The 57671-nt window shown below is 72.6% G+C and carries 52 protein-coding genes and 1 pseudogene (2 of these 53 cut by a window edge); 39 read left to right on the top strand and 14 right to left on the bottom strand.

Annotation, left to right across the window (positions count from 1 at the left end; translation table 11 throughout):
- On the top strand, positions 1-36 hold the final stretch of the coding sequence (locus tag KZX45_RS06285; protein ID WP_248256867.1) for an enoyl-CoA hydratase/isomerase family protein. The gene continues 750 nt to the left of window position 1, outside the view; only the last 36 of its 786 coding nucleotides appear in the window; the start codon falls outside the window, past its left edge; it ends in the stop codon at positions 34-36.
- On the opposite strand, the gene KZX45_RS06280 is transcribed toward KZX45_RS06285, so the two are convergent.
- Complete coding sequence (locus tag KZX45_RS06280; protein WP_248256866.1) at positions 33-1019, bottom strand: diaminopimelate dehydrogenase; 987 nt, start codon at positions 1017-1019, stop codon at positions 33-35. The two genes, KZX45_RS06285 and KZX45_RS06280, sit on opposite strands and share 4 nt — an antisense overlap.
- A 148-nt stretch (positions 1020-1167) precedes the next feature.
- On the opposite strand from KZX45_RS06280, the gene recC reads away from it, so the two are divergent.
- From recC to recD, 3 genes are read left to right on the top strand one after another with little or no spacing between them, the layout of a single operon-like run.
- The gene (gene recC, locus KZX45_RS06275) at positions 1168-4515 is read left to right on the top strand and encodes an exodeoxyribonuclease V subunit gamma (protein WP_248256865.1); all 3348 of its coding nucleotides are present in this window, start codon (positions 1168-1170) and stop codon (positions 4513-4515) included.
- Complete coding sequence (locus KZX45_RS06270) at positions 4512-8051, top strand: UvrD-helicase domain-containing protein (protein ID WP_248256864.1); 3540 nt, start codon at positions 4512-4514, stop codon at positions 8049-8051. The genes recC and KZX45_RS06270 overlap by 4 nt, the downstream gene beginning before the upstream one ends.
- Positions 8048-10015 carry an exodeoxyribonuclease V subunit alpha gene (gene recD / locus KZX45_RS06265; RefSeq protein ID WP_248256863.1) on the top strand — a complete coding sequence of 656 codons (1968 nt, stop codon included), beginning with the start codon at positions 8048-8050 and terminating at the stop codon, positions 10013-10015. Before KZX45_RS06270 ends, recD begins: the two co-directional genes overlap by 4 nt.
- Before the next feature lie 92 nt (positions 10016-10107).
- On the opposite strand, the gene adhE is transcribed toward recD, so the two are convergent.
- Positions 10108-12813, bottom strand: coding sequence for a bifunctional acetaldehyde-CoA/alcohol dehydrogenase (gene adhE, locus KZX45_RS06260; protein WP_248256862.1), 2706 nt, complete (start codon positions 12811-12813; stop codon positions 10108-10110).
- 141 nt (positions 12814-12954) lie between these two features.
- Positions 12955-13479 carry an MSMEG_6728 family protein gene (locus tag KZX45_RS06255; RefSeq protein WP_248256861.1) on the bottom strand — a complete coding sequence of 175 codons (525 nt, stop codon included), beginning with the start codon at positions 13477-13479 and terminating at the stop codon, positions 12955-12957.
- Between the two features lie 248 nt (positions 13480-13727).
- Here KZX45_RS06255 and KZX45_RS06250 point away from each other — a divergent pair, with 248 nt between their 5' ends.
- The 26 genes from KZX45_RS06250 to KZX45_RS06125 all read left to right on the top strand — a co-directional run bounded on the left by KZX45_RS06250 (position 13728) and on the right by KZX45_RS06125 (position 40940).
- Positions 13728-14921, top strand: coding sequence for an NAD(P)/FAD-dependent oxidoreductase (locus KZX45_RS06250; RefSeq protein ID WP_248256860.1), 1194 nt, complete (start codon positions 13728-13730; stop codon positions 14919-14921).
- Between the two features lie 128 nt (positions 14922-15049).
- Positions 15050-15916, top strand: a complete 867-nt coding sequence (locus KZX45_RS06245) for a DUF6282 family protein (RefSeq protein WP_248256859.1) — start codon at positions 15050-15052, stop codon at positions 15914-15916.
- Positions 15913-17010, top strand: a complete 1098-nt coding sequence (locus KZX45_RS06240; protein ID WP_248256858.1) for a Gfo/Idh/MocA family protein — start codon at positions 15913-15915, stop codon at positions 17008-17010. The genes KZX45_RS06245 and KZX45_RS06240 overlap by 4 nt, the downstream gene beginning before the upstream one ends.
- Positions 17007-17693, top strand: a complete 687-nt coding sequence (locus KZX45_RS06235; RefSeq protein ID WP_248256857.1) for an aspartate/glutamate racemase family protein — start codon at positions 17007-17009, stop codon at positions 17691-17693. The genes KZX45_RS06240 and KZX45_RS06235 overlap by 4 nt, the downstream gene beginning before the upstream one ends.
- Before the next feature lies 1 nt (position 17694).
- A complete protein-coding gene (locus KZX45_RS06230; protein ID WP_248256856.1) occupies positions 17695-18747 on the top strand; it encodes an isocitrate/isopropylmalate dehydrogenase family protein in 1053 nt (350 codons plus the stop codon).
- A gap of 80 nt (positions 18748-18827) precedes the next feature.
- Positions 18828-19673, top strand: coding sequence for a sugar phosphate isomerase/epimerase family protein (locus KZX45_RS06225; protein ID WP_248256855.1), 846 nt, complete (start codon positions 18828-18830; stop codon positions 19671-19673).
- On the top strand, positions 19673-20425 hold the full coding sequence (locus tag KZX45_RS06220) for a FadR/GntR family transcriptional regulator (RefSeq protein ID WP_248256854.1): 753 nt from the start codon (positions 19673-19675) through the stop codon (positions 20423-20425). The genes KZX45_RS06225 and KZX45_RS06220 overlap by 1 nt, the downstream gene beginning before the upstream one ends.
- Entirely contained in the window at positions 20412-21755 is a 1344-nt protein-coding gene (gene otnK / locus KZX45_RS06215) for a 3-oxo-tetronate kinase (RefSeq protein WP_248256853.1), read from the top strand. Before KZX45_RS06220 ends, otnK begins: the two co-directional genes overlap by 14 nt.
- Complete coding sequence (locus tag KZX45_RS06210; protein WP_248256852.1) at positions 21752-22381, top strand: aldolase; 630 nt, start codon at positions 21752-21754, stop codon at positions 22379-22381. Before otnK ends, KZX45_RS06210 begins: the two co-directional genes overlap by 4 nt.
- A gap of 115 nt (positions 22382-22496) precedes the next feature.
- Complete coding sequence (locus KZX45_RS06205; protein WP_248256851.1) at positions 22497-23816, top strand: extracellular solute-binding protein; 1320 nt, start codon at positions 22497-22499, stop codon at positions 23814-23816.
- A 97-nt stretch (positions 23817-23913) separates the two neighbouring features.
- On the top strand, positions 23914-25020 hold the full coding sequence (locus KZX45_RS06200) for a hypothetical protein (protein ID WP_248256850.1): 1107 nt from the start codon (positions 23914-23916) through the stop codon (positions 25018-25020).
- A gap of 23 nt (positions 25021-25043) precedes the next feature.
- Positions 25044-26342 carry a metallophosphoesterase family protein gene (locus tag KZX45_RS06195; protein WP_248257186.1) on the top strand — a complete coding sequence of 433 codons (1299 nt, stop codon included), beginning with the start codon at positions 25044-25046 and terminating at the stop codon, positions 26340-26342.
- Entirely contained in the window at positions 26339-27244 is a 906-nt protein-coding gene (locus KZX45_RS06190; protein WP_248256849.1) for a carbohydrate ABC transporter permease, read from the top strand. The genes KZX45_RS06195 and KZX45_RS06190 overlap by 4 nt, the downstream gene beginning before the upstream one ends.
- 30 nt (positions 27245-27274) lie before the next feature.
- Positions 27275-28201 (top strand): carbohydrate ABC transporter permease, encoded by a 927-nt coding sequence (locus tag KZX45_RS06185; protein WP_248256848.1) that lies wholly within the window; start codon positions 27275-27277, stop codon positions 28199-28201.
- Between the two features lie 43 nt (positions 28202-28244).
- Positions 28245-29045 (top strand): IclR family transcriptional regulator, encoded by an 801-nt coding sequence (locus KZX45_RS06180; protein WP_248256847.1) that lies wholly within the window; start codon positions 28245-28247, stop codon positions 29043-29045.
- Positions 29046-29121: 76 nt separating this feature from the next.
- Complete coding sequence (locus tag KZX45_RS06175; protein ID WP_248256846.1) at positions 29122-30384, top strand: cytochrome P450; 1263 nt, start codon at positions 29122-29124, stop codon at positions 30382-30384.
- 1 nt (position 30385) lies between these two features.
- Complete coding sequence (locus KZX45_RS06170; RefSeq protein WP_248256845.1) at positions 30386-31456, top strand: PEP/pyruvate-binding domain-containing protein; 1071 nt, start codon at positions 30386-30388, stop codon at positions 31454-31456.
- 151 nt (positions 31457-31607) lie between these two features.
- The gene (locus KZX45_RS06165; protein WP_248256844.1) at positions 31608-33476 is read left to right on the top strand and encodes a PEP-utilizing enzyme; all 1869 of its coding nucleotides are present in this window, start codon (positions 31608-31610) and stop codon (positions 33474-33476) included.
- Entirely contained in the window at positions 33473-34222 is a 750-nt protein-coding gene (locus tag KZX45_RS06160) for an SDR family oxidoreductase (RefSeq protein WP_248256843.1), read from the top strand. Before KZX45_RS06165 ends, KZX45_RS06160 begins: the two co-directional genes overlap by 4 nt.
- Before the next feature lie 8 nt (positions 34223-34230).
- Complete coding sequence (locus KZX45_RS06155) at positions 34231-34551, top strand: 2Fe-2S iron-sulfur cluster-binding protein (RefSeq protein WP_248256842.1); 321 nt, start codon at positions 34231-34233, stop codon at positions 34549-34551.
- A gap of 3 nt (positions 34552-34554) precedes the next feature.
- Entirely contained in the window at positions 34555-35814 is a 1260-nt protein-coding gene (locus tag KZX45_RS06150; RefSeq protein ID WP_248256841.1) for an NAD(P)/FAD-dependent oxidoreductase, read from the top strand.
- 10 nt (positions 35815-35824) lie between these two features.
- A complete protein-coding gene (locus KZX45_RS06145; RefSeq protein WP_248256840.1) occupies positions 35825-36490 on the top strand; it encodes an HD domain-containing protein in 666 nt (221 codons plus the stop codon).
- Positions 36487-37983, top strand: coding sequence for an aldehyde dehydrogenase family protein (locus tag KZX45_RS06140; RefSeq protein ID WP_248256839.1), 1497 nt, complete (start codon positions 36487-36489; stop codon positions 37981-37983). Before KZX45_RS06145 ends, KZX45_RS06140 begins: the two co-directional genes overlap by 4 nt.
- Positions 37980-38696: an HD domain-containing protein gene (locus tag KZX45_RS06135; protein WP_248256838.1), complete on the top strand. Its 717-nt coding sequence runs from the start codon at positions 37980-37982 to the stop codon at positions 38694-38696. The genes KZX45_RS06140 and KZX45_RS06135 overlap by 4 nt, the downstream gene beginning before the upstream one ends.
- Positions 38697-38902: 206 nt before the next feature.
- Positions 38903-39742 carry a siderophore-interacting protein gene (locus KZX45_RS06130; RefSeq protein WP_248256837.1) on the top strand — a complete coding sequence of 280 codons (840 nt, stop codon included), beginning with the start codon at positions 38903-38905 and terminating at the stop codon, positions 39740-39742.
- A 280-nt stretch (positions 39743-40022) separates the two neighbouring features.
- Positions 40023-40940: a sugar phosphate isomerase/epimerase gene (locus tag KZX45_RS06125; protein ID WP_248256836.1), complete on the top strand. Its 918-nt coding sequence runs from the start codon at positions 40023-40025 to the stop codon at positions 40938-40940.
- A gap of 262 nt (positions 40941-41202) precedes the next feature.
- On the opposite strand, the gene KZX45_RS06120 is transcribed toward KZX45_RS06125, so the two are convergent.
- Positions 41203-41364, bottom strand: coding sequence for a WYL domain-containing protein (locus KZX45_RS06120; RefSeq protein ID WP_248257185.1), 162 nt, complete (start codon positions 41362-41364; stop codon positions 41203-41205).
- A gap of 305 nt (positions 41365-41669) precedes the next feature.
- On the opposite strand from KZX45_RS06120, the gene KZX45_RS06115 reads away from it, so the two are divergent.
- Complete coding sequence (locus KZX45_RS06115; protein WP_282453364.1) at positions 41670-43562, top strand: FAD-dependent oxidoreductase; 1893 nt, start codon at positions 41670-41672, stop codon at positions 43560-43562.
- An 88-nt stretch (positions 43563-43650) separates the two neighbouring features.
- On the opposite strand, the gene KZX45_RS06110 is transcribed toward KZX45_RS06115, so the two are convergent.
- The 3 genes from KZX45_RS06110 to KZX45_RS06100 form a co-directional block, all read right to left on the bottom strand.
- On the bottom strand, positions 43651-44700 hold the full coding sequence (locus KZX45_RS06110) for a diacylglycerol kinase family protein (protein WP_248256835.1): 1050 nt from the start codon (positions 44698-44700) through the stop codon (positions 43651-43653).
- Between the two features lie 153 nt (positions 44701-44853).
- Positions 44854-45363 (bottom strand): hypothetical protein, encoded by a 510-nt coding sequence (locus KZX45_RS06105; protein WP_248256834.1) that lies wholly within the window; start codon positions 45361-45363, stop codon positions 44854-44856.
- 97 nt (positions 45364-45460) lie between these two features.
- Positions 45461-45853 (bottom strand): STAS domain-containing protein, encoded by a 393-nt coding sequence (locus tag KZX45_RS06100; protein ID WP_248256833.1) that lies wholly within the window; start codon positions 45851-45853, stop codon positions 45461-45463.
- 338 nt (positions 45854-46191) lie between these two features.
- Here KZX45_RS06100 and KZX45_RS06095 point away from each other — a divergent pair, with 338 nt between their 5' ends.
- The 3 genes from KZX45_RS06095 to KZX45_RS06085 all read left to right on the top strand — a co-directional run bounded on the left by KZX45_RS06095 (position 46192) and on the right by KZX45_RS06085 (position 47610).
- Positions 46192-46842: a TetR/AcrR family transcriptional regulator C-terminal domain-containing protein gene (locus tag KZX45_RS06095; RefSeq protein WP_248256832.1), complete on the top strand. Its 651-nt coding sequence runs from the start codon at positions 46192-46194 to the stop codon at positions 46840-46842.
- 95 nt (positions 46843-46937) lie between these two features.
- Positions 46938-47267, top strand: a complete 330-nt coding sequence (locus KZX45_RS06090; RefSeq protein ID WP_248256831.1) for a WhiB family transcriptional regulator — start codon at positions 46938-46940, stop codon at positions 47265-47267.
- Positions 47268-47394: 127 nt separating this feature from the next.
- Positions 47395-47610, top strand: coding sequence for a DUF6191 domain-containing protein (locus KZX45_RS06085; protein WP_248256830.1), 216 nt, complete (start codon positions 47395-47397; stop codon positions 47608-47610).
- A 46-nt stretch (positions 47611-47656) separates the two neighbouring features.
- On the opposite strand, the pseudogene KZX45_RS06080 reads toward KZX45_RS06085, so the two are convergent.
- From KZX45_RS06080 to KZX45_RS06060, 5 genes and pseudogenes are all read right to left on the bottom strand, one after another.
- Positions 47657-48755, bottom strand: a pseudogene (locus tag KZX45_RS06080) (IS110 family transposase).
- 228 nt (positions 48756-48983) lie between these two features.
- Positions 48984-49379 (bottom strand): VOC family protein, encoded by a 396-nt coding sequence (locus KZX45_RS06075; RefSeq protein ID WP_248256829.1) that lies wholly within the window; start codon positions 49377-49379, stop codon positions 48984-48986.
- A 102-nt stretch (positions 49380-49481) separates the two neighbouring features.
- On the bottom strand, positions 49482-50231 hold the full coding sequence (locus KZX45_RS06070) for an SDR family NAD(P)-dependent oxidoreductase (protein ID WP_248256828.1): 750 nt from the start codon (positions 50229-50231) through the stop codon (positions 49482-49484).
- A gap of 162 nt (positions 50232-50393) precedes the next feature.
- The gene (locus KZX45_RS06065) at positions 50394-50957 is read right to left on the bottom strand and encodes an SRPBCC family protein (protein ID WP_248256827.1); all 564 of its coding nucleotides are present in this window, start codon (positions 50955-50957) and stop codon (positions 50394-50396) included.
- 127 nt (positions 50958-51084) lie between these two features.
- Positions 51085-51663: a thymidine kinase gene (locus KZX45_RS06060; protein WP_248256826.1), complete on the bottom strand. Its 579-nt coding sequence runs from the start codon at positions 51661-51663 to the stop codon at positions 51085-51087.
- A gap of 108 nt (positions 51664-51771) precedes the next feature.
- On the opposite strand from KZX45_RS06060, the gene KZX45_RS06055 reads away from it, so the two are divergent.
- Positions 51772-52347 carry a GNAT family N-acetyltransferase gene (locus KZX45_RS06055; RefSeq protein WP_248256825.1) on the top strand — a complete coding sequence of 192 codons (576 nt, stop codon included), beginning with the start codon at positions 51772-51774 and terminating at the stop codon, positions 52345-52347.
- A 116-nt stretch (positions 52348-52463) separates the two neighbouring features.
- On the opposite strand, the gene KZX45_RS06050 is transcribed toward KZX45_RS06055, so the two are convergent.
- Both KZX45_RS06050 and KZX45_RS06045 read right to left on the bottom strand, forming a co-directional pair.
- Positions 52464-53087, bottom strand: a complete 624-nt coding sequence (locus KZX45_RS06050; protein ID WP_248256824.1) for a malonic semialdehyde reductase — start codon at positions 53085-53087, stop codon at positions 52464-52466.
- A gap of 151 nt (positions 53088-53238) precedes the next feature.
- Positions 53239-53982 (bottom strand): IclR family transcriptional regulator, encoded by a 744-nt coding sequence (locus KZX45_RS06045; RefSeq protein WP_248256823.1) that lies wholly within the window; start codon positions 53980-53982, stop codon positions 53239-53241.
- A 288-nt stretch (positions 53983-54270) separates the two neighbouring features.
- Between KZX45_RS06045 and KZX45_RS06040 the strand changes: the two genes are divergently transcribed.
- The 4 genes from KZX45_RS06040 to KZX45_RS06025 all read left to right on the top strand — a co-directional run.
- On the top strand, positions 54271-55116 hold the full coding sequence (locus KZX45_RS06040) for an ABC transporter substrate-binding protein (protein WP_374112569.1): 846 nt from the start codon (positions 54271-54273) through the stop codon (positions 55114-55116).
- Positions 55117-55144: 28 nt separating this feature from the next.
- Positions 55145-56344: an FAD-dependent monooxygenase gene (locus tag KZX45_RS06035; RefSeq protein WP_248256821.1), complete on the top strand. Its 1200-nt coding sequence runs from the start codon at positions 55145-55147 to the stop codon at positions 56342-56344.
- A 343-nt stretch (positions 56345-56687) separates the two neighbouring features.
- Positions 56688-57017, top strand: a complete 330-nt coding sequence (locus tag KZX45_RS06030) for a hypothetical protein (RefSeq protein WP_248256820.1) — start codon at positions 56688-56690, stop codon at positions 57015-57017.
- A 246-nt stretch (positions 57018-57263) separates the two neighbouring features.
- Positions 57264-57671: the beginning of an IclR family transcriptional regulator gene (locus KZX45_RS06025; RefSeq protein WP_308221710.1), read on the top strand. The gene runs 498 nt beyond the window's last position; 408 of the gene's 906 nt are visible here — the first part of the coding sequence; its start codon is at positions 57264-57266; the stop codon falls past the right edge of the window.

The following is a 57671-nucleotide window of genomic DNA, read 5'->3' as shown; positions in this document are numbered from 1 at the left end:
GACGCCTTTCTCGAGAGACGCGGCGCCCGGCGCTAGAGGAGTTCGGCCCGGAGCTCCTCCGGCGACCTCTCGGACAGCAGACCCGGCGGGACGTCGAAGACCGTCCTGGCGCCCACCTGCCCCTGGGCGTTGAGGCGGTGCACCGCCCGGGCGAACGCGACCAGCACGCTCGCGGTGAACTCGGGGTTGCTCTCCAGCTGCAGCCGATACTCGACGACCTGGGCGTGCCCGCCGCCGGTGTTCCCGGAGCGGATGACGAAGCCGCCGTGCGGCATCGCACCGTGATCGCGGCGGAGCTCTTCGGCGCTGATGAAGTGGACGACGGTGTCGTAGTCCGCGAAGTAGTGGGGCATCGTCACGATCGCCTCCTCCACCGCGGCGGCGTCGGCGCCATCCTCGAGGACGACGTAGCACTCGCGCCGGTGCTTCTCCCGGGTGCTCAGCTCGGGCCGCCGCCCGCTGCGGACGGCGTCGATCGCCCCCTGCGAGGGGACGGTGTACTGCACGCCGGCGGCCACGCCGGGAACCCGGCGGACGGCGTCGGAGTGGCCCTGGCTCAGGCCCTTGCCCCAGAACGTGTAGGTCTCGCCGTCCGGCAGCAGCGCCTCGCCGTACAGCCGGTTGAGGGAGAACATCCCTGGGTCCCAGCCGGCGGAGATCAGCGACGTCCGGCCGCCCGCCCGCGCCGGGGCGTCGACGGCCGCGAAGTACTCCGGGATCCGGGCGTGGGTGTCGAAGCTGTCGACGGTGTTGAAGTGCGCGGCCAGCGCCGGCCCCTGTTCGGGGAGGTCGTCCTTCGACCCGCCGCACAGGATCAGCACGTCGACGTCGTCGCGGCGGTCGGTCAGGCCGTCGACCGGCAGGACCGGCGTGCTCGCGTCCGGCGTGTCGATGTCCTCGGGGGAGCGGCGGGTGAAGACGCCCACCAGCTCCATGTCCGGGTTCTGCGGAACCGCGAGCGCGACGCCGCGCCCGAGGTTGCCGTACCCGACGATGCCGATGCGGATCTTCTCGCCCATTGCTGCTGCCGTGCCTTCCTGTTCCCGTCCGACGTCCTCCAGGGACGGTATGCCGACCGCCGGAGCCGCGTTCCGGGTGACCGCCTACCGGCCCGATGTCAGTGCCTCGTCATAGGGTGGCGGCAGACCACCCCGGGGGAGGACGCCAGTGCTGCACCTGCACCGTTCCGAGCGCGCGGACGCGCTCGTGCCGCCGCTCGCAGCCCTCCTCGCTGACCCGCCGGAGGACCCCTTCGCGCCCGACGTCGTCGCCGTGCCAACCCGGGGCGTCGAGCGCTGGCTCGCCCAGCGCCTCTCGCACCACCTGGGGGCCGGGCCCGACGGCGAACCCGGCGTGTGCGCGAACGTCACCTTCGGCTCCCCGCACCGCCTCGTCGGTGACGTGCTCACCGCGAGCCTCGGTCTCGGCGGCGACGACGACCCGTGGCAGGCCGAGCGCCTCACCTGGCCGCTGCTCGAGGTGGTCGACGCCGTTCTCGGGGAGGCGTGGGCCGCCCCGCTCGCCCGGTACGTGGGCGCGGACGACGACGAGATCCGCCGCGGCCGCCGGCTCGGCCTGGCCCGCCACCTCGCCCGCCTCTTCGCCGCCTATGCCTCGCAGCGCCCGGACCTGATCGACGCCTGGGCACGTGGGCTGGACGAGGACGGCGCGGGTGACCCTGTGCCGGACGACCTCGCCTGGCAACCGCAGCTGTGGCGCCGCCTGCGCGACCACGTCGGCGTCACCAGCCCGGGGGAGCGGCTCCCCGAGGCGCTGCGGACCATCGCCGAGCGTCCCGACGTCGTCGACCTGCCCGACCGCCTCTCCGTCTTCGGCCCGACCCGCCTGCCCGAGGACCAGCTTCGCGTCCTCACCGCCCTGGCGGACCACCGCGACGTCCACCTCTGGCTCCCGCACCCCTCGCCGGTGCTGTGGGACCGGGTCGCCGCGGCCGGGACGACGCCGCGCCGGCGCAGCGCCCAGCCCGCCGTCGCCGAGCACCCGATGCTCGCCTCCATGGCGCGGGACGCCGTCGAGCTCCAGCGCCGCCTGGGGGCCGCCCCGGCCGTCCACCACCCGGCCGAGGCCCCGGCGGGCACGCTGCTCGGCGCCCTGCAGCAGCGCCTGCGGCAGGACGACCCCGACGCGCCGCCCCACCGCCTGGCACCCGGCGACCGCACCGTCCAGGTGCACGCCTGCCACGGGCGCACCCGCCAGGTCGAGGTGCTCCGCGAGGTCCTCGCCGGCCTGTTCGCCGAGGACCCCACGCTCGAGCCCCGGGACGTCATCGTCATGTGCCCGGACATCGAGTCGATCGCCCCGACGGTCGCCGCCACGTTCGGCCTCGTCGCCGACGACGCGGACCACCGCCACCAGGTCCACCCCGGCCAGTCCCTGCGCGTGCGCCTCGCCGACCGCTCGCCCGGCCGCACCAACCCCGTGCTGGGCGTGCTCAGCTCCCTGCTCACCCTCGCCGACGGCCGGGTCACCGCCTCGGAGGTGCTCGACCTCGCCGCCGCCGAGCCGGTCCGCCGCCGCTTCCGCCTCTCCGACGACGACCTCGACCGCATCCGTGACTGGTCGGTGGCCGCCGGCGTCCACTGGGGCGAGGACCTCGGCCGGCGCGCCCGCTTCGGCCTGCCCCAGCTGCGCCAGGGCACCTGGGACCTGGCCCTGGACCGCATCCTGCTCGGCGCCGCCATGGCCGAGGAGGACTACCGCTACGTCGGCCCCGCCCTGCCGATGGACGACGTCGACTCCACCGACATCGACCTCGCCGGCCGCCTCGCCGAGCTCCTCTCGCGCCTCACCGACGTCCTCGGCACCCTCGACGGCACCCACCCGCTCGGCCACTGGGTCGACGCCCTCGACCGTGCCCTCACCCTCCTCGCCGACACCACGCCCACCGACTCCTGGCAGCTCGTCCAGGCCCGGTGGGTCCTGGGCGACGTCCGCGACTCGGGGGAGGACCACGAGGGTGTCCCGCTGCGCCTGGCGGACGTCCGCGCGCTCCTCGCCAACCGGCTGGAGGGCCGCCCTACCCGCGCGGGCTTCCGCACCGGCGCCCTGACCATGTGCTCGATGGAGCCCATGCGCGCCGTCCCGCACCGCGTGGTCTGCCTCCTCGGCGTCGACGACGGCGTCTTCCCCCGCGGCAGCTCCGCCGACGGCGACAACCTCCTCCTGCGCGACCCGTGCCTGGGCGAGCGCGACCGCCGCAGCGAGGACCGCCAGCTCTTCCTCGACGCCGTCACCGCCGCCTCCGACCACCTCGTCGTCCTCTACTCCGGGGCCGACGAGCGCACCGGCGCCGCCCGCCCGCCCGCGGTGCCCGTCGGCGAGCTGCTCGACGCCCTCGACGCGGCCGCCGAGACCGACCACGGGCGCCCCGTCCGCGAGCACGTCCTCGTCCACCACCCGCTGCAGGTGGTCGACGAGCGCAACTTCACCCCCGGGGCGCTCGGCAGCCCCGGCCCGTTCAGCTTCGACGCCGTGGCGCACCGCGCCGCCGTGGCGGGCCGCGGACCACGCTCCTCGGCGACGGCGTTCCTCACCGAGCTGCTCCCCGCCCTGGAGGCCCCGCTCGGCATCGACGTCGACGACCTCGTCACCATGCTCGAGCACCCGGTGAAGTGGTTCCTGCGCCGTCGTCTCCAGCTCTCGCTGGCCGGCGAGATCGAGGACGTCGAGGACCGCCTGCCGCTCAGCCTGGACGGCCTGGGCACCTGGCAGATCGGCGACCGGCTGCTCGCCGCCCGCCTCGCCGGCGTCGACAACCGACAGGCCGTCAACGCCGAGTGGCGCCGCGGCGAGGTCCCGCCCAAGGAGCTCGGCCGGGCCACGCTCCTCGACGTCGACACCCGGGTCGCCCCGATCGCCGACGCCGCCGCGAGCTACGCCCTCGGCCCCGCGACCGCCGTCGACCTCACCGTCCGGCTCGCCTCCGGCGTCACCCTCACCGGCACCGTGCCCGGGGTCCACGGCACCACGGTGGTGCGCACCGTCTTCTCCCGGCTCGGGCCGAAGCACCGCCTGCGGGCCTGGGTGCAGGCGCTCGCGCTCACGGCCGGCCACCCCGGCCGCGACTGGTCCGCGGTCACCATCGGGCGCCCGAAGCACAACCGCCCGGGCGCCGTCGTCTCCAAGATCGCCGCGCCGTCCCAGCAGGAGGCGCGGGAGCTCCTCGACCAGCTCGTGCACCTGCGCGGCCTCGCCGCCCGTGAGCCGCTGCCCATGCCCGTCCCCGTCTCCTGCTCCTACGCGAACAGCCGGTACGGCGGGGACTCCGAGGCGATGGCCCTGGAGAACGCCACCCGTGAGTGGAACGGCGGCTTCGACCGCAGCGACGAGCACCACGTCATCTGCTGGGGCGAGGGCGCCGCGCTCGCCGACATCCTCGGCACGCCCACCGAGGCCGAGCAGACGTGGTGGCCCGAGGACCGCACCCGGCTCGGCGTCCTGGCCCGCCGGGTGTGGGAGCCCCTGCTCGCCCACGAGGAGACGGAGATCCCGTGACCCCCCACGCGCGCGAGATGTCACCCGCTCGCCCTGACGTCGCCGGCTCGCCGGACCCTCACGCCCCCGAGGGTGGTGGCGCGAGACGTCAACTCCTCGGCGAGACGTCACCGGAGCCCGCCGTGTTCGACGTCTGCGGCGCCCTGCCCACCGGCACCACGGTGCTCGAGGCCAGCGCCGGCACCGGCAAGACCTTCACCATCGCCGCGCTCGCCACCCGGTACGTCGCCGAGGGTCTCGCCGAGCTGTCCGAGCTCATGCTCGTCACGTTCGGCCGGGCCGCCACCTCCGAGCTGCGCGACCGGGTGCGCGAGCGCCTCGTCTCCGCCGAGCGCGCCCTCCGCAGCCCGGACGCGCGCACCAGCGACGACGCCGTCGTGGCCCACCTGGCCGCGGTCGACGACGACGAGCTGACGCTCCGCCGTCGGCGCCTCACCCGCGCGCTGTCCCAGTTCGACGCCGCCACCATCACCACCACCCACGGGTTCTGCCAGCAGATGCTCCGGACCCTCGGGGTGGCCGGGGACGTCGACGCCGACGCGACGTTCGTCCCCGACATCGCCGACCTCGTGGACGAGGTGGTCGACGACCTCTACCTCCAGCGCTACGCCGACTCCCAGCAGCCCGCGCTCACCCCGGCCGACGCGCGCGCCGTGGCCCGGGCAGCGGTCAGCGACTACCAGGCCGGCCTCGAGCCCGCCGGCGCGGACCCCGACACCCTCGCCGGGCACCGCCACGCCTTCGCCCGCGACGCGGTCGCCGAGGTGCTGCGCCGCAAGCGCGAACGGCACCTCCTGGACTACGACGACCTGCTCGTCCTCCTGCGCGACGCCCTCGTCGACCCCCGGCACGGCCCCGCCGCCGCCGAGCGCGTGCGCTCCCGGTACTCCGTCGTCCTGGTCGACGAGTTCCAGGACACCGACCCCGTCCAGTGGGAGATCCTGCGCACCGCCTTCCACGGCCGCCGCACCCTCGTCCTCATCGGCGACCCCAAGCAGGCCATCTACGCCTTCCGCGGCGGCGACGTCGTGACCTACCTCGCCGCCCGGCGGGACGCCACCACCACCGCCACCCTCGGGCGCAACTGGCGCAGCGACGAGCCGCTCCTGCAGGGCCTCGAGCAGGTCTTCGGCGGCGCCGCCCTGGGCGACGAGGCGATCGTCGTGCGGCCCGTCGACGCCCAGCACACCGGGCGCCGACTCGACGGCGGCGCGCCGGTGCGGCTGCGACAGGTCACCCGCGAGCCGTTCCGCCTCAAGGGGGTCAAGACGCCCACCGTGGGGAAGGTCCGCGAGCTCGTCGCGGCCGACGTCGCCGCGGACGTGGTCCGCCAGCTCGGACGGACCCGGCTTCTCGACGGCGGGACCTGGCGGCCCCTCGAGCCCGGCGACGTCGCGGTCCTCACCCGCCGCAACGCCGACGCGGCCTTGGTCCGCGACGCGCTCGCCGACGCCGGCGTGCCCGCCGTGGTCTCCGCCCTGGTCTCCGTGTTCGCCCAGCCCGCCGCGAAGCAGTGGCTCACCCTCCTCAGCGCGCTGGAGCAGCCCGGCCACGCCGGGCGCACCGCGGCGCTCGCGCTGACCCCGTTCGTGGGGTGGGACGCCGCCCGGCTGGCCGGCGCGGACGACAGTGCGCTCGACGAGCTCTCCGACCAGGTCCGCACCTGGGCCCGGCTGCTCTCGGAGCGCGGGGTCGCCGCCCTGCTCGAGGCGGTCAGCATCGGCGGCGTCGCCGAACGGCTGCTGCGCACCGACACTGGCGAGCGCGTGCTCACCGACCTGCGCCACATCGGCCAGTCGCTGCACCTGGCCGCCGTGGCGGACCGGCTCGGCGTGGCCGCGCTCACCGACTGGCTGCGCCGCCGCATCGCCGAGGCGGAGGAGGACTATGCCGAGGAGCGCAGCCGCCGCCTCGAGACCGACGCCGCCGCCGTCCAGGTGGTCACCACCCACGCCAGCAAGGGCCTGGAGTTCCCGGTGGTCTACGTGCCCTTCGGGTGGGACCGGTACGAGTCGCGCACGCCGCCGATCCTGCGCTTCCACGACGACGCCGGCACCCGCCTGCTGCACGTGGGCGGCAAGGAGGACGACACCTACGACGCCGCGCGCGAGCGGCACCTCGCCGAGGAGCGCGGGGAGGACCTCCGGCTCCTCTACGTCGCGCTCACCCGTGCCGCCACCCAGGTGGTCGTGCACTGGGCGCCGTCGTCGAACAGCGCCGGCGGCCCGCTCTCCCGCCTGCTCCTGGGCACATTCGCGCCCGGCGAGCTGCCCCCGGACCGGGTTTCCGTGGCCACGGACGACGTGGTCGCCACCGCCCTGGCCGACCTCGCCCAGCGCGCCGGCGGCGCCGTCGCGGTCGAGCAGGTGGCGGAACGTCCCACCCCCGCCCACTGGGCCCCGCCCGACGGCGGCCGCCCCGGCCTCGCCGTCGCCCGGTTCGGCCGCACCCTCGACCACTCCTGGCGCCGCACCTCCTACACCGGGCTCACCGCCGCCGCGCACGCCGAGGGCGTGGCCAGCGAGCCGGAGACCACCGGCGTCCAGGACGAGGCCGACGTGACCGTCGCCAGCGGGCTCGCCGACGACGAGGCCGGACCCGACCGGGAAGCCGGGGTCGACGGCGGGGCCGGGCCCGGCGGGTCCGCGCCGGCCGGTCCGGCCGCGCGCCTCCTGCCCTCCCCGATGGCCGACCTGCCCGCCGGCGCCGCCTTCGGCACCCTGGTGCACGAGATCCTCGAGCAGGTCGACGCCACGGCGCCCGACCTCGGCGCCGAGCTCCTCGAGCGCTGCCGCGCGGCCGGGACCGCCCGCGTGCCCGGCGTCGACCCCGAGGCGCTCGCCGCCGCGCTCGGCCAGGTGATGGCCACCCCGCTCGGCCCGCTCGCCGGCGGAGCCACGCTCGCCGACTTCGCCCCGGCGGACCGGTTGCCCGAGCTCGAGTTCGAGCTCCCGCTCGCCGGCGGGGACCACCCGGACGGGCCCGCGTCGACCCTCGCCGACCTCGCCGCCCTGCTGCGCCGCCACCTCGGCCCCGACGACGTCTTCGCGCCCTACGCCGACCACCTCGACGGGCTGGGCGCGGCACGGCTGCTCGGCTACCTCACGGGCAGCATCGACGCCGTGCTCCGGACGGGCGGCGCGCCCACCGCACCCGCGGGGGCGGCGTCCGGCGGCACGGCCGGTGACCCGCGCTACCTGGTGGTCGACTACAAGACCAACCGGCTCGGCTCCTTCGACGAGCCGCTCACCGCCTGGGACTACCGCCCCGCGGCCCTCGCCGAGGCGATGATGCAGGCCCACTACCCGCTGCAGCTGCTGCTCTACCTCGCCGCCCTGCACCGCTACCTGCGTTGGCGCCAGCGCGGCTACGACGCCGGGCGCCACCTCGGCGGCGGGCTGTACCTCTTCGTCCGCGGCATGTGCGGGCCCGGGACACCGGTCGCCGACGGCGTCCCGTACGGCGTGATGTCCTGGCGGCCGCCCGCCGCGCTCGTCGTCGAGCTGTCGGCGCTCCTGGAGGGGAAGGCCCGATGACCGTCGTGGACGACGTCCGAGTCGCCCTGCGCGCGACGCCTCTGCTGGCCCGGTTCAACGCCGCCGGGGTGCTCGCCGCCGCCGACGTCCACGTCGCCGTGCGGCTCGGCCGCCTCGCGGGGGAGGGCGACGAGCGGGTGCTGCTCGCCGTCGCCCTGGCGGTGCGCGCCGTGCGCTCCGGCTCGGTGTGCGTGCGGCTGGACGATCTCGACGCGCTCGCCGTCCCGGAGGGTGAGGACGCCGTGCCCGCCGGCCCGCTGCCGTGGCCCGAGCCGCGCGCCTGGGGGACGGCGGTGATGGCCAGTCCGGTTGTCGCCGTCGGCGTGGACGGTCCGGCCGACCGGCCCGCCCGGTGGGTCGACGGCCGGCTCTACCTCGACCGCTACTGGCGCGACGAGCTGCTTGTCCGCCGCCAGGTCGACGCCCGGCTCCGCGCCCCCGTCGGCGGCGTCGACGAGCGGCGCCTCGCGGCCGCCGTCCACCGGCTCTTCCCCGACGCCCGGGACGACCGTCAGCGCCTCGCCGCGGCGACGGCGGTGCTCAGCCGGCTCACCGTGCTCACCGGCGGCCCGGGCACCGGCAAGACGACGACGGTCGCGCGGGTGCTCGCCGTCCTCCAGGACGTCGCCGGGCCCGGGCTGCGCATCGCGCTCGCCGCCCCCACCGGCAAGGCCGCCGCGCGCCTGCAGGAGGCGGTGCGCGAGGTGGTCGCGCAGCTCGACGACGCCGCGGACGGGGAGCGGGTCGGCTCCCCGGAGGCGACCACCGTGCACCGGCTGCTCGGGTGGCGGCCCGGCAGCTCCACCCGGTTCAGGCACGACGCGCGTCACCACCTGCCGCACGACGTGGTCGTCGTCGACGAGACGTCGATGGTCTCCCTGCCGCTGATGGCCCGGCTGCTCGAGGCACTGCGCCCGGACGCCCGCCTCCTGCTCGTCGGCGACCCGGACCAGCTCGCGTCCGTCGAGGCGGGCGCGGTGCTCGGCGACCTCGTCCACCGGCCGGCGGTGGCGGACGGCGTCCCCGGCGCCGTGGCCGCGTTCGAGCCTGCCGGGCTGGCGGAGCCGGAGCGGGAGCAGCTGCGCAACGGCGTCGTCCGGCTCACCACGGTGCACCGGCAGGAGGAGGACAGCCGGATCCTGCCGCTGGCCGCCGCCATCCGCGACGGCGACGCCGACCGCGCGCTCGCCGTGCTGCGCGCGGGCGGATCCTCGGTCCAGTTCGTCGAGGTGACCGGCGACCGGCCCACCGAGGAGGAGATCCGGCCGGTCCGCGACGACGCCGAGGAGGCGGGCGTCGATCTCGTGATCGCGGCGCGCGAGGGCGATGCGTCCCGGGCGCTCCGGGCGCTCGAGGCGCACCGGCTCATGCTCGCGCACCGGCGCGGGCCGGCCGGCGTGGCGCACTGGGCCGCCCTGGTCGAGCAGTGGGTCACCGACGCCGCCGGCCCGGACCGCACGCCGACCTCCGGTCCAGGTGGCACGACGGCCCCCGGGGCCGGCCGAGCATCGACCTCAGGTCCCGGCCGCGCGCCGGCCTCCGGCGCGGACCGCCGCGCCGCCGCGTCCCCGTGGTACCCCGGCCGGCCGCTCCTGGTCACCGCGAACGACCGCGAGACGGGCCTGTACAACGGCGACACCGGAGTGGTCGTCGCGGACGGGGAGGGAGGCGTCGTCGCCGTCTTCGGCGATCCCCGCGACCCGATGCGCGTGCGCCCGCACCGGCTGCCGCCGGTGGAGACGGTCCACGCCATGACGGTCCACCGCGGCCAGGGCAGCCAGTTCGGCACGGTCTCGCTGATCCTGCCGCCCGCGACGTCGCCGCTGCTCACCCGGGAGCTGCTCTACACGGCCGTGACCCGCGCGCGCGAGTCGGTGCGCGTGGTCGGCACGGAGGAGGCGGTGCGCGCCGCCGTCGGGAGGCCGGTGCTCCGCGCCAGCGGCCTGCGCGAGCCGCTGTCCTGACCGGCGCTGACCGGCGCTGACCGGCGCTGACCGGCGCGCCGGCACGCAGGTCCACGCCGCGTGCCGGGCTGCGGACGTCCACGCCGCGTGCGTCAGCCCCGGGGCAGGGCCTCCGCCCGCGCGATGGACGCGTCGAGCTCACCCTCGCGGAGGTCGGCCGCGGCGCGGTCGGTCCGCACCTGCTCGACGCCGACGCCGTAGTAGGCCGCCTGCATCATGTCCTTCATGTCCTGGACCATCGGCAGGCGGGGGTTCGCCGGGGCGCACTGGTCCTCGAAGGCCCGCATGGCCAGCGTCTCCAGGGCCGGGACGAAGGCCTCCTCCGCGATGCCCATCTGCGCGAAGGAGCCGGGCATGCCGAGCGACGCGCGCAGCTCCTCCACCGCCCGGGCGTAGGCCTCGACGGCCTCCTCCGGCGTGGCGGCCGGCAGCCCGAGGTGCGCGGCGATCTGCCGGAAGCGCTCCGGCGCGGTGTAGGTCTCGTACTTGGGCCAGTTGCTGAGCTTGGTGGGAACCTGGCCGTTGTAGCGGATCGCGTGCGGCAGCAGCACGGCGTTCGTGCGGCCGTGCACCTGGTTGTAGGTGGACCCGACGGTGTGCGCCATGGCGTGGACCACCCCGAGGAAGGCGTTGCCGAACGCCATGCCGGCGATGGTCGAGGCGTTGTGCATGCGCTCGCGGGCCTTGCCGATCGCCGTCGCCGCCAGCCCGTCGCGCTCGCCGTTGACCGAGACGGCGACGTTGTCGAAGACCATCTTGATCGCGTGGAGGGCCAGGGCGTCGGTGAAGTCGTTGGCGTAGACGGAGACGTACGCCTCGGTGGCGTGGGTCAGCGCGTCGAAGCCGGAGTCCGCGGCGAGGCTGGAGGGCATCCGGGCGGTGAGCTCGGGGTCGATGATCGCCACCGACGGGGTCAGGGCGTAGTCGGCGAGCGGGTACTTGTACCCGGTCTCCGGGTCGGAGATCACCGCAAAGGGGGTCACCTCGGCGCCGGTCCCGGAGGAGGTCGGGATGCACACCAGCTTGGCGAGCTCACCGAGCGCGGGGAAGCGGAACGCCCGCTTGCGCACGTCCAGGTACTTCTCGCGCAGGTCCTCGAACCGGACCTCCGGGTGCTCGTACAGCAGCCACATCACCTTGGCGGCGTCCATCGGGGAGCCGCCGCCGAGGGCGATGATGGTGTCCGGGCGGAACGAGCGCATCGACTCCGCGCCGCGGCGCACGGTGCCGATCGAGGGTTCCGGCTCGACGTCGTCGATCACCTGCAGCGCGACGGGACGGGCCCGGCGGTCCAGGACGTCGCGGATCTTGTCGACGTAGCCCAGCCGCGTCATCGTCGCGTCGGTGACGATCGTCACCCGGTCGATGCCCTCCATGTCGTAGAGGTAGCGGATGGCGTGCGGCTCGAAGTACGTCTTGGCGGGCACCTTGAACCACTGGAGGTTGTTGGTGCGCCGGCCGATGCGCTTGACGTTGATGAGGTTCACCGCCGAGACGTTGTTGGACACGGAGTTGTGGCCGTAGGAGCCGCAACCGAGCGTGAGGGAGGGGATGAAGGCGTTGTAGATGTCGCCGATGCCGCCGAGGGAGGACGGGGCGTTCGTGATGATGCGCACGGCCTTGACCCGGGTGCCGAAGCGCTCGACCAGCTCGGTGTCGCTCGCGTGGATCACCGCCGAGTGGCCCAGCCCGTCGAGCTCGACCATCCGCTCGGCGAGGGTGATGCCCTCCTCGGTCGAGGCGGCCCGCACCACGGCCAGGACCGGGCAGAGCTTCTCCCGGGTCAGCGGCTCGTGGGGGCCGACGCCGGAGACCTCGGCGAGGATGATCGAGGTGTCCTCCGGGACGGTGAAGCCGGCGCGGCGGGCGATCCAGGTCGGCGACTTGCCGACGACGGAGGCGTTGAGCCTGGCCTCGCCGCAGTTCTCCGCGTTCGCGCCGACGCCGAAGATGAGCTCCTCGAGCATCGCCTTCTCCGCGGGGGTGGCGCGGTAGGCGTGCAGCCGGTCCAGGTGTGCGAGGGTCTGGTCGTAGACGGCGTCGTCGAGGATGACCGCCTGCTCCGAGGCACAGACCATGCCGTTGTCGAAGGACTTCGACATCACCAGGTCCGTCGCGGCCCGCTCGAGGTTGGCGCTCGTGTGAACGTAGGCGGGGACGTTGCCGGCGCCGACGCCGAGGGCCGGCTTGCCGCACGAGTAGGCCGCCCGGACCATCGAGTTGCCGCCGGTGGCCAGGATGAGGGAGACCCCCGGGTGGTTCATGAGTGCTCCGGTGGCGGGCATGCTGGGCTCGCTCACCCACTGGATGCAGCTCTCCGGGGCGCCCGCCGCGACGGCGGCGTCGCGCACCACGCGGGCCGCGGCCACCGAGCACTCCTGGGCGCCGGGGTGGAAGGCGAAGATGACGGGGTTGCGGGTCTTGAGGCAGATGAGGGCTTTGAAGATGGCGGTCGAGGTCGGGTTGGTCACCGGGGTGACGGCCGCGACCACACCGACGGGCTCCGCGATCTCGACGATGCCCTTGAGCTCGTCGCGGTGGATGACGCCGACCGTGCGCAGGTCGCGCATCGAGTAGGTCACGTGCTCGCAGGCGAAGATGTTCTTCGTCGCCTTGTCCTCGAAGACGCCGCGGCCGGTCTCGGCGACGGCCGCCTCGGCGAGGACGCCGTGCTGGTTCAGTGCCGCGACGGACGCCTTCCTGACGATGCGGTCGACGTCCTCCTGGGTGAGCGCGGCGTACTCGGAGAGGGCCGTGAGACCCTTCGCGACGAGCTGGTCGATCTCGGGGGTGTCCACTGGTGCTCCTTCGACGGGCCGGCGCGGATCGCCGGCCAGCTGCGACCAAAGTAGGTCGGGCGAAATGTGCCGAAGGCGGGCTTCGGTCCCACGGCCCAAGGTCCCGCGACAAGCGGGCTCTGCGGTGCGTGGGACCGGTCCTCAGGACTCTGCCCGGCGGCGCCGCCGCTCGGCGTTCTCCAGCCGTCGACGCTCCCGCTCGAGCACGGCCGGCGACCGCACCGGCCAGACGTAGGGCAGGTCGTCAGGAACGTCGGGAAACAGCGAGCGGTAGTGCGCTGGGTCCTTGCGGATGAGGTTGGACCGGTGGCTCCTGAGCAGTTCAGGGTCGAAGAGCCAGCCGGGGAGGGCGCCGCCGGTGACCAGCTCTTCGTAGCTCCTGATGGCGGGCACGCCTGCGGCGGCGAGGTCTGTGACGATCGTCTCGGCGCAGGTGTCGCCGAAGCCCCTGTCGGTCCATGCCTCGCACATCGTCAGCCCGTAGCGGCCGAGCGCCTCCTCATGGCCCTTCCACATGAGCACCGCCGGGTGCGACTTCCAGGCGTAGTCCGGCCACGTCAGCGCGCGGACGATCTGGATGACCTCCACCCGCTGCTTGCCCAGCCGCTTGTCGTCGAGCACCTCTGCGGTGGCCGCGAAGTCGCTGTACGGCACGAAGGTCTGCATCAGCGCACCTGGCAGGCGGGGTGACCCTCGGGCACGAGCGACTCCCTCCCGGCGGCCTCGTCTCGGCAGAGCACGACGGTAGGCGGAGCGGGGAGATCCGGCACGTGCTGGGGCGTCCGTCGTCGTCGCCGGTGCTCGGCCGGGCACGCGTCAGCCCGGCGGACCCGCCGCCGCCGACGCGCGCGACACCGCACGCGCACCTACCGTGACAGGTCCTGGTCCTCGAGCACCCGGAGCGTGATCTGGCCATGAACGCCCCTCGTCACCACGACGTCGTCATCGTCGGCGGCGGCAACGCCGGCATCTCCCTGGCGGCCAAGCTCCGGCGGATGGGATGCCATGACGTGGCGATCGTCGAGCCGAAGCAGCTCCACCACTACCGGCCCCTGCTCAGCTACGTCGGCGGCGGGATGGCCACGATGGAGGACCTGACGAGGGCGCAGACGAAGTGCATCCCGGACGGGTGCACCTGGTACGCCGACCACGTGACGGCGATCGACCCGGACCGGTCGGTCGTTCACCTCTCCGCCGGGCGGGAGCTGCACTACAACGACGTGGCGGTGTGCCCCGGCTCCCGCGTCGACTGGGACGCCATCACCGGGGCCGAGGAGGCGGTCGCCACCCCGGCGGCGGCCACCAACTACCTGCCGGAGATGGCCGAGAAGACCTGGACGATGCTGTCCTCGCTGACGGCGGGCCGCGCGGTCTTCGTCATCTCCGAGCGGCACGTCCCGTGCGCCCCGGTCGGCCTCAAGCCGCTCTTCATGGCCGCTGACCACTGGCGCCGCACCGGCACGCTGCGCGACATCGACATAGAGCTCCTCGTCGAGGGCACCCGGCTCGTCAACCACGACGACGCCGACCGCGAGCTCCGTGCCGCGGCCGAGAGCTACGGCGTCCGGGTCCGCACGCGGGCGACCGTCGAGGCGATCTTCGCCGTCACCCGGTCGCTGCGCGTGCAGACCCCGGAGGGCACCGACGAGCTGAGCTACGACGCCCTGTACCTCGCCCCGCCGCACCGCGCCCCGGACTGGGTCGCCGAGAGCGACCTCGCCACCCCGGCCAGCGAAGGGTTCGTCGCGGTGGACCCGCGCACCCTCCGGCACGAGACCCACCCGCGGGTGTGGGGCCTGGGTGACGTGGCCACCGTCGGCACGCTCCCGTCCGGGGGTGCGCTGCGCAAGCAGGTCCCCGTCGTCGCGCACAACATCGCCGCCCAGCGCGCCCGGCGGAGCCTGCGCCACTACGACGGCTACTCCGTCGCCCCGGTCACCACCAGCCGGCGCGAGCTGCTCCTGGCCGAGTTCGACCGCGACGGCAACCCTCAGCCGACGGTGAGCACCCCCGACCTCGTGCGGCCGCGGCGCAGCACCTTCGTCTTCGACCGCTACCTCGAACCCCAGGTCTACTGGCACCGCCTGCTCAAGGGCAACGTGAGCTGATCAGCGCCGGCTGATCGGCGCGCCTCCCCACGACGACCCACGTTGCCCCCTGGCCCTCCGGTGCGCTAGCCTGCCTGTCATACAGGCTGCCAGGTCGGCTGGCGCGTCCTCGACGGGGAGGGGAAGACGTGGACTCGGAGGAGCGGAGCAGCTCGCTGTCCGCGGCCGGGCAGGCCCGGCTCGTCGACTTCCACGTCCACCCGGGGCCGGACTCCAGGCCCCGCCGGTGCGACGCCTTCGACCTCGCCGCAGCGGCCGCCACGCACGGGGTCGCGGGGATGGTCCTCAAGTCCCACACCCTCAGCACCGTCGGCACCGCGTCGCTGCTCGAGCGTGTGCGACCAGGCCTTCGCGTGGCCGGGGGGATCGCCTTGAACCGGGCCGCCGGCGGCATCAACGCGGAGGCCGTCGAGGCGTCGGTCCGGGCGGGCGGCAGGGTGGTCTGGTTCCCCACCCAGGACGCGGAGAACGAGCGCCGGAGCACCGGGGTGACCGGCAACGACGCGGTGTCGGTCTGGGACGGCGACGGCGCCCTGACCGGGGACGTCCACGACGTCCTCCGGCTGGCTGCCGACCACGACCAGGTCGTGTGCTCGGGCCACCTCGCTCCCGACGAGGTGGTCGCGCTCTTCGACGCCGCCGTCGAGCACGGCGTGGAGCGTTTCGTGGTCAGCCACCCGGACCACCGGCACGTCGACATGCCCGTGCCGCTCCAGATCGACCTCGCGCGGCGCGGCGCGGTGATGGAACGGGTGGTCCCCCGGCGGGAGATCTCGGACGTGGACCTCCCCGGGATGGCGGCCCGGATCCGGGCCGTGGGCGTCGGGCAGAACGTGCTCGGCAGCGACCTCGGGCAGCCGCACAACCCGGTGCCGCCGGAGGGGTTCCGGCGATTCGCCGGCCGGCTCGTCGACGAGGGCTTCAGCGAGGCGGAGCTGACCCACATGGGGCTGACCACCGCCACGGAGCTGCTTGGCTGGGAGGTGCCGGCATGACCCGGAGACGTCTGCGGATCGGTGTGGTGGGCGCGGGCAACGCGAGCTCCCACCACCTCGCCGGCTGGCGGCGACTGCCCGGCTGCGACGTGGTGCACATCGTCGACCAGGTGCCCGAACGGGCCGAGCGACGGGCCCGGGAGTACGGAGTCCCGCGCAGCGGCGGGACCGTGCAGGAGCTGGTGGCCTCCGGAGCCGTCGATGCCCTCGACGTCATCACCCCCGCCCCCGCCCACGCCGGGATCGTCGAGCACGCGCTGGCCTCCGGGATCCATGTGCTGTGCCAGAAACCGGTGGCGGACACGCGCGAGGACATCGCGCGCATCTACGACGCCGCGGTCGCGGGGCCGGGCCGGCTGATGATCCACGAGAACTGGCGGTACCGGAGCTGGTTCCGTGAGCTGCGCCGACGCATCGACGGCGACGAGCTCGGCACCGTCTTCCACCTCAGCTCGTCCGCGCGGTTCGCGGGCACCGTGACCACGCCGCGCCACCCCGGCACGCCGTTCAGCCTGGCGCGTCAGCCGTTCTTCGCGGAGATGGACCGGTTCCTGATCCTCGAGTCGGTCATCCACCAGCTCGACGTCACCCGTTATCTGCTCGGCGAGCCCGACGTGCTCTACGCCCGGTCCCACCGGGTCAGCGACCGGGTCCGCGGCGAGGACGTCGCGACGGTGGTGCTCGGCTTCCCCGGCGCGACCGCCGTGGTCGACCGGAGCTACGCCTCGAAGGGGCGCGAGGCCCCTCCGCTCCTCAGCGAGAGCGTCGTCGTGGAGGGCACGGCGGGCACCGCGTTCATCTCCGCCTCGGGCGAGCTGCGCATCGTCACGGAGGATGCCGCGACCCGGCGGGTGGACGTCGTGCCCCCGGAGGCCGACCCCTACGTCGCCAGCTACGCCCGGGCGATCCGGGCCTTCGCCCGGGGGATCGTCACCGGCGCGGCGTTCGAGACGGACATCCACGACAACCTGTCCACGATGCGGCTGGTGTTCGCCGCCTACGAGTCCGCGGAGAGCGGGCGGGCGCTGGGGCGTGCGGAGATCGACGCCACCATCCCGGTGGGCGTGAGGACGACGGGACGGGTGGCGCCATGAGGATCGGTCTCGTCCATGCCACGCCGCTGGCGCGGGGCCCGGCGGAGCGGGCGCTTCGCGAGGTCCTGCCCGAGGCCGAGCAGTGGCACCTCCTCGACGACCGGCTGCTGCCCGATCTCAAGGAGGCCGGCACGCTCACCGGCCGTCTGAGGCGGCGGTTCCTCGGGCTGGTCGACGTGCTGCTCGACGGCGGAGCCTCCGGCGTCCTGGTGACCTGCTCCAGCTACTCCGAGCTGGCGGACGCCGCCGAGCTCCGGTGGGACGCCCCGGTCGTCAAGCCCGACGCCGAGATGTTCCGCGCCGCCGCGCGGGCCAGGCCCGCGGCGGTCGCGCTCGTCGCGTCGACCGAGACGGCGTTCGCGCCGGCCGAGGCGCAGCTCAGGGCGCAGCCCGGCACGGCGACGGCCGCCATCCACCGGGTGCTCGTCGAGCCCGCACCCGGTGCGACGGGGGACGCCCTGGCCGCCGGCATGCACGACCCGGTGGCGCGGGCGGTCGCCGCCGGCGCGAGCGAGATCCTCCTCGCCCAGTACTCGCTCGCCGCGGCCGCCGGGCCCCTGAGCGAACGGCTCGGGGTGCCCGTCCACGAAGGGGCACGGGCAGCCGCCACGGAGCTCAGGCGGCGCCTCGGTGCGCCGGACGAGCCCGACGCACAGATCATCCAATCGACGAAGGAAGCGTGAGATGGCAACGGTAGGAATCATCCCCGGGGACGGGATCGGACCGGAGATCACGGAGGCGACGGTCCGGGTGCTCAGCGCTGCGGCGCCGTACCTGAGCTACGAGTACATCCCCGTCGGTCACCTCATTCCCGGTGGTGAGCACGACCCCCTGCCGGATGCCGCCGTCGCCGGGATCCGACGCCTCGGTGCCGCGCTCAAGGCTCCGCTGGAGGCACCGCGCCGCACGGGGCGGATCGTCAAGGTCCGGCCGGACGGCGACCGCGTCTACCCCAGCATCAACAACGCCGTGCGGCGCGAGCTGGACCTCTTCGCGAACGTCCGGCCCATCCATAGCGTGCCGGGCATCTCGTCGGGCCCGGACCTCGACTTCCTCATCGTCCGCGAGGTCTCGGAGGGGACCTACTCGGGCATCGAGTACCGGATCGGCGACGACGTCGCCCAGGCGGTCAAGGTCGTGACGAGAGCGGCGTGGGAGCGGATCGCCCACTTCTCGTTCCGGCTGGCCGTCGAGCAGGGGTACGGCCGCGTCATTCTCGGGCACAAGGCCAACGTCCTGAACCTCACCGACGGCCTCGAGCTCGAGGTCGTGCAGGACGTCGCCCGCCAGTACCCGGAGGTGGAGCTCAAGGACATGATGGTGGACGCCCTCGGCCAGGCGATCGTCCGCGGGGCCGTCCCGCGCGCCGTGGTCCTGCTCGACAACCAGTACGGCGACATCCTCTCGGACGTCGCCGCCGGGGTGACGGGCAGCATCGGTCTCGGCCCGGGTGCGAACTTCGGCGAGAGCGTCGCCGTCTTCGAGGCGTGCCACGGCGCCGCGCCGGACATCGCCGGGACCGGGCGGGCCAACCCCGTCGGCCTCATCCTCTCGGGCGCGATGATGCTCTGTCACCTCGGTGACGCCGCCGCCGCCGACGCCGTGGAGGCTGCCGTCGAGACCGCGCTGAGGAGCGTCCGCACACCGGACCTCGGGGGGACCGCCACCACCTCGGACGTCGCGGACGCCGTCGTCGAGGCTGTCCGGGCGGCCGCGCCGTCGCCGGCGCGAGCATGAGCCGAGAAGTCCCGGACGGCGGCGTCGCCAGCCGCCGGGCAGTGACCGACAGGGAAGCAGATGTGGAAGGAGTGGGCGGAGTGAACGCACCACGGGGGGTCCGCCTGGCCTACACGGTGATGTCGCCCGAGGCCGACGAGCGTCAGGAGTTCGCCTACGACGGCCCGTTCGCCGAGGCGATCCGGCGGCTGGCCGACATCGGGTACGACGGCGTGGAGCTCCAGGTGGCCTCGCCCGCGAAGCTGGACGCGGAGCGGCTGGCCGACGACCTGTCCGGCGCAGGGCTCGCCGTGGCGGCGCTCGCCACCGGTCCGCTGGCGGCCCGCGGGGCGAGCATGTGCGAGGCGGGACCCGCGGCTCGCGAGGCGGTCCTCGCCCAGCTGCGAACGCTCGTCGACCGCGCGGCGGTGCTGGGCACCCGCGTCTCGCTGGGGCGAATCCTGGACAACGCGCCCGACCGGGCGGTCGTCCGGGAGGAGCGGATGGCGCGCACCGCCAGCATGCTGCGCGAGCTCGTCGACTACGCCGACGATCGAGGTGTTCGCATGCTCGTCGAGCCCCAGAACGAGAGCTCGACGGATCTGGTCAACACGATCGACGACGCCCGCACGCTCATCGCCGCGACGGGGCGTACGACCATCGGCGTCATCGGCGACACCTACCACCTCGCGCTGACCGAGGGCTCCGCGGTGGAGGCGTTCAGGTCGGCCGGGCCGCTGCTCGAGCACGTCCAGTTCGGCGACACGGGCAGGGGCAGCCCGGGAACCGGTGACATGCCCTTCCCCGACGTCGTCGCGGTGCTGGACCTCATGGACTACCGCGGTTGGATCACGCTCGAGCACGCGCAGGACCACGGTGATCGCACGGCCGAGCTGTCGTACCAGTTCGTCAGCTCGCTCAGTCTCGTCGGGCAAGGAGATAGATGATGCCGCAGAACCCCGGATCGACCCGGATCCTGCCCGGACCCACGCTCGCGGAGCAGGTCGCCGAGCAGATCCTCAACAAGATTCTCGCCGCCGGCATGAGCCCGGGGGAGCCGCTGCCCTCCGCGCGCGAGCTCGGGGAGGAGTTCGGCGTCTCGCGGACCGTCGTCCGTGAGGCGGTGAGCTCCCTCGTGGCGAGGGGAGTGATCGAGACCCGGTCCGGCGTCGGCCTGCGCGTGGGCAACGTCAGCTCCGAGCTGGTGAGCGACGCGCTGAGCCTCTTCCTGCGGATCCACGGCGGTCTCGACTACCAGCAGGTGCACGAGGTGCGGCACCTGCTCGAGCTCCAGGTCGTGCGCCTGGCCTGCGAGCGGGCCTCGGACGAGGACCTCGAGGAGATCCGCCGGACCCACGAGCAGATGATGGGCGCGCTGGCGACCCCGGAGACCGCCGCGAAGTTCGACGTCGCCTTCCACCGGCAGCTCGCCGTGGCCACCCACAACCCGCTCTACGTGGTCGTGCTGGACTCGCTCCACGGCGTGCTCATCGAGGCGCGCCGCGGCGCGGTGCTCTCACCCAGCCGGGCGCGGCACGCGGCGGAGTTCCACCAGGGCATTCTCGATGCCGTCCTCCGGCGGGACTGCGCCGCCGCGGAGCAGGCCATGGAGCGGCACCTCGACGACGTGGCCGCCCACTGGGCCACCATGCAGAAGGGGCGCAAGGGCGCCGCGGAGCTCAGCCGTGCGTCCGACTGACCGGCCGTCCGAGGCGGGCGGGGGCGGGACCGCGGTCCACGCGCCGCCGCGGGTGCTGCTCGGCTGCGTCGCGGACGACTACACCGGCGCCACCGACGTCGCAACCGCCCTGCGGCGGTCCGGGTTCCGCCCCGCGATCCTGTTCGGGGGCGTGCCCGGGGACCGGAGGGCGCCCCGGGGGGCGGACGCCGTCGTGGTGGCACTGAAGTCACGGACGGCGCCGCCGGCCGACGCCGTCTCGTGGTCGCTCGAGGCGGCCGACTGGTTCGACGAGCTCGGCGTGCGGCGGGTCTTCCACAAGTACTGCTCCACCTTCGACTCCACCGACGCCGGGAACATCGGCCCGGTCACCGACGCGCTGCTGGACCGCAGCGGCGCCCGGTCGACCGTCATCTGCCCCAGCTCGCCGGTGCACGGCCGGACGGTCTACGGCGGGCAGCTCTTCGTGCACGAGCAGCTGCTCTCCGAGTCGTCGATGCGGCACCACCCGCTCACCCCGATGACCGACTCGGACCTCGTCCGCGTGCTCGGCCGGCAGACCCCGCACCCCGTCGCCCTGCTCCCGCACGCGGTGGTCCGCTCGGGGCCGGAGGCCGTGCGCGAACGGCTGGACTCCCTGGAGGCCGACGGCGTGCGGCACGTCGTGACCGACGCGATCGACGACGCGGACCTGCGCGTCATCGCCGCCGCCACCCAGCACCTGTCCGTGCTGACCGGAGCCGCCGGGCTCGCCGCCGCCCTCGCGCCGGACGGTGTCTCGGCCGGGTCTCCGCCGGCCACCTCGGAGACGGGACGGACGGACCTGGAGCTGCCCGCGGGACCCGCCGTCGTCCTGGCCGGAAGCTGCTCGCGGGCCACGCTGGAGCAGCTGGCGTACGCCCGCGACCGGATGCCCTCCCACCGGCTCGACCCGCTCGCCACCCCGGACGCCGAGCAGATGCGTGCGCGGGCGCTGTCCTGGTTGCGGGACCACCTCGGCGGCCCTCCGGTGCTCGTGTACTCCTCGGCCGGACCGGAGGAGCGCGCTGCCGCGGCAGAGGTCTTCGGGGCGCGGACCGCCGAGATCTTCGAGGACGTCCTCGGCGACCTCGCGAGCGCGGCCCGTCAGAGCGGTGCGCGCCGGATCGTCGTCGCCGGCGGCGAGACCTCCGGCGCGGTCATCCAGCGCCTCGGCGTCGAGTCCGCGCTCGTCGGGCACGAGGAGGACCCCGGCGTGCCGTGGTTGCTGACGCCGGACGAGCCGTCGACGGCGCTGCTCCTCAAGTCCGGGAACTTCGGCCGTGCGGATCTCCTGCTCCGGGCCGCCACGACCGGGGCGGGGGACCCGTGACGGACGCCGTGTCGGGCATCGTGGAGGTCGGGCGCTCGTTGTTCGCGCGCCGGCTCACCCCGGGCCGGACGGGCAACATCAGCGTCCGCGTGGATGACACGGTCTACCTGACCGCGTCCGGGGCGAGCCTCGGCTCCCTCACCCGGGAGGACATCTGCCTCGTCGACCTGCGCAGCGGTGACGTCCAGGGGCCGCCGCCGACGAAGGAGGCGTTCCTGCACGAGGCGATCTACCGCGTCCGACCGGACGCCGGGGCCGTGGTCCACCTCCACAGCACCTACGCCGTGGCCGTGTCGTGCCTGCGGCACGCCGATCCGTCCGACGTGCTGCCGCCGCTGACGGCGTACTACACGATGCGGGTCGGCCGGCTGCCCCTGGTGCCCTACCACGCGCCGGGAGACCGGGCCGTGGCGGGACTGGTGCGCGAGCTCGCAGCGGACAACCACGCCCTGCTGCTGGCCAACCACGGGCCCGTGGTCGCCGGGACCGACCTCGCCTCCGCCACCGACGCCGTCGAGGAGCTCGAGGAGACAGCCAGGCTGTTCTTCCTGCTCGAGGCGCGCGACGTCAGCCTCGTCCCGAGGCCCGGCGACCGCGTGACGCCGGGCGACCCGGGACGTCGCTGAGCGCACAGCGCGCCGGTCTCCGGCCCTGAAATCCATTTTAAGACATGCTTGACAGTGTTCCTGGCAGGCTGGCAGCCTGTATGACAGGTCGATCAGACACAAAGGAGTGGTCTACATGAGACGACGCAGCGTACAGATGCTTGCCGGGGTGGCGGGGCTCTCGTTCCTCGCCGCCTGCGCCAGCTCTCCCGGGGACCCGGGATCGAACGGCAGCGGCGACCCGGGCGGGAGCGGCAGCATCGAGTTCTGGAGCCAGATCTACGGCGACCCCGCCAAGTGGCGGGCGCTCGTCGAGGAGCTCGCCGACGAGTTCGAGGCGGAGACCGGGACCGCCGTCGAGGTCGAGCTCATCGACTTCGCCCAGGCGCGCGACCGCTGGCTGCTCGTCTCCCAGGGCGGGGACGCGCCCGACGCCGCCGACATGTTCCAGCTCACCACGTACGCGCCGCTCGGCGGCGGCAAGGCCGGCCCCATGCCGATCACCGAGTACAAGGACGAGTACTGGCCGGACCTCGACGAGCGGTTCTTCTCGTCGATGATGGTCGACGGGCAGTGGCAGGACGAGTTCTACGGCATCCCCTGGCGGGTGGACGTCCGGCCGATGCTCTACCGCACCGACCTGCTCGAGGAGGCCGGCTTCACTGAGCCGCCGGCCACCTGGGAGGAGATCGAGGAGTACGCCGCCGCGCTCACCGAGGGTGACGTGACCGGGTTCTCCTTCGGCGGTGTCGACGTCGTCCAGGGCCTGATCCCCTACTACTGGCAGACCGGCCAGGAGTACATGTCCGAGGACGGCACGACCGCCAACCTCGACACCCCCGAGATGCGCGAGACCCTCACCTGGCTCCGGGGACTCGTCGAGGACGGCGTGGTGCCGGAGGACTTCATGTCCCCCACCTTCGACCCCATGGCGGAGTTCCGCTCCGGGCGTCTCGCGATCCTCGGCGGAGCCAGCGGCTCCGACATCGCGACCCTGGTGCGCGACTACCCCGAGCTCGAGGGCAAGTGGGCCGTGGCCCCGCCCGCGCAGGGGCCGGAGAACCGGGCGACCTACTCCGGCTCCGGGTACTGGGGCGTGCTGCAGGGTTCGGAGAACGTCGAGGCGTCGGTGGAGTGGATCGCGTTCCTCAGCCGCGACGAGAACATGCAGCGGATCTCGGAGACGACCGGCTTCCCGAGCACCAACCGCGCCGTCATGGCCTCCGAGTTCTGGACCGACGCCGAGTGGAAGACCACCTTCACCGAGGTCATCGAGAACCACGCGCACACCTCGCAGGCGCCGTCGCCGTTCTGGACGGTCATCCGGGACGAGAAGCCGGGCGGCGTCCTGTGGGACATGTACTCCGAGGTGCTGGAGTCCGGGCAGCCGATCGACGACGCGATCGCCAAGGCGCAGGAGCGCATGCAGACCGAGCTGGACCGCGGCGCCCGGTAGGCCGTCGGGCCGCCGGTCCGCCCCGGGTGGACCGGCGGCCCGTCCAGCCGCGAAAGGCCCGGACCGACGGGCCACCGCACTCGAAAGGAAACTCAGCATGGCGACGACGCACCTGCAGCTGCAGGGTGAGCGCTTCTACCTCGACGGGCGCCCGACGTACGAAGGGGTCTCGTTCGAGGGCCGGCCCGTGGAGGGCCTGCTGTTCAACGCCCGCCTGGTGATGGGACTGTTCGACGATCTCAACGAGGACACCCGGGCCCGCTGGGCCTACCCGGACACCGGGACGTGGGACGCCGAGCGCAACGTGCGCGAGTTCCTGGCGCAGATGCCGGTGTGGCGCTCCCACGGCCTGCTCGGCCTCACCCTCAACCTCCAGTGCGGGAACCCGGTGCGGGGCGGCAGCTCCACCCCGGGCGGCGTCGTGCCGCTCGAGCAGCCCTGGCACGTCACGGCCTACCACCGGGACGGCTCGTTGCGTCCGGAGTGGCTCGACCGGCTGGCCCGCATCCTCGACGAGGCGGACCGGCTGGGCATGGTCGTGATCCTCGGCCTGTTCTACTTCGGCCAGGACCACCGGCTGGAGGACCAGGACGCGGTGCGCCGGGCGGCGGAGAACGTCATCGGCTGGCTCGACGACACCGACCGTCGCAACGTGATCGTCGAGATCGCCAACGAGTGCAACATCCCCCGCTACACCCACGACCTGCTCACGCCGCGCGGCATGGTCTCCTTCATCAAGGAGCTCCGGTCGGCCACGTCCACGGCCCTGCCCCTGGCCGCCAGCTACGCCGGCGTCCCGCAGTTCGGGATCGTGCCCCCGCAGGAGCTGATCGACGTCGTCGACGTCGCCCTCATCCACGGCAACGAGATCCACGGGACGGCCGACTTCGAGGCGCAGATCCGCGCGGTTCGCGAGCTGACGCGCCACCGGCCGATCCCTGTCGTCGTCAACGAGGACAACCACTTCGACTTCGACGACCGGCCCAACCACCTCTACACCGCCGTCGAGAACTACGCGTCGTGGGGCTACTTCGACCCCGGCGCCGGCGGGGACTACCACGACGGCTTCCAGTGCCCGCCGGTCAACTGGGGGCTGACGACGCCGCGCAAGCAGGCGTTCTTCCGGCACGTGGCCCAGCTGACCGGCACCACCGGGCCGACGACCGCGGGTGCGAACGTGGACGCGCACGGCGTCCGGGCCTGAGACCTCTCAAGGAGCGACGAATCATGACTGACTACAGCGCGCACGTCCACGGTTCCGACCAGCTCCACCTGTCCTGGGTCGGCGACCCGGCCAGCACGATGACGGTGATCTGGCGCAGCTGCGACCGGGAGGCCGAGCCCGTCGTCGAGTACCGCGAGGCGGGTGGCGAGTGGCGGACGGCGGCCGGGAGCCACCGGCTGACCGACGACCTCGGGGCCCTCCAGGAGGTCAACCTGGTCGGGCTGGAGCCGCGCACGCGCTACGAGTACCGCGTGGGCTGCGGCGGCGACCGGTGGGGCGACGTCAGCTCGTTCGAGACCGCGCCGCCGCACGGGGAGGTCTCGGCCATGGACGTCGTGTTCGTCTCCGACACCGGCCTCATCGGCCGGAAGGACGGCCTCGCGGACGGCACCGTCCAGGTCATCGAGGAGATCGCCAGGCTCGACCCCCTGCTCGTGCTCCACGGCGGGGACTTCGCCTACTTCGACACCGACCGGCGCTTCGAGTTCCTCGAGGAGGCCATCGACTACTTCTTCAACCAGATGGTGCCGGTCGCCGCCCACGCGCCGATGATGCCCACCTGGGGCAACCACGAGCTGATGTACATCCTCCAGGAGCGCATCGAGCCGTGGCTGGAGCGCTACGCGACCCCCGAGGGCAGCGAGGGCCGGCTCAACTACTCCTACGACGTGGGGCACGTGCACTTCCTGTCGATCTGCGCCTACCAGTTCGACGACCCGCTGCCGGAGGAGCGGCTGCGCTGGATGATCGAGGACATCCGGGCCGCCCAGGCGGCCGGCCAGCGGTGGATCATCCCCGTGCTGCACGTGGCCCCCTTCGCGGAGGGGCGGAACCACCCCTCGAACCTCGCGCTGCGTGCCCAGCTGGGCCCGGTGTTCGAGGAGCTCGGTGTGCGGCTCGTCGTGACGTCCCACGACCAGGCCTACGAGCGGACCTTCCCGCTGGTCGACGTCCCCGCCCGGAACGCGCCCACCTCGGACTCGCTCGTCGAGTACGGGCCCGAGGACGGCACGGTCTACCTCAAGGTGAGCCCGGGCGGGAAGCGCAGCAACATCAACAAGAACTTCTCCAACTTCGCCACCGAGGAGGCCCCGCACTGGACGGCGGTCCGCAACAACACCATCCACAACTTCGCCCGGCTGCGCTTCACGGCCGACGGCGACCTCGTGGTCGAGGTGCACGGCGTGCGTGGTGACGGCAGCCCGACCGTGCGGGTCGACGAGTTCACGCTCCGCGGCGGCCGGACGCCGGTGCTCGCGCAGGAGGCCGCGTCGGCACGCGCCGAGGGTGGCTCCCGATGACCATGCGGGTGCGCCGCCGGGTGTTCATGGGCGTCATGCTCGCCCCCGCGCTGCTCCTGGTGCTCGTGCTGGGCGTGTACCCGATGGTCGAGACCCTGCGGCTGAGCTTCTACGAGTACGACCTGTACCGGATCGCCTTCGCGGGCACACCCTTCGTGGGGCTCGACAACTTCCGGACCCTGTTCCAGGACGACGCCTTCCTCCGGACGCTGGCGAACACGCTCACCTTCGGTCTCCTCGTCACCACGGCGCTGATCGTGGTCGGCCTGCTGATCGCGCACGTCCTCAACAGCGAGATCCGCGGCAGGGTGCTCCTGCGGACCGTCTCGATCATGCCGTGGTTCGTGCCCGGCGTCGTCGCCGCCGCGGTCTGGGTGTGGATCCTCTCGCCGGCACAGAGCCCGATCAACCAGCTGCTCCACGCCGTCGGGCTCATCCAGGAGGACGTCCGCTTCCTTGCCGACACGTCGTCCGTCGGGACGATCAGCAGCCCCCTGCTGTCCATCTCGGCCGCCCGCATCTGGAACGGTCTGCCGCTCGCGGTGATGATCCTGCTCGCCGGGCTGCAGTCGATCAGCAAGGAGGTCTACGAGGCGGCCAAGATCGACGGGGCCTCGCCGGTGCGGACCCTCTTCAGCATCACGATCCCCATGATGATGCCCACGATCAGCGTGCTGACCGCCCTCGTCCTCATCGGGACGGTCGGGCACTTCGAGCTCGTGTACCTCATGACGGGCGGTGGGCCGGCGAACCTCACGAACACCCTGGCGGTGTACTCCTACCAGGAGGCGTTCACGAACGGTCAGTTCGGCCTGGCGGGGGCGGCCAGCAGCTTCATCCTCGTCATCAGCGCAGTGATCGGGGTCGGCTACATCCTGGCCGACCGCAGGGCCAACCGGTAGGCGGATCGCAGACCCATGAACGGACAAGCCATGTTGGAACAGGTAGCCGTCCAGGAACCCGAGAAGCGGCGGGCCGAGGGGACCGGCGCGCGGCCGGACGTCCCCGGGCGCACACCCCGACGGCGGATCTCGACGCTCCAGATCGTCTCGGTCGTGGTCGCCACCGTCGTGGTGGGCTACCTGCTGCTGCCGTTCTTCTGGATGCTGAAGTCCGCCTTCCAGGCGCCGGCCGAGATCACGAGCATCCCGCCGGTGTGGGTGCCGACCGACCCGTCGACGGAGAACTTCCGCCAGGCCCTCGCGATGATGCCCTTCGGTCGCCAGATGATGAACTCGCTGCTGGTGGCCGGCGTCGCCGCGGCCGGGACGGCCGTGGTGGCGAGCATGGCGGCCTACGTGACGTCCCGGTTCCGCATGCGCATCACCGGCATCGTCCTCGGGGTCTTCATCTTCAACCAGCTCGTCCCCGAGATCACCCGCCTCTTCCCCGTGTACTTCCTGCTCGAGCGGCTGGACCTCGTGAACACCTACACCGGCATGATCCTGACCTACATGGGGTTCATGCTCCCGTTCGCCGTCCTGGTGCTGCACGGCTACTTCCAGGACAGCTGCCCCAAGACGCTCGAGGAGGCCGCCTACGTGGACGGCTGCTCCCACTTCGGGGCCTTCTTCCGGGTGTTCCTCCCGGTGTCCCGCGCCGGGATCCTCTCCATCGTCTGCGTGGTCTTCCTCCAGATCTGGAACGACTTCATCTGGGCCAGCACGCTGCTGTACCAGGGGGAGAAGACCATGCTGCAGGTGGGGCTGCGGTCGTTCTTCGGCCAGGGCGGGGCGGTGGAGTACATGGGGCCGTTCATGGCCGCGTGCGTGCTTACCATGCTGCCTGCCGTGTTCCTGTTCGTCTTCGTCCAGCGCTACATGGTCTCCGGGCTCAGCAACGGAGCGGTCAAGGGCTGAGGGGGTCACGGTGGCCGGAGGGGCACGTACGCCGGGCCAGAGCGTGGCCTCGAAGGTCCTCGCCATTCTCGGCGCCTTCGAGAGCGGTCCCACCGCGCAGTCGCTGACCGACATCGCGGCCCGCAGCGGCCTCCCGCTCAGCACGGTCCACCGGCTCGTACGCGAGCTCGAGGAGTGGGGGGCGCTCAACCGCGACCCGGACGGCGACTACCGGGTGGGGATGCGGCTGTGGGAACTCGGCCAGCACGCCGGCCGTCAGGTGCGCGAGCGGGCCCGGCCGATCCTGCAGGACCTCTTCGGCCTGACCCAGGAGACCGCGCACCTGGCGATCCGCTCCGGCCCGGACGTGCTGTTCGTGGAACGCATCTACAGCTCGAAGCGTGTGCCGCGGGCGGCGCGCGTCGGCGGCCGGCTGCCGCTGCACGTCTCCGCCGTCGGCAAGGTGCTGCTGGCCCACGAGGACGAGTGGTTCCGGGAGACCTATCTCCTGCGTGGCCTGGAGGCGATGACCCGGTCCACCAGGGTGGACGCCGCGGCCCTGCGCGCCGAGCTCGACCGGATCACCCGCCAGGGCTACTCGATCACCAACCAGGAGGCCCGCGTGGGGTCCTGCTCCGTCGCCGTCCCGGTCTTCCACCGCGAGGGCCGGGTCGGTGCCGGTCTGGGACTGGTGGTGGCCGCGGCGCAGGCCGGCTCGCTCACGCGGTACCTGCCCGCCCTGCGGGCCGCGGCCAAGGAGATCGAACGCGTGACGGCGCCCTTCCCGCTCTCGACGATCCTGTCGACCATGCGGGGCGGAAGTACGTCCGGCGCCGGCGCACGGAGCGAGAGCGCCTTCCACTGAGTGGGAGCGGCTCCTTGGCGGGGCCGGCGCTTCCCGGTTTCATGAGACGCACGACCAGACCCGTGATGGAGCAGGCATGGCAACGACGCAGGACGTGACCGCACGGTCCACCGGATGCCCGGTGGACCACCACGGCTACCAGCCGTTCGACCAGCACGACCCCTTCCCCGCCTACGCCGAGCTCCGGCGCGAGGCGCCCGTGATGTTCGACGAGCGGATCGGCTACTGGGTGGTCACCCGGTACGACGACATCAAGGCCGTCTTCGCCGACTGGGAGACCTTCAGCAGCGAGAACGCCCAGAAGCCCGTGCGCGAGCGGGGCCCGCAGGCGCGGAAGATCATGGAGGACGGCGGCTTCACGGCGTACTCGGGGCTCTCCGCCCGGGTCCCCCCGGAGCACACCCGCATCCGCGAGATCGTCCAGCGGGAGTTCACGCCGCGTCGCTACAAGACGCTCGAGCCGTTCATCCGCGCCAACGTCGACGTGCTCCTGGACAAGCTGCTCGCCCGCCCCGACCGGCGTGCCGACCTCTTCCGCGACCTCGCCTACGACGTCCCCACCATCACGATCCTCACCCTGCTCGGAGCCGACGTCGGGCAGATCGACACCTACAAGCGCTGGTCGGACTCCCGGGCGGCCATGACCTGGGGCGACCTCTCCGACGAGGAGCAGGTCCCGCACGCCCACAATCTCGTCGAGTACTGGCAGGAGTGCCTCGCCCTCGTCGCCCGCGCGCACGAGGAGGGAGGCGACGACCTCATCTCGGACCTGGTGCGCGACCAGCAGGACGGCGCCGAGATCACCGACCACGAGATCGCCTCCATCGCCTACAGCCTCCTCTTCGCCGGCCACGAGACGACGACGACGCTCATCGCGAACTCCCTGCGCGTGCTCCTGGCCCACGGCGACCAGTGGCAGGCGCTGGTCGAGGACCCGAAGCGGATCAAGGCGGCGATCGAGGAGGTCCTGCGGTACAGCCCCTCGATCGTCGGCTGGCGGCGGCGGGCCCTGAAGGACGCGGAGATCGGAGGGGTCGCGATCCCCGCCGGCGCGGACGTGCTCCTGCTCATGGGCTCGGCCAACCGCGACGAGGCCCACTTCGCCGACGGCGAGACGTTCGACATCGACCGCCCCAACGCCCGCGAGCACCTCGCCTTCGGGTACGGCATCCACTACTGCCTGGGCAACATGCTGGCCAAGCTCCAGGCCCGGATCGTCCTCGAGCAGGTGGTCGCCCGGGCACCGCAGCTCACCCTCGAGGACCCCGACGCCATCGGCTACCGGGAGAACCTCTCCTTCCGCATCCCCCTCGCCGTGCCCGTCACCTGGGAGGCCTGACGTGACCACCTACGTCCAGTTCTTCGACGCCGCTGCCGAGCCGGAGCACGACCTCCTCGGCGGCAAGTGCGCCTCGCTGGTCTCCATGACCGCCGCGAGCATGCCCGTGCCGCCCGGCTTCGCCGTCACCACCGCCCTGTACGACGCCTTCCTCGCCGAGGCCGGCATCGCCGACGACATCGCCCGCCTCCTCGCCGGGCTCGACGCCGACGACGTCACCCACGTCGACGCCGTCTCCGCCCAGATCCGCGACGAGATCTGCTCCCGGCCCATCCCCGAGCCGCTGCGGGTCGCCACGAGGGCCGCCTACGACGAGCTCATGGCCCGGTGCGGCGGGGAGGTCCCGGTGGCCGTGCGTTCCTCCGCGACGGCGGAGGACCTTCCGGACGCCAGCTTCGCCGGCCAGCAGGACACCTACCTGTGGCTCACCGGCTGGGACGAGGTCCGCGAGCACATCCGCCGCTGCTGGGCCTCGCTGTACACCAGCCGCGCCATCATCTACCGCCTGCGCAACGGCATCGTCGACGACGGCCTCTCCATCGCCGTCGCCGTGCAGAAGATGGTCAACGCCCGCACCTCCGGCGTGGCCATGACCCTCGACCCCACCACCGGCGACAGGTCGAAGATCGTCATCGACGCCTCCTACGGCCTCGGCGAGATGGTCGTCTCCGGGCAGGTCACGCCGGACAACATCGCCCTCGACAAGGTGATGCTCACCGTCGTGACGGAGACGCTCGGTGACAAGCACGCCGAGCTGGTGCCGGACCGCGAGTCCCGCCGCCTCGTCGAGCGCGAGGTCGACGCCGAACGCCGCGCGCGACGCTGCCTCACCGACGCCGAGCTCCGGGAGGTGGCCGCGATGGCCAAGCGGGCGGAGAAGCACTACCGCTGCCCCCAGGACATCGAGTGGGCCATCGACGACGACCTCCCGGCCGGGGAGAACCTGCTCCTCCTGCAGTCCCGGCCCGAGACCGTCTGGTCGGCGAAGCCGGCCGCGGCGCCCGGGCCCGCCTCCTCCGCCGGCGGCATCAGCGGCTTCACGAGCGTCCTGCTGGGCGCGGCCGTGGTCTGAGGCACGCCCCCCGCACGCACGACAGCACCGCACCCCCGCACCGCCAGCCACGTACCGCACGAACCCGGCACCGAGCACGACCCCACACCCCCCGCGACGACGACGCCGCGCCCCCCGCTGCACCGACGCAGCCGACAGGAACAGGTGAGTCATGGCCCGCAAGTCCTTCCCCAGCCCGTTCGACCTCCCCACGCCCCCGGGCGCCGAGGGATGGGAGGACATCTACCCCTACTACCTCGTCTTCCAGGACGCCCTGAAGGCCGAGGAGGACGAGAAGTTCTGGTTCTGCGACAGCCAGCACTGGCCGACGGTGTTCAAGCCGTTCGAGACCATCGGCGGGGAGTTCGCCGTCAAGTGCCTGGGCCAGTACAACGCCCGCCACCTGATGATCCCCACCGCCAACGGCATCGAGTTCCGGGTGCACCTGGGCTACCTCTACATGTCCCCGATCCCCGTGCCCGAGGACCAGATCGCCGCCCGGGTGCCCCTGTTCGAGGAGCGGGTCGGGTACTACTTCCAGAACTGGGAGCGCCTGCTCGAGCAGTGGAAGGTCAAGGTCCGCGCCACCATCGACGAGATGGAGACCATCGAGTTCACCCGGCTCCCCGACGTCGTCCCCACCGAGGACATCCTCTCCGGCAGGGCGATGGACGGCAGCGAGAAGCTCCTCGAGGACTACGACCGGCTGATCCAGCTGTGCTACCGCAACTGGCAGTACCACTTCGAGTTCCTCAACCTCGGCTACATCGCCTACCTCGACTTCTTCAACTTCTGCAAGGAGGCGTTCCCGAACATCCCCGACCTGGCCATCGCCACCATGGTCCAGGGCGTCGACATGGAGCTCTTCAAGCCGGACGACGAGCTCAAGGAGCTCGCCGCCCTCGCCGTCGAGCTCGGGCTCCAGGGCCAGTTCGGCGACACCGACGACGTCGCCGGGACCCTCGCCGCGATCGCCGCCGCCCCGGGCGGGGACCGGTGGACCGCCCGCTATGAGCAGGCCCAGGACCCCTGGTTCAACTTCACCGTCGGCAACGGCTTCTACGGCCACGACAAGTACTGGAACGAGCACCAGGAGATCCCGCTCGGCTACGTCGCGGACTACATCCGCCGCCTCGAGGACGGCCAGCAGATCATGCGGCCCGTCGAGGAGCTCATCGCCGAGAAGGAGCGGATCGTCGCCGAGTACCGCGAGCTTCTCGACGGCGAGACCCGGGCGGCGTTCGACGCCAAGCGCCAGCTCGCGGCCACCGCGTACCCCTACGTCGAGAACCACAACTTCTACATCGAGCACTGGACCATGGGCGTCTTCTGGCGCAAGGTCCGCCAGCTCAGCCGCGTGCTCCACGCCGAGGGCTTCTGGAGCGAGCCGGACGACCTGCTCTACCTCAACCGCAACGAGGTGCGCGACGCCCTCTTCGACCTCGTGACCGGCTGGGGCGTGGGCGCCCCGGGCGGACCCATCGGCCCGGTGTACTGGCCCGCCGAGATCGAGCGGCGCCGCGCGATCGTCGACGCGCTCAAGACGGCCCGGCCCGCCCCGGCGCTCAACACGCCGCCGGCGGTGATCACCGAGCCGTTCACCCGCATGCTGTGGGGCATCACCACCGAGCAGGTCCAGTCCTGGTTGGGCGCCGGGGACGACGACGACTTCACCGGTCTGCGCGGCATGGCCGCCTCCCCGGGGGTCGTCGAGGGGGTGGCCCGCGTGGTCCACGACGCCGACCAGCTCGACCAGGTGCAGGAGGGCGACATCCTCGTCGCGACGGTGACCGCGCCGAGCTGGGGGCCTATCTTCGGGAAGATCAGGGCCACCGTCACCGACATCGGCGGCATGATGAGCCACGCCGCCATCGTCTGCCGGGAGTACGGCCTGCCCGCCGTCACCGGCACCGGCTCGGGCTCGACGACCATCCGCACCGGGCAGCGCCTCCGGGTGGACGGCAACACCGGCACCGTGACCATCCTCGGCGACGAGCCGGAGGAGACGCCGGCGGCCGTCCTCGACGGGGCGGTGCGGTGACCGCAGCGACCAGCCGGACCGTGCTCGTCACGGGCGGCGCCGGCGGGCTCGGGCGCGCGTTCGCGCTCGGGCTCGCCGGGCCCGGCACCACCGTGGCGGTGGCCGACGTCGACGCCGCCGGCGCCGAGGCGACCGCCGCCCTGGTGCGCGAGCAGGGCGGGCAGGCGGCCGCCGTCGAGGTCGACGTGACCTCCCCGGCGTCCACCGAGGCGATGGCCGCCGAGGTGGCACGGCTGGGCGGCGGCATCGACGTCCTGGTCAACAACGCCGCGATCTACGCGGGCATCACCCGCAGCCCGTTCGAGGAGATCGACCCCGACGAGTGGGACCGGGTCATGGCCGTCAACCTCAAGGGACCGTGGCTGTGCGCCCGGGCGTGCAGCCCCCACCTGCGCGAGGGCGGCTCGGTCATCAACATCTCCTCCGCCACCGTCTACAGCGGCTCGGAGCAGTGGATGCACTACGTCGCCTCCAAGGGCGGGGTGATCGCGCTGACCCGGGTGATGGCCAAGGAGCTCGGCCGCCGTGGGATCCGCGTCAACGCGATCGCGCCCGGCTTCACGCTCACCGAGGCCAGCTACGGCCTCATGGAGGACGCCGAGACCTACGGCGTCGACCGGGGCGCCCTGCGCCGGGCCTCCCGGCCCGAGGACATCGTCGGCGCCGCCCGCTTCCTCGCCGGCCCGGACAGCGCGTACCTGAGCGGGCAGACCCTCGTGGTCGACGGCGGACGACAGTTCATCTAGGAGGAACCATGCCCCAGATCACCTACACCGACCACGAGGGCGCCACCCGCGTCGTCGACGGCGTCGCCGGGGACTCGGTCATGGAGACCGCGGTGCGCCACGGCGTGCCCGGGATCGTCGCCGAGTGCGGCGGGTCGCTGTCCTGCGCCACCTGCCACGTGTTCGTCGCCGAGGAGGACCTGGACCGGCTCGCCCCGATGAGCGAGATGGAGGACGAGATGCTCTACGGCACCGCGGTGGACCGGGAGGAGAACTCCCGGCTCTCCTGCCAGCTGCGCCTGACGGACGGCTGCGACCTCCACGTCACCACCCCCGAGACGCAGGTCTGAGCGATGTCCGGACTGCTCATCGTCGGCGCCAGCCAGGCCGGGGTCCAGCTCGTCGCCTCGCTGCGCGCGCTCGGCTTCGACGAGCCCGTCACGCTGCTCGGCGAGGAGAACCACCGGCCCTACCAGCGCCCCGCGCTGTCCAAGGAGTTCCTGCAGGACAAGGTGGGCAAGGAGTCGCTGATCTTCCGCACCCAGGCGTACTGGGACGAGCACCGCGTGGACCTCGTCAAGGGCGAGCGGATCGAACGGGTCGAGCGACGGTCCGACGGCTCCGGCACCGCGCACGCGGCGTCCGGCCGCGCGTTCCGGTTCGACCACCTGGCGCTCGCCGTCGGCGCCCGGCCCCGCCGCCTGGACTGCCCGGGCCACGACCTCACCGGGGTGCTCTACCTGCGCAACGCCGACGACGCCCTCGCGCTCAAGGCGCACCTGCCCGCCGCGAGCGACGTCGTCGTCGTCGGCGGCGGGTTCGTCGGCCTCGAGGTGGCCCGCAGCGCCCACGCGCTGGGCAAGCGGGTCACCGTGCTCGAGGCCGGGCCGCGCCTGGTGGGCCGGGCCGTGGGGGAGGAGACCTCGGACTACCTCCTGCGCGCCCACCGTGCCGCCGGGCTGGACGTCCGCCTCGGCACCCAGGTGAGCGGGTTCGTCGGCGACGACGAGGGCCGGCTCACCGGGGTCGTGCTCGCCGACGGCGGGACCGTGCCCGCGCAGATCGCGCTCGTGGGGATCGGCGCCGTGCCGAACACCGAGCTGGCCGAGCAGATGGGCCTGGCGGTGGACAACGGGATCGTCGTCGACGGCTCGGCGCGCGCGTCCGACGGCACCACCCTCGCCATCGGCGACTGCGCCAACCTGCCCAACCCGGTGCCCGGCTCCCCGCCCGGGGAACGGCTGCGGCTCGAGAGCGTCAACAACGCCGTCGAGCACGCCAAGGTGGCCGCGTACTCGCTGGTGGGGCGCCGCGAGGAGTACGCCGGCATCCCCTGGTTCTGGTCCAACCAGGGCGACCTCAAGCTGCAGATCGCCGGCCTGTCCCTCGGGCACGACGCCACCGTGGTGCGCCGCGACGACACCCGGGGCAGGTTCTCCGTCCTCTACTACCGCGCCGGGCGGCTGGTCGCCGCCGACTGCGTCAACCACCCGCTCGACTTCATGGCCGTCAAGAACGCCCTCGCCCAGGCGGCGACGATCCCCGCCGAGCTCGCCGCCGACGCCACCCTCCCGCTGAAGGGTCTCGCCCGGCGCGAGCCCGCCGCACACTGAAGGAAGTGTCATGTCCGCACCGCCCGCCACCCGCCTGACGACCGACCTGCCCGTGGACACCTCGCCCATCGTCCTCACCCCGGCCGCCGGGACCGACCTCGACGACGTCTGGCGCGCCGTGGTCCCCGAGACGCGGGCCCGCAGCAACGACGTCCACCTGCCGATGTCGCTGGCCTACGCCGAGCGGCTGTGCGCGGTGCACCCCGAGGCCGACGCCCACCTGGTGCGGGTGGCCACCCTGCTGCACGACACCGGCTGGGGACGGGTGGACGAGGAGCGCATCCTCTCCGAGGGCTTCACCGGCGACTGGCGCAAGGCGGAGATCAGGTTCGAGCACGAGCGCCAGGGCTGCCTCGTCGCCCGCGAGGTGCTGCCCCCGCTGGGCTACGCGCCGGAGTTCGTCGACCGGGTGACGGCGATCATCGACGGGCATGACACCCGGCCGTGCTCCCTGTCGCTGGAGGACTCGCTGGTGCGGGACGCGGACCGGCTGTGGCGCTTCGACTACGCGGGCATCGCCCTGGCCGCCGGATGGTTCCGGCTCGACCCGAGCACCTACGCCGACCGGCTCGAGACGGAGATCCTGCCCGAGCTGCTCACCGAGGCCGCCCACACCCTCGCCGTCACCCACCTCGCCCGGTCCCGCGCGCTGCTGAAGACGGACGTGCTGCGGTGAGCGCGGCGACGTCCGACGCCGGGGCGGCGGTCCTCGACCGGGGGAGCCTCGACCTGCCGTACACCCGCGAGGACGACCACTTCATCGACGGCGCCTGGCGGCCCTCGACCGGCAGCGTGCGCAACGTCGTCGTCGACCCGGCCACCGAGGAGGAGTGGGGCGCCGTCCCGAACGCCACCGCCGAGGACGTCGACCGGGCGGTGGCCGCCGCGCGGCGGGCGCTGCCCGGCTGGGCCGCCCTGGCGCCCTCCGAGCGGGCCGCGCTCATGCTCCGGGCCGCCGACGAGCTGGAGCGCCGCGCGCAGCCGCTGGCCTGGACGAACAGCCGCGAGAACGGCTCCCCACTGGCGGAGACGGCCGGCGCGGCCGCGAACGCCGCGGGCATCCTGCGCTACTTCGCCTCGCTCGCCGACCACCTGGAGACGCCGGACGTCCGCCCGTTCCCGAACGGCGGCGGGGAGACCGTCGTCAGCTGGGACCCGGTCGGGGTGTGCGCGCTCATCGCGCCGTGGAACTTCCCCATCAACCTGGTGGTCATCAAGCTCGCGCCCGCGCTGCTGGCGGGCTGCACGGTGGTCGTCAAGCCCGCCTCGCCCACACCGCTGTCGATCCGGCTGGTGGTCGACGCCGTCGCCGCCGCGGGGGTCCCCGCCGGCGTGGTCAACCTCGTGACCGGGAGCGGGGCGGTGGGGGACACCCTCGTGCGCCATCCCCAGGTGGCCAAGGTCGCGTTCACCGGCTCCACCCCCGTCGGGCGCCGCATCGCCGCCGCGTGCGGGGAGCTGCTCCGGCCCGTCACCCTCGAGCTGGGCGGGAAGTCCGCCGGCATCGTGCTGCCCGACGTCGACGTCGACGAGCTGTCCCGGGTGCTCATCCGCTCGTGCCTGCGCAACACCGGCCAGACCTGCTACATCTCCACGCGGCTGCTCGTGCCGGCCCAGCGGTACGACGAGGTGCTCGACGCCGTCACCGCCACCGTCGCGGCCGCCCCGCTGGGCGACCCGCTCGACGAGCGCACCGTCTTCGGGCCGGTCGCCACCCGGGCGCAGTACGACACGGTGCTGGAGTACCTCGCCGCCGGGCACGCCGAGGGCGCCCGCGCCACCACGGGCGGGTCGGCCGCCGACCTGGGCCGCGGCTACTACGTCCGGCCCACCGTCTTCGCCGACGTCACGCCCGGGATGCGGGTCGCCCGCGAGGAGATCTTCGGCCCGGTCCTCAGCGTGCTGCGCTACGACGACGTCGACCAGGCGGTCGACATCGCGAACGACACCGCCTTCGGGCTCGGCGGCATCGTCTTCTCCGGCGACGACGAACGGGCGTACCAGGTGGCGCGGCGGGTCAGCACCGGCTCGATCGGGCTGAACTTCTTCGCCTCGAACCACAGCGCCCCCTTCGGCGGACGTGGCGACTCCGGCCTCGGTGTGGAGTACGGGCTCGAGGGGCTGCACGCGTACCTCTCGCCGCAGTCCGTCCATCGGCGGGTGAGATGACCCGGCTGGCCGGACGGCCCGCCGAGCCGGCGGGCGCCCGTCCCACCTCTCTGCTGGGCCGCGACATCGGCCACCTCGTCCCGCCGGGGGCCGCGGTGCCCGGCCTCGTCACGCTGACGGGGTGCGACCGTGCCGTGTGGGAGAGCGCGGCCGGGTACCTGCGGGTGCGCGACAACGACAGCCACACCCTGTACTCCTACGGCCTCGCCACCGCGCTGCTCGCGCAGACGCCCGAGGCCCGCGCCGAGGTGGTGCTGCCGGCGATCCTCCTGCACGACACCGGCTGGTCGGCCGTGCCGGAGGAGCACATTCTCGAGGCGATCGCTCCCCGGGCCCGGCGCCCCGAGCTGGTGCGCGCCCACGAGATCGCCGGCGCCCGCATCGCCCGGGAGGTCCTCACCGACCTCGGCTTCGCCTCCGCCGACATCGAGGAGATCGTCGCGATCGTCGACGGCCACGACAGCCGCGCCGAGGCGCTCTCCGTCGACGACGCCTGCGTCAAGGACGCCGACAAGCTCTGGCGGATCACCCCGCACGGACTCCGCACGGTGCAGCGGTGGTTCGGCCTGGACGCCGACGAGGCGCTGCGCCTCGTCAGCATCCGCACGCACGCGCACCTGCACACGGCCGCGGCCCGGGCGATGGCCGGTGCGCTCGGGGCGCTGGCGTCGATCGACCTGACCGCGGAGCGGGCGGCGCTCGCGGACGGGTGACCCGCACGGCCGGCGGCTGAGTGGCCCGTCCGCGTTCTCGATGCCCTCCGCCGGAGTGCGCTCGGTCGGACTTGGTGCGCGGGCGCGCGGTGCAAGACTTGTTCCGACCGGGCACTCACGTCGACCACCCGCGTGCGGACAGACCGCACGCACGACCGAAAGGGGAACGGGGAGCGGGCCGACGAGGCCACGCCCCCTGACCAGCGATGAACCCCACCTCTCCCACGCTCGTCCGCGAGCGCGTCCGCCACGACTTCGCCGTCCGCCCGATGACCGTCACCCGGTGGCGCGACGTCACGCCCCGCCTGCGCCGCGTGACGCTCGCCGGCCCGATGGACGGGTTCGCCAGCCTCGGCCCCGCCGACCACGTCAAGGTGTTCTTCCCGAACCCTGTCACCGGCGAGCTCCACGCCCCGCGGGTCGCGCCGGGCGGTGGCATCGAGCGCCCTCAGGGGGTTGAGCTCGTCAGCCGCGACTACACGCCGCTGGTCAACGACGACGACGAGCTGGAGCTCGACTTCTTCCTCCACGGCGACGGCGGACCCGCCGCCGGCTGGGCCGCCCGCGTGACCGAGGGGGACCGGATCGTCGTCGCCGGCCCCCGCGGGTCCAAGCTGGCGCCGACCGGCGTGGACCGGTTCGTGCTGGGCGGCGACGAGTCCGCGCTGCCCGCCCTCTCGCGCTGGCTCCGGATCCTGCCCGACGACGCCGACGTCACCGTCCTGGCCGAGGTCCAGGACGCCGACGACGAGGCCTACCTCGCGGGGCTGGCCGGACCCGGCTGCCGGATCACCTGGCTGCACCGCGGCGACGACGTCCCCGGCACCACCTCGCTGATCGAGGACGCGGTGCGCGCACTCCCGAGCACCGACGGCCTCGCCTTCTGGTGGTTCGGCGGCGAGGCCGGCACCCTGCAGCCCGTCCGCCGCTACCTGCGCCGCGAGCTCGGCCTGGACGCGTCGACCGTGGAGTGCAGCGGCTACTGGAGGCGCGGCGTCGCGAACCACGACCACCACGTCCCGGTGGACCCCGACGACGCCGAGTAGCGCGAGCGCGACGGCGAGCAGCGAGTTGGCGATGCTCACGGTCGAGCAAGAGGTCTCGTGCCGAGCAAGCGGGCTCACGCCTTCTTTCTCGACACGGGACTTCTTGCTCGCGCGGAGGCATGACCGGGGCGGCGGGCGCTCGCGCGGAGGCATGACCGGGGCGGCGGTCCGGTCGCGAGGAAAACGTGGCAATTCGGGCAACAAACGGCAACCAGTGGGCAGGGCGCCGACGGTGGCACAGTCTGATCGCAGACACTGACCGATCAGGCGAGGCTCCACGATGACAACCCGATCCACCACCCTGCCGCGCCTGGCCGTGAGCACACTCGGGTACCTGTGGGGCACGGTCGACGCCACGCCCCTGGAGCAGCTGGCCCAGGGCTTCGCCGACCTGCACGACATCGGCTTCACCGCCGTGCGGGTCGACGTGCCGGACGACCTGCCGCTCGACGACTACGCCCACTGGCTCGGCGTGTACCAGCTCGCCCCGGCCACCGGCATCTTCGCCGCCACCTTCGACGGCGCCGAGGCCCTGCCCGCCGTCCTCGAGCGGGCCCGGCGCACCGCCGCCCAGCACACCGCGCTCGGCCTGGACCGGGTCATGCTCATCGCCGACCCGGTCCCGGCCCGCGTGGCCCGCCCGGCCGTCGGCGCCGTGGCGGACAAGGGCGCGTTCGCCCGCGCCCTCGACGAGCTCGGCGAGACCGCCCGCGCGCTCGCCGCCGAGGGACTGCGCCCCCTGCTCCACCCCCGCGTGGGCGGGCTGGTCGAGACCGAGGCCGAGGTGGTCGCGGTGCTGGACACGCTCGGGGCCGACGTCCTCGGCTTCGGCCCAGACACCGGGCACCTGCGCTGGGCCGGCACGGACCCGGCCGAGATCGTGGCGCGCTACGCCGACCGCGTCGGCGCCGTCCACCTCTCCGACGTCTACGCCGACTACGCCCAGCCCACCCGCCGCGGCCGCGGCAAGGACTACCACGAGCTCGTCGCCACCGGGCGGGTCTGGGCCGAGCCGGGCTCCGGCGTCGTCCCGTTCGATCGCGTCCTGGCCGCGCTGCCCGCCGGCTTCGACGGCGACCTGTTCGTGGAGATCGAGCGGCCCAGCATCTTCTCCGTCTACGACGCCTACCTGCAGGCGTACGAGTGGGCCGGGCACGTGCTCGCGCCGCTGGTGGCCGCGCCCGAGCCGCTGCGCTGACCCGGGCGCGCCCGGGCACGGGCGATCACCCTCGGGAAGGACCCGAGGACGCCGCGTCGAGCAGAGCGACGACGTCGTCGCTCAGCAGGTGCTCCTCCTCAAGCTCCAGGTCCTCGACCGTTGCGACTTCGCTGAAGGCGGCTACTCGCTCGGCGAGCGCAAGATCCGCGGGTCCTAGCCCTTCGGCCGCGACTCGACAGCGCACGGCAAGCTCATGCAGGACCGCCCGCCTCGACGATGCACGTGGTCTCGCTCTCCGCCGTCACGACGCCGTCGTTCCGGCCCGGGCGCGGGACGTGCGCCAGTCGTCCCGGACGACGTCCCAGGCGAGGAGGTACCACCCTCGCCCGGTGCAGACGAGACGGTGCGGCTCGACGTCGCGGCGGCTCCCCGCCCCGGCGTGGCTGGTGTAGTCGAACCGCAGCCGCCTACGACCAGCTCGACATGCTCAGCCAGCTCGGCGTGCCGATGGCAGACGTCGGGGGCATAGATCTCGCGCATCGCCTGCAGGTCGCCGGCGACGAACGCCTTGGTGGCCCCCGTCGGTGGCCCCCGGGTCGGCTTCCTCCGTTTTCCGGGACTGGCGCCTCCGAATCTCACCGGGCGAGTCCGGACGCGGGAATGTCCCCACCGCGATCGGGGTTACCACGAACATCGATGCATTTGCATCAACTGGTACGGAGTGATCGTGGCCGGCAGAGGATCGCCGGCCGAGAGGAGAGCGTCTTCATGTCCGAGAGCAAGAAGGACCTCGGGGCGAGCAGCAGCCGGAGCCCGGGCAAGGTGACCGGTCGTGCGAAGCAGCACCGCGGCTCAATCGGGACCGTGTCCCAGCTGGGCCTCCCCGACGAGGTGGACGTGGCGATCGTCGGCTCCGGCGGGGCTGGGCTGATGGCCGCGCTCACTGCCGCCAAGCAGGGTGCACGGGTGCTCGTCGTCGAGTCGCGGGAGCTCGTCGGCGGCGCCACCGGCATCTCGGCCGGTGCGGCGTGGATCCCGAACCACGGGTTCTCGACCAAGCAGCTCAAGGTGCGCGACGACCTGGACCAGGCGCGGCGCTACATGTACGGCCAGGGCCGGGACAAGACCCTCGACCACGAAATCGTCGAGGCCTTCCTCGAGACGGGCCCCCACGTCGCCCGGTACATCGAGGAGAACACCGCCTTCGGCTGGATCCCGGCGATCTGGCCCGACTACCGGTCCGACATCGACGGCGCGTCCGTCGGCCGGGCCCTCTTCCCCGGCCCCTTCTCCCCCGAACGGCTGGGCGAGGCCGCCAAGTACGTGCGACCCGCCCTGACGACCGGCATGGCCAAGAACCCGCTCCCGTTCTGGATGCTCAACGGCATCAGCCCCGACGACGTGTGGATGGCCGGGCCGGCCCTGGTCGGCGCCCTGCTCGACGCGAGCCTGCGCAACGGCGTCGACGTCCGCGTCGAGTCGCCCGCGGTCCGGCTCGTCACCGAGGACTCGGGGGTGCGCGGCGTCGTCGTGCTGGCCGACGGCGTCGAGCGGACGGTCCGGGCAGCCAAGGGCGTGCTGCTCACCACCGGCGGCTACGAGACCTCCGAGGAGCTCACCACGAAGCACCTCGGTGCGCCGTTCGGTGTGCAGGTCTCGCCCAAGGGGCACGAGGGCATCGCGGTGCAGCTGGCCGAGGAGATCGGGGCCGACCTCACCGGCATGGAGGACGCGTGGTGGATGCCCGGCGTCCAGCTGCCCGGCGAGGAGCTGGAGGGCCGCCCGCTCGCCCGGGTCTTCCTCGGCGAGCGCGCGCTCCCGCACAGCATCATGGTCAACCGCAAGGGCGAGCGGTTCGCGAACGAGGCGCTCGCCTACGACCAGTTCGGCGCCATCATGAGCGCGACCGACCCGGAGACCGGCGAGAAGCCGAACGCCGAGGCGTGGCTCATCTTCGACCAGAACTACTGGGAGAAGTTCGGCATCTTCGGCGTCACGCCCGGCGGGGAGGTGCCCGAGTACCTCTACCGTGCCAAGACCCTCGCCGAGCTCGCTGCGCAGATCGGGGTCGACGAGGTCGGGCTGCTCCGCACCGTCGACGAGTTCAACCCCGACGCCGCACGCGGCCAGGACCCGAAGTTCGACCGCGGCGGCACGCTGTTCGACAGGTACTTCGGCGCCTTCTACCCGCGGCTGGGCAAGGCCTCACCGGACGCGCTCTTCCCGGCCGCCACGGCCAGGGCGCGGACGGCCATCGCCAAGCTGATCGGGCCGGTCGCCAACAAGGCGGCCGCCGGGACGGCGAAGAAGGCCGACTTCGACCGGCTGCGCTCCCTCGTGGTCGGGCCGCTCGCGGCGATCATGCGTCCGGTCCTCAAGAGCCCGCGGTCCAGCGTCCTCGGCCCCGTCGACACCGCGCCGTACTACGCGCTCAAGGTGGAGGCCAGCGCGCTGGGCACCGTGGGCGGACCGAGGACCGACGCCCGCGGGCGCGTGCTCGACACCGAGGGCGAGGTCATCCCCGGCCTGTACTCGGCCGGCAACGCCGGAGGGGCGCCGACCAAGGGCTTCTACGGGGGCGCTGGCGGGACGATCTCGCTGGGCCTGGTGTTCGGCTACCTCGCCGGACTGGAGGCGGCACAGCGGCGGGTGGACGCCTAGGCAACTCGGTACCGACCTCGGCCGCCGTCCCGACGGCGGCCGAGGTCGTCCCCGCCCCCTTCGCGCTGGTGGGTGACGCCCCGTGCGGTCAGCGCCGCTTCGGTGAGCCTTCCGCGAGATCGGGGCTGCGGTCGGGCTGGTAGACGCACAGCCACAGGGCTGCCGGTCGTACGGTGGCCGCCAGGGTCCGTCGTGGCTCGATGACGTCGCCGTCGAGCTGGCGGGGTTGGTCGCGGTCGCTGGTGACGGTGATGCGTGAGCCGCGCAGCACCTCCATCCGGGGCACGTGCTCGTGTCGGCGGAGGATGCCCCAGGCCAGGGCGGTCCACTGGGAGAGGCGACGGGGGGTGAGGATCGCGACGTCGAGCTGGCCGTTGTCGGGCTCGGCGTCGGCGAGGAGTCGGACGCCCCCTTGCAGGCGGCCGACGTTCCCGATGACCACGGTGCGTGCGCGCCGGCGGAGGGGTGGGTCGTCGTCGATGCGGATCTCGACGCGCATCGGACGGTCGCGGAGGTGCTTCAGGGCGGAGAGCACGTATGCGGGTGAGCCGATGCGGGCCTTGAGCGTGGTGGAGGCATCCCCGAGGAGGTTGGCGTCGAATCCCATGCCCGCCATGACGGCGAAGGCCTGGCCGTCGACCTCGCCGATGTCGAGGAGGTGACGCCCGCGTTCGACGGCGAGCCGGACACCCTCGGTCGGGTCGTCGGGCAGGCCCAGGTTGGCGGCCAGGAGGTTGCCTGTGCCGGCGGGCAGCACTGCCAGCGCGGCCTCGGTACCGGCAAGGCCCTCGACGCACGAGCGAACCGTGCCGTCCCCGCCGCTGACGAAGACGACCTCAGCCCCTTCCGCGACCGCCCGACGTGCCTGGCCGGCGCCGGGATCCTCCGGCGTCGTCTCGAACCACAGCGGAGCCGGCCAACCGGCCCCGGCCAGCGTCTCCTCGATGGTGGCCCGGAGCTCGTCCAGGCCCTCGACCCGTGCCGGATTGACCACGACCGCGGTGCGCAGGGGCCCGCCGTGCTTGACGCGCTGCCGGTCGGCCGGCTCCGGATGCTCGCCCGGCGCGGCAGCAGCACCCGCGGTAGCGCTCGCAGCCCTCGCGTCGGGAATCGTCTGGTCTGCCGGTGTGCCGTCCACGTCGGCCAGTATGGGCGCGGGCGGACGCGGCCGCCCGGGGAGATCTTCGGGGCACCGTCTTGTCGTAGCCCGGACGGCAGAAAGCTGGGGCGAGCGGCGTTGTACGCCGCTCGCCCCAGCAAGGGGGCCTGGGTCCAGGGCCCCCGTCGTGCGTCAGCTGTTGTGGTCGCTGGCGCTGTCGCGGGTGTAGTTGTCGGTGCGCTCGTCGTCGTCGCCCTCGATCTCCTTGGCGAGCATGGCGGCGCCGACGGTCCAGATCGCGGCACCGATCAGACCGACCCAGACGCCGATGTCGGAGGAGAGGTCGTCGCCGCGCTCCAGGCCGCCCATCGGGTTGATGGCGAAGAAGAAGCACTGGAGGGTCGCGGCGATGCCGACGGCCATCGTGACCAGTGTGAGGCCACGGTGCTGGCCGCGGCGTGCACGCTTGGCGGCGTAGACCAGGGCGACGAGCAGGCCCAGGCCGAGGTAGGCGATGAAGGGCACGAGGGAGTCGGTCTCGTAGCCGGTGCGGGGATCGGCACTGTCGTCCGGGTTCACCCAGTTCATGAGCGGCGAGATGTTGAAGATGACGATGCCGGCCGCGGCTGCGGCCAGCCCGGTGGTCCGGGCGCGGCGGGTGCTGCGGGGCGCCGGGGTGACGTTGGTGCGTGCTGAAGTCATGGGTAATCCGTTTCTGGTTTGGTGTGCTGCGGTACGAGGGCGGGTGTTGGACCGGCGCCCGTCGAGGGAGATTGCGGCCAGTCGTGCGGGGCCGGGTTCAGGAAGAGGCTGTGGACACCGACGTCGGTTCGCCGGCGGTGGTCGCGAGGGACGCACCGTCGTGGTCGACGATGTCGACGAGCTCGCCGATCCGCGTGACGTCGAGCAGGAAGCGGACGACGTCGGGCGGGCTGATGAAGATGGGCCGGTGGTCTGTCAGCTGGACGAGCCGGCTGAGAGCGGCGATGGCGGAGGAGTCCATGAACGTGACGTGGCGGGCGTCCACCTCGACCGGTCGGTCGTGACGTGCGGCCTCCCGGACGGCCTCGAGCAGTTCTGCCTTGGTGGCCAGGTCGAGCTCGCCGGCGAGCGCCAGACGGACGTGGGTCTTCGTCAGGATCAGCGCGACGGTGCCAAGTTCGTGCTCGGGGAGAGGGGAGTAGTCAGCCACGGTGGCCTCTTCTCCCGAGGTGGACAGGTGCGCCCACTTCGGTGGGTTCTGGGTGATGGACGGGCCGGTGCACGGTCTGTGCGCGTGCGCTTGGTCAGTCTCGGCTGGGGCCGGAGCGCGACGCGAAGCTTGTGAGTGGTGCTGAGGCGGGCGGTACCCGTCGGGCGTGCGCTATTGGCACATGTACAGCGTAAGTCTACGATGTAGATCTACGCAAGTGGGGACGATCTCCTGAACTGAGATCCGAGCCACACGAAGGGAGTGCAGTGCCGAGATCACCGAGGTCCGCAGATGCGGGAGCGGCAGAGCATGGAGCCCGGCGCCGACGCCGTGAGCCCTTGAGCCGGGAACGGGTCCTCGCGGCAGCGCTGGGTCTGGTGGACGCCGAAGGAGTCGAGGCGTTGACGATGCGCCGGCTGGCGCGAGAGCTGGGCTGCAACGCGATGGCGCTGTACCGCTACGCCGACAGTCGGGACGCGCTGCTCGACGGCGTGGTGGAGACCGTCATGGCCGAGCTGACCATCGCCACCGACGGGGACGACTGGGAGGGACAGCTGCGGCAGACCGCGCACGAGTTCCGCAGCCTCGTGCTCGCGCACCCCCGTGTGGTGCCCCTCCTGGTCACGCGTCCGCTGTCCACGCCGCTGGGCCTTCGCCCGCTCGGCACCCTGCGCCCGCTCGAGACGATCCTGGCCCTGCTGGTCGGTGCCGGCTTCTCGCCCGGGGACGCGCTGCACGTCTACCGGGCCTACATCGGGTTCCTCTACGGTCACGTCCTCACGGAGCTGCAGGAGCTGGTCGCCAACCCCGAGGAGAGCGACGACCTCCTCCGCCTGGGCCTGCACCGGCTCCCGCCCGGGGAGTTCCCGCTGCTCCGGCGTCTCGCCTCCGAGCTGGCCGACTACGACGGCGCCGCCGAGCTTGACCGGGGCCTCGACATCCTTCTGACCGGGTTGCGCGGCCAGCTGCACCCGGTTGCCCTGACATGACCCACGAGAGCGAGGCGGTTCCCGCGGACACGGTGAACCTGGGCCGGAGTCCCGCCACCGGCGGCGGCGCAGCGCCTCTCCTGCGGAGTGTCACCGTGATCGCGAGGTTGTCGTGGGCCGTCGATGCGGCGTGCGCCAAGACCCCGCCCGACACCCTGTTCGTGCACGGCGCCGCTCAGCGCTCCGCGCGCGAGCTGTGCTTCACGTGCCCGGTCCGGATGGCCTGCCTCGTCGAGGCCCTGGGGTCCAGGATCGAGTTCGGGATCTGGGGCGCGATGACAGAACGGGAACGGCGCGCCCTGCTCAAGCAGCACCCCGACGTCACCGACTGGGCGGCCTGGCTCACCGAGAACGGCCGCGAGCTCGACACCCCTCCGATGCGGACGGCCCGGCTGCGGGCAGCGCGAGCCGTCGTCGCCGGCTGACCGGCAGGCGAGCAGTCCTCACCGGCTGACCGTCCGCGGCTGTCGACCCTGAACGCGTCGGCGCCGCGGCTGCGCTGACACACCGGAACCCTCATACCGCCGCGCCGCCACGGCGTACGGTGCAGGCATGTCGGAGTTCTTCATGATCTTCGAGCCGGGGCTGCGCCACCTCGTGGAGGAACGCGAGCGCCTGGAGCTGGATGTCCGGCGCCCCGGGGACGGCGCCCCGCCGTTCGGACCGGTCGACCTGGACTCCGGCGTCGCCTACCTCGAGCAGCGGCCGAAAAGGCGTGACGACCAGAAGCCCGACAACGACGCCGGGCCCGGGACCGGTTCGCCGTAGCGTCGATCGACAGGGGGTTCTCCCCTTCTCGATGCTCCTATGGATGTCAAGCGGCCTGTGGGAGGTCGGCGGTGGCAGTTGACGCGTGAGCGCTTCGGCTCTGTAGGTCGTTGGTGAGCGCTCGGTAGATCTCGCGGGCGATGTGGCGCTTGAGGCAGCGCATGATGTCCTTCTTGGACAGTCCTTCCTGGGTGCGGCGCTGGACGTAGGCGCGGGTGCGGGGGGCCCAGCGCATGCGGCACAGGGCGATGGTGTGCAAGGCGTGGTTCGCGGCCCTGTCCCCGCCGCGGTTGAGGCGGTGACGGTCCCGGCGCCCGGAGGAGGCGGGGATCGGAGCGACGCCGCACAGGTGAGCGAACGCGGCCTCGGAGTGCAGCCGCTCGGGGTTGTCCCCGGCGGTGGCGAGCAGTTGGCCGGCGACGTCAGGGCCGACGCCCGTGCGGGCGAGCAGGGTCGGGGCGGCCTGGGCGGTCAGGGTCTTCAGCTCGGCGTCGAGCTCGGCGATCTCCTCGACCAGGGCCAGGATCCGCCGGCCCAGACGACGCAGGGCGGCCTTGGTCGCCCCGGTCGGGTCGGCCAGGTCACCGGGACGCAGCCGGGCACAGGTCCGGGCCAGCTCGGTGGCGGAGAGGCCGCGCAGCTGCGCGCGCAGCGCCTCGGGGGCGGTGACCACGAGCTGGCGGGCCTGATTGATGGCCTGGGTGCGGGCCTTGACCGCCGAGCGGCGCGGGACCCGCAGGGCACGGATCGCCTCGACGATCCCGTCGCGGGTCTTCGGAGTCCCGGTGGCGCGCCCCGAGGCCACCGCGGTCGCGGCGGCGTAGGCGTCGATCGGGTCGGACCTGCCCCGCAGCCGGCGGGTCTTGCGGTCGGGGCGGTCGACCTCAACCACCCGGATCCCGGACCGGGTCAGGACCCGGGCTGAGCTCGGCACCGTAGGCGCCGGTGCCCTCGATCCCGACCGCGGTCACGGTGCCGTGGGAGCCCAGCCAGGCCATCAGCTGCCGGTAGCCGGAACTGGTGGCGGGGAACTCCTTGTCGGCCAGGTGCCGGCCGAGGAGGTCGACCACCGCGGCGTGATGCGTCTGGCCGTGGGTGTCCACCCCGGCGATGACTTCCAGGTGCTGATCCGTCATGCTGGTCACTGCTGTCCTCTCGCTGATCCCGGTAGGGCAGCACGCGCCGGCCGGGCGGGCGGACAAGACAGTGGCGGGGCTTCTGAACCAAGCTCCTATAAGGTCACAGACGCCCGTCCGGTCGCGTGCGTGATGGTCCCCTCGAGCGGGCCGACATATCGCAAACAGGACAGCCGAGGCGTCGGTCAGGCCGAGAGTCAGACCCACCCGAAGGAACCACCACACACATCATCACTGTCAGGCCTCGAACCCGATCAGCCAGTGCAGGCCGAAGCGGTCGACGACCTGGCCGTCGGACGCGCCCCAGGGCCGCGTCTGCAGCGGGTCCACCACCCGGCCGCCCTCGGAGAGGCCGGCGAACCAGGCGCGCATGGTCTCCGGCGAGGCGGTGCCGAGCAGCGCCAGCATCATGCCCTCGAATCGCACCGGCGCCTGGTTGCCCGCGGCGTCGGCGCCGTAGAGGGTGATCGGGCCGTCGGCCAGGAGGCCGTGGGCGACGGCGTCGGCGGGGCCGTCGTTCCTGCTGAACTCGGCGAAGGTGTGCAGCTGCACGGTGCAGCTGAAGAGGTCGCCGTAGAAGGTGAGCGCCTCGCGCGCCGTGCCGGGGAAGTGGATGTAGGGCGTAGGGCTCATGGGTCGCAGGTTAACGCCCACGTCAACACGCCCCGCCCCGCCGTTCTGGCGGAGCGGGGCGGTGGGGCGGAGCCGTTCGGGGACCCTCGAGATCCGGGCCGGTCAGCTCGCCGTGTAGCCGCCGTCGGCGAGGTAGTAGCCGCCGGTGAGGAAGGACGCCTCGTCGCTGAGCAGGAACGTGACCAGGTGGGAGACCTCCTCCGCGCGCCCCAGGCGCCCGAGCGCGTGCTTGGCCGCGAGGGCGTCGCGCTGCTCCTGGGGCAGGTTCTCGAGCAGCGGGGTGGCGATGTAGCCGGGACCGACGGCGTTGACGCGCACGCCCTGGGTGCCGTACTCGACGGCGGCGTTGCGGGTCATCCCCACGACGCCGTGCTTGGCGGCGGTGTACGCGGTGTTCCCCGGTGCGGCGACCGCGCCGTGGATCGACGCCATGTTGACGATGGCGCCCCCGCCCGACGCGAGCATCGCCGGGATCTGGTAGCGCAGGCCGTAGAGCACGCCGTTGAGGTTGATGTCGATGACCCGGGCCCAGTCCTCCAGGTCGATCTCGCCGGTAGGGGCGGCCTTGCCGCCGATGCCGGCGTTGTTCACCGCGAGGTCGAGGCGGCCGTACGCGTCGAGCGCGGCCTGGACGACCTTCTCGGACTCGGCGGCGACCGCGGTGTTCTGTTGGACCGCCATCGCCGTCCCGCCCGCCTCGGTGATGCGCCCGACGGTGGCCTCGGCGGCGGACATGTTGATGTCGGTGACGACCACTCGCGCCCCGCCGGCCGCCAGCTCCTCGGCGATGGCGGCGCCCAGGCCCGAACCGGCCCCGGTGACGATGGCAACCTTGCTGTCGACGGAAGACATGCTGCTCACTTCTTTCAGGTCTCGCGGCCGTCCTTGTGGCGCCCACGTGTTCATGTGTTTGCATGAACCAGGCCGGAGAGCCGGAAATTCCCGGGCGTTTCCGCCCGAAGCGGGCGACGTCCCGGACAGGGCGACGACGACGGCGGCGGCGCGCCGCGACGGTCAGAGTCCCGCCGTGCGGTACTCGGGACTGAAGCGCACGTCCGGCCGCCCGTCGGGGGCGGCCGGGTACGGCGTCCACGTCCGCTCCGCGACCAGCTTGACCCGCTGCACCAGGAGGTCGACCAGTTCCTGGTGGTGGCGCTCGAACGCCTCGGCGTCGTGGTTCGGGGGGACGGTGAACCGTTCGCGCTGCTCGAACCGGCAGCCGCCGGCGGTGTCGCTGAGCGCGTACGTGGTCCGGGAGGCGTCGTCGAGGCTCCCCAGCACCCGGGTCACCGCGAGCTCCCCGGGCACCTCGTCGACCAGCTCGATGCCGACGATGTGCTTGCGGCCCTCGTGCACGGTGATGAACCCCTGGACCTCGCCGACCCCCTCGGGCGTCCCGGGGACGTGGAACCCGCGGATGATGTGCGGGCTGAGCAGCGGCCCGTTCTCCGCCGGCTTGATCAGCGCCCAGACGCTCTGCCGGGTGGCGGCGATCTCGACCGAGCCGGAGACCTCGATGACCTCGCCCTGGCCGCCGTCCAGCAGGGGGCGGTAGTCGCGCTGGAACCACTTCCTCATTCGGGGGATTATTCGCGACGGCGACGCTTTACGGACCGTTTCGGAGCTTCCCTCCCCCCGCACTTCGGAGAGATCGACGAGTTCGCCGAGCCGGACCGCGAGAGGCCCCCGGACGAGTCCCGCGATGTCAGGCCAGCGTCTCGTGGTGACGCCGGCACCGGGCCTGGTACGACTCGATCCCACCCACGTGCTCGGCGGTCGGGACGCGGGCGTCGCCGACGTCGCCCGCGCGCACGCGCTGGTGGAACGGCGCGTCCTCCCCGCACACCGTGCACACCGCCGTCAGCTTGGTGACGTCCTCCGCGAGCGCCATGAGGGAGGGGAGCGGCTCGAACGGGCGGCCGTCGAAGGTCACGCACAGGCCGGCGACGACGACCGTCATGCCCCGCAGCGCCAGGTCGCCGACCACCGGGACGAGGTCCGCGCCGAAGAACTGTGCCTCGTCGATCGCGAGCAGGTCCAGCTGCTGGCCGGCGACGAGCTCCACCAGCGAGGGGACGTCCGGCGCCGCGCGGGACGGGACGCTGAGCCCGGAGTGCGAGGCCACCTGGCCGGCGCCGTGCCGCTCGTCGAGCGCGTGGTTGACCACCTCGACGGCGAGCCCGGCGAGCTGGGCGCGGCGCACCCGGCGCAGCAGCTCCTCGGACTTCCCGGCGAACATCGGCCCGCAGACCACCTGCAGCCGCCCCAGCCCGTCCCTGTGCATGCCAGGCAGCCTAGTGACGACGGCGCAGCCGCCACGTGTCGGAGGGTCGCGCCACACTGTGACCATGCGCGCACGACGACATCACAGGCCGGGCCGGGGAGGTCACCGATGACCTGGGAGACGCATCCCGTGACGCCCGACCGGTTCGAGGACTTCGCCGACGTCATCAACCCGAACCGCCGGGCGACACACTGCTGGTGCCTCTCGCACCGGCTACGGGCCAAGGACATCGAGGAGCTCGGCGGCGGTGACCGGGAACAGGCGATGCGGGCCCTGTGCGAGCGCGAGAACCCGCCTGGGGTGGTCACCTATCTCGACGGCGTGCCGGTCGGCTGGTGCAACGTCGGGGCCCGTGCCGAGATACCCCGCCTCGCCGGCTCGAAGCTCATCCGCCCGGTCGACGACGTGCCGGTGTGGAGCATCATCTGCGTCGTCGTGCGCAGCGGGCACCGGAAGAAGGGAGTCACGGGCCAGCTCATCGAGGGCGCGGTGGCGTACGCGGCGTCCCGCGGCGCGCCGGCGGTCGAGGCCTACCCGGTGGACCCGCCCGGGCGCATGGACCTGACGATGGCGTTCGTCGGCACGCGGTCCATGTTCGAGAAGGTGGGGTTCCGGGTGATCGGGACGACCGACGCCGTGGCGAGCAGGATGCCGCGGATCGTCATGCGCAGAGACATCCCCTGAGCCTCGAGACCGCGCTGGAGGCGGTCTGTCGGGGTAGCGGCTGAGGCGCCGGGGGATGGACGAGCGACGGGCGCGGCCCCCGGTCGGAGGCCGCGCCCGTCGGTCAGCTCAGAGGCTCAGAGCGTCGTGACGACCTCGTCGAAGCCGAGCCGCGGCAGGCGGTCGTGCCAGGCGTCCTCGGCGGGCTTGCCCATGTTGATGGCGACCAGCACGCGGTGACGGCCGTCCGGGAAGAACTCGCGGGAGATCGCGTCGGCGTCGAAGCCGGTCATCGGGCCGGCGGCGAGGCCGGCCGCACGGATGCCGATGATCGCGTAGCCCACCTGGAGGCCCGTGTTGAGCTCGGCGGTGCGGGCGCGCGACTCCTCGTCACCGGCGAACATGTCGCGGGCGCCGGGGAAGTGCGGGAACGTCCGCGGGAGCTCGTCGTGGAAGTCGATGTCCGCGGCAAGAAGGGCGGTGGCGGGGGCGGCCGCCGTCTTGGCCCGGTTGCCCTCGGACATATGGGGGAGGAGGCGGGCCTTGGCCTCGGCGGAACGGACGACGACGACCCGGAGCGGCTGGGTGTTCATCGACGTGGGCGCCCACTTCACGAGCTGGAAGATCGCGTCGATCTGCTCGTCGGTGACGGGCTCGTCCGTGAACGCGTTGGCCGTGCGGGCCTCGCGGAAGAGCAGGTCCTGGGCGCGCTCGTCGAGGACGAGCGCGTTCTGGGTCTGAAGGTCAGCAGTAGTGGTCACAAGTGGTTGAACCGTCGATTACTGCCTGATGTTTCCGAATTGGAGGTGGGTCGGGTCACAACTCGGGGACCGAGCCCAGCTCTCCGAATGACCTGCCGGCCACGTCCGGGCGAGTGAGTGGTACGTGGCCAGGCCGCCCCGCCTCGCGCCGCTACCGAACTCCGGCTCTTGGGGTCCAGCCGAGCCGTCGGGAGATGCCGAGCGCCGACGCGATCACGGTTGGCGTGACGGCCCGCAGGTAGACGGTGCCCGACCTGACGACCACCGACAGGGCAGCCACGACGTTGCCGTCGGCATCCATGATCCGCGAGGCCACCGAGTCGGCCATGCTGCTCGTCTCCTCACGGACGGTGGCGACGCCGGTGCCTCGGCACTCTGCCAGCACCTGCCCGAGCCGCTGCGGGTCCGTGATGGTCCGCGGTGTCAACCGAGGAAGCCCGTCACCGATCACCCGCTGGACGATCTCCTCCGGCGCGTGTGCCAGGAGCACCTTCCCCACTCCCGAGCTGTGCAGCGGCAGGTGGCCACCGACCTGGGACACGACGTCGACCGCGGGGCTCGCCGACAGCCGCTCCACGATCACCGCCTCGGTGCCCTCTCGCACCGCGAGCTGAACGTGCTGTTTCAGGGCCGTGTAGAGGTCCTCCATGAACGGCAGCGCGGCCGAGCGTAACGGGACCGTCAACGGCGCGAGCGTGCCGAGCCGCCACAGCCGGAGTCCGACCGTGAACGTGCCGTCGGTGGCGCGGTGGAGGGCACCCACCTGCACAAGCTCGAGGACGAGCCGCCGCACGGTCGCGTGGGGCAGGCCGGTGATGCGAGTCAGCTCGGCGAGCGACAGCCGCGTCCGCCCTGGCTGAAACGCATAGAGGATCTCGAACAGCTTGGAACTCACGCTCCGGCCGGGTTGGCTCGTCCGCGGCATGCTCCTCCTCCGCCGCACCCGTCATTGATCGTTGAATGAACATAGCCGTTCCCCCACGATCGCAGGCTCGGGAAGCATCGGGGCTTCACCCGGATAAGCACGTTTTCACCGCGACAAAGGAGTCCGCCGTTGAAGAAGACACTCGGCCCGGTCGGCGCACTGGCCGCTGCTGTCGCCCTTGCTGCCTGCGGCGGTGGCGGGGCAGCCGAGAGCGGAGGTGGTGAGGCACCCACGACCGGCTCGCTCACCCCTGTCACCGTGGGCGTGATGCCCATCGTCGACACCGCAGCAATCTTCCTCGGCGAGAAGGAGGGCATCTTCGCCGAGCACGGCCTCGACCTGACCTTCGAGATGGCGCAGGGAGGAGCGGCAATCATTCCCGCGGTCGTCAGCGGTACCTACGACTTCGGCTTCTCCAACGTCCCCTCCCTCATCGTCGCCACGGGCCAGGGCCTGCCGCTGCGGCTCATCGCACCGGCCAACACCACGACCGGCGACACGACGTCGGACTTCAGTGCCGTCGTCGTGCCGGAGGGCTCGGACATCCAGAGCCCGAGCGACCTGGCCGGGCGCACGGTTGCGGTCTCGACGCTGAAGAACATCGGGGACGTCACTGTCAGCCACGTCGTCAAGGGCGCGGGAGGAGACCCCTCGGCGGTCGAGTTCGTCGAGATGCCATTCCCCGACATGCCCGCCGCGCTCGCCTCCGGGCGGGTCGACGCCATCTGGGTGCTGGAGCCCTTCCTCACGATCGCCAAGAACGACGGCGGGCGGGTGATCAGCCACAACTACGCCGAGACCGACCCCGAGCTCCTCATCGCCGCGTACTTCACCACCGGCGACTACGCCGCGAAGAACTCCGACACGGTCGAGGCGTTCACCGCCGCCATGGTCGAGTCCCAGTCGTTCGCCCGGGACAACCCGGACGAGGCGCGCGCCATCCTCGGCGAGTACACCGAGATCTCTCCCGAGGTCCGCGAGCAGCTCGTCATGCCGGAGTTCCCGACCGAGCTCAGCGCCGCGGCGGTCGACCTGCACGCCGACCTCGCGCTCGAGTACGGGCTGGTGACCGAGCCGGTCGACGTCGCGGCCCTCCTGCCGTGACCGGGCCGAGCGGAGGCCGAGGAGCGAGATGAGCACGAGATCAGATGGTCCGCGCGTCGCCGTGGTGGGCGGCGGAATCGGCGGCATGGCGACGGCTGCCTTCCTGCACCGCGCCGGGATCGGCGCGACGGTGTACGAGCAGGCCGGTGAGCTGGGGGAGGTGGGAGCCGGTCTGGTCGTCGCGCCCAACGCAGGCAGACTGGTCCGGCGCCTGGGGGTGATGGACCTCCTCGAGGAATCGGCCGTGCGGATGGAGGTGGGCTGGGAGTTCCGGCGGTGGAAGGACGGTGAGGTCATCTCCTCGGAAAATCTCACCGAGGCGTGCGAACACCTCTACGGCGAGCACACCTACACGGTCCACCGTGCCGACTTCCTCGACGTGATCCGGGCCGCGGTGCCGGACGGTGCCGTCCGCCTCGGCGCCCGGTGCGTCGCCGTCGAGCAGGACGACGACGGTGTCCGCCTCACGTTCGCCGACGGCAGTGTGGACAGGGCCGACGTCGTCGTCGGTGCCGACGGGGTCCACTCGGTGGTTCGGAGCACTGTGACGGACCCGTCGCCGCCGGAGTACTCCGGCATCTGCGCCTTCCGGGCGCTCGTCCCGGCGGACGTGGCCCCCGCCTTCGCCCGTCGGCACGCGCACACGCTGTGGATCGGGCCCGACCATCACCTGGTGCACTACCCGATCTCTGCCGGTCGGCTGGTCAACCTCGTGGCTTTCGCGCCGGCCGGGGACTACACCGACGAGTCCTGGAGCGCGACTGCGACGGTCGAGGAGTTCCTCTCCGAGTTCGAGGGGTGGGACCCGCGACTCACGGAGCTCATCAGTGCCGCGGGCACCCCGGGACGGTGGGCGCTGCTGGATCGGGCACCCCTCACCCGCTGGACCTCGGGGCGCGTGACCCTGCTCGGCGACGCGGCGCACCCGATGTTCCCGTTCTACGCCCAGGGGGCGGCGCAGGCCCTGGAGGATGCCGCCACCTTGGCGGCCTGCCTCGCCGCCGAGCCCGACCCGGGGCAGGCGCTGCGCCGGTATGAGGAGATCCGCCTGCCGCGGACCACCCGGATCCAGCAGGTCAGCCACGCCCGCGCACACATCAACCACCTGCCCGACGGGCCGGAGCAGGAGTCGCGGGACGCCGCCCTTGCGGACGGTGACCCGCTGGTCGCCAACGGCTGGATCTACGGCCACGACCCGGAGGCCGAGTTCACGGGGACGCCTGCCTGAGATTCGAGCGCCGCGCGGCCGTCCGCCCCAGGGTGCGCCCCCAGAGAACGATCAGACCCCGGCGGGCAGAGGCGGGAGTGGGCGCGAGGCGACTTCGAGCGCGTCGTCGGCTGGCACGCCGACCATGGTGAGCGTCGACTCGGGAAGATCTGGTCGATGTTCTCGCGGGCGGCGGTGGAGAGCGGGAGGTGGAGGATCGCCAGCAGAGCGCCGAGGGTGCACGAGGTGGCCACCTCGACGTCGGGACGACGAATCGACCGCGCTCGACGCCGATCCGCAGGTCTTGGGAGGCACGTGGGCCGAGGATGTCGATGAGCTGGGGGTTGGTCGCACGAAGGACTACGTGACAAATCTGCCTGTGGAGACGACCGGCCACGCTGTCATCGCGGCGTACCACGACCCGTGGCGGGTCGAGGCCTCGTTCCGCATCACCAAGTCGGACCTGCGCGCCAGGCCGGTGTTCCACCGCCAGCGAGATGCCATCGGGGCACACCTGACCGTCGTCTTCGCCGCGCTGGTCATCACCCACTTCCTCACACGCGAGCCCGGCGAGTCCATCAAGAAGATCGTCCGGACCCTCCGACTGCTGCGCACCGTCGCCATCGGCATCGACGGTCCCCAGACCGCGCCGACCCGACCATCACGCGCGAGGCCCGCGCGCCTCCTCGATTAACCGCCCCCGGATCACTACGGGGCACTACGCCTGTGACAGTCGGCAGAATCCTCGAAGCGTCGATTGGAGAGCCACGGAGTCGGGAGGAGGTCGGGGCGCGCGGTTGCCGAGGAGCCAGTCGAACCCTGACCCGGACGCACGCTCACTGCTCGATTCGCTCGTCATCGATTCGTTCACCCATCACACATAGCGCCGTGTTCGGTGACGCCGAGGCGGGTGGCGCTACCGTAGGAGCAGGAGCCAGTGATGGCAGTCCCAGCCGTTTCGTCCCTTAGCGGCGGTTACGGAAAGTCTGCGAGACACCGCTGGCGTCCATCATCACGTCCACTCGGTGATGGGTGGTGTAAGTGTCCGACAAGAAGAAGACTTGGACGTGCTCGTATGAGTGGTAACTCCAGAGAGCCAGGACGAACGACGATCCATCGCGCGTGGTCTGTCTTGGGCGCATTTGAATCGACGCGGCCGACGATGACGCTGACGGAAATAGCCAGCGTGACAGGAATTCCGCTTTCCACGGTACATCGACTTGCCGCCGAGCTCGTTGATGTCAAAGCGCTAGAACGCACTTCTGCAGGGCGTTACCGAATCGGAGTTCACCTCTGGGAGCTTGCATCTTTGATACCATTTCGAGCCCAACTGCAGCGAGTCGCCCTG

The sequence above is a fragment of the Georgenia sp. EYE_87 genome, from assembly GCF_023148685.1.
GTDB lineage: Bacteria > Actinomycetota > Actinomycetes > Actinomycetales > Actinomycetaceae > Georgenia.
Note: the sequence above shows the minus strand (reverse complement) of the source record. Positions and strands in the feature narration are given on the sequence as shown.

Excerpts from the sequence above, each read along its gene's own strand:
- KZX45_RS06280 (WP_248256866.1), bottom strand. The coding sequence starts at position 1,019 with ATGGGCGAGAAGATCCGCATCGGCATCGTCGGGTACGGCAACCTCGGG.
- recD (WP_248256863.1), top strand. The coding sequence starts at position 8,048 with ATGACCGTCGTGGACGACGTCCGAGTCGCCCTGCGCGCGACGCCTCTG.
- KZX45_RS06255 (WP_248256861.1), bottom strand. The coding sequence starts at position 13,479 with ATGCAGACCTTCGTGCCGTACAGCGACTTCGCGGCCACCGCAGAGGTG.
- KZX45_RS06250 (WP_248256860.1), top strand. The coding sequence starts at position 13,728 with ATGAACGCCCCTCGTCACCACGACGTCGTCATCGTCGGCGGCGGCAAC.
- KZX45_RS06240 (WP_248256858.1), top strand. The coding sequence starts at position 15,913 with ATGACCCGGAGACGTCTGCGGATCGGTGTGGTGGGCGCGGGCAACGCG.
- KZX45_RS06235 (WP_248256857.1), top strand. The coding sequence starts at position 17,007 with ATGAGGATCGGTCTCGTCCATGCCACGCCGCTGGCGCGGGGCCCGGCG.
- KZX45_RS06230 (WP_248256856.1), top strand. The coding sequence starts at position 17,695 with ATGGCAACGGTAGGAATCATCCCCGGGGACGGGATCGGACCGGAGATC.
- KZX45_RS06220 (WP_248256854.1), top strand. The coding sequence starts at position 19,673 with ATGCCGCAGAACCCCGGATCGACCCGGATCCTGCCCGGACCCACGCTC.
- KZX45_RS06205 (WP_248256851.1), top strand. The coding sequence starts at position 22,497 with ATGAGACGACGCAGCGTACAGATGCTTGCCGGGGTGGCGGGGCTCTCG.
- KZX45_RS06200 (WP_248256850.1), top strand. The coding sequence starts at position 23,914 with ATGGCGACGACGCACCTGCAGCTGCAGGGTGAGCGCTTCTACCTCGAC.
- KZX45_RS06195 (WP_248257186.1), top strand. The coding sequence starts at position 25,044 with ATGACTGACTACAGCGCGCACGTCCACGGTTCCGACCAGCTCCACCTG.
- KZX45_RS06190 (WP_248256849.1), top strand. The coding sequence starts at position 26,339 with ATGACCATGCGGGTGCGCCGCCGGGTGTTCATGGGCGTCATGCTCGCC.
- KZX45_RS06185 (WP_248256848.1), top strand. The coding sequence starts at position 27,275 with ATGTTGGAACAGGTAGCCGTCCAGGAACCCGAGAAGCGGCGGGCCGAG.
- KZX45_RS06175 (WP_248256846.1), top strand. The coding sequence starts at position 29,122 with ATGGCAACGACGCAGGACGTGACCGCACGGTCCACCGGATGCCCGGTG.
- KZX45_RS06165 (WP_248256844.1), top strand. The coding sequence starts at position 31,608 with ATGGCCCGCAAGTCCTTCCCCAGCCCGTTCGACCTCCCCACGCCCCCG.
- KZX45_RS06155 (WP_248256842.1), top strand. The coding sequence starts at position 34,231 with ATGCCCCAGATCACCTACACCGACCACGAGGGCGCCACCCGCGTCGTC.
- KZX45_RS06150 (WP_248256841.1), top strand. The coding sequence starts at position 34,555 with ATGTCCGGACTGCTCATCGTCGGCGCCAGCCAGGCCGGGGTCCAGCTC.
- KZX45_RS06145 (WP_248256840.1), top strand. The coding sequence starts at position 35,825 with ATGTCCGCACCGCCCGCCACCCGCCTGACGACCGACCTGCCCGTGGAC.
- KZX45_RS06135 (WP_248256838.1), top strand. The coding sequence starts at position 37,980 with ATGACCCGGCTGGCCGGACGGCCCGCCGAGCCGGCGGGCGCCCGTCCC.
- KZX45_RS06130 (WP_248256837.1), top strand. The coding sequence starts at position 38,903 with ATGAACCCCACCTCTCCCACGCTCGTCCGCGAGCGCGTCCGCCACGAC.
- KZX45_RS06125 (WP_248256836.1), top strand. The coding sequence starts at position 40,023 with ATGACAACCCGATCCACCACCCTGCCGCGCCTGGCCGTGAGCACACTC.
- KZX45_RS06115 (WP_282453364.1), top strand. The coding sequence starts at position 41,670 with ATGTCCGAGAGCAAGAAGGACCTCGGGGCGAGCAGCAGCCGGAGCCCG.
- KZX45_RS06105 (WP_248256834.1), bottom strand. The coding sequence starts at position 45,363 with ATGACTTCAGCACGCACCAACGTCACCCCGGCGCCCCGCAGCACCCGC.
- KZX45_RS06085 (WP_248256830.1), top strand. The coding sequence starts at position 47,395 with ATGTCGGAGTTCTTCATGATCTTCGAGCCGGGGCTGCGCCACCTCGTG.
- KZX45_RS06075 (WP_248256829.1), bottom strand. The coding sequence starts at position 49,379 with ATGAGCCCTACGCCCTACATCCACTTCCCCGGCACGGCGCGCGAGGCG.
- KZX45_RS06070 (WP_248256828.1), bottom strand. The coding sequence starts at position 50,231 with ATGTCTTCCGTCGACAGCAAGGTTGCCATCGTCACCGGGGCCGGTTCG.
- KZX45_RS06065 (WP_248256827.1), bottom strand. The coding sequence starts at position 50,957 with ATGAGGAAGTGGTTCCAGCGCGACTACCGCCCCCTGCTGGACGGCGGC.
- KZX45_RS06060 (WP_248256826.1), bottom strand. The coding sequence starts at position 51,663 with ATGCACAGGGACGGGCTGGGGCGGCTGCAGGTGGTCTGCGGGCCGATG.
- KZX45_RS06055 (WP_248256825.1), top strand. The coding sequence starts at position 51,772 with ATGACCTGGGAGACGCATCCCGTGACGCCCGACCGGTTCGAGGACTTC.
- KZX45_RS06035 (WP_248256821.1), top strand. The coding sequence starts at position 55,145 with ATGAGCACGAGATCAGATGGTCCGCGCGTCGCCGTGGTGGGCGGCGGA.